This is a genomic window from Micromonospora lupini str. Lupac 08, assembly GCF_000297395.2.
Classification (GTDB): domain Bacteria; phylum Actinomycetota; class Actinomycetes; order Mycobacteriales; family Micromonosporaceae; genus Micromonospora; species Micromonospora lupini.
The window spans coordinates 4759780-4815819 of record NZ_HF570108.1; the positions used below are offsets into that span (position 1 = coordinate 4759780).

Below are 56040 nucleotides of genomic sequence, written 5' to 3' on the forward strand. Positions count from 1 at the left end.
GCCGACGGGGCCTAGTACTGCAACGGCAGTAGGCGAATCGAGTTCGACTCGTGTTCGTTGGTCCGACTGTGACGGATGTTGATGTCGATCGTTGGCATGGAGAGTTGGACCGGCTGCATGCCCGGATCGGGCCCAGGTTTCGGCGGTCGGAGCCGCGGCTGCGGGTCCGTCAGTACCTGTGTGGGCTGGTCTCTGGTCTGGGTCGTAAGAACGGCTGGACCTTGGCTGAGCAGGCCGGGGATGCGTCGCCGACGGGATGCAAAGGTTGTTGCGGTGGGCGGACTGGGACGTCGACGCGGTCCGCGACGATGTGCGGGACTACGTGGTCGAGCACCTCGGCGACCCGGCCGGAGTGCTGATCGTCGACGACACCGGGTTCCTGAAGAAGGGCACCCGGTCGGCCGGAGTGCAGCGTCAGTATTCCGGCACCGCCGGGCGGACGGAGAACTGCCAGGTCGGTGCGTTCCTGGCCTACCGCTCAGCGAAGGGCCACGCGCTGATCGATCGGCAGCTCTACCTTCCGGCGTCGTGGACCGATGACCGGGACCGGTGCCGGGCCGCGGGGATCCCGGACGCGGTGCAGTTCGCCACGAAGGTGCAGATGGCCCGGGAGATGCTGGCCCGCGCGTTGGATGCCGGGGTGCCGGTCGGGTGGGTGACGATGGACGAGGCCTACGGGCAGTCGAAATCGTTGCGGGTCGTGGTTGGAACACCGGGAGTGTGGGTTATGTGGTCGCGACCCGCCGCAACGACGACATGATCACCACCACGATGGGCACCTGCCGAGCAGACAAGCTGATCGCCGCTCTGCCGGCCCGGGCGTGGTGCCGGCTGTCCGCCGGCGCGGGCGCCCACGGCCCGCGCGAGTACTGGTGGGCGCGGGTGCCGGTGCGGATCTGCTGGCAACCCGGCCGGGGCCACTGGCTCCTGGCCCGGCGCAGCATGACCACCGGGGAGATCGCCTACTACGTCTGCTACGGACCCCGCCGCACCCGACTGCTCGACCTGGCCCGCATCGCGGGAGCCCGTTGGGCGATCGAGGAGTGTTTCCAGCAGGCCAAGAACGAAGCCGGCCTCGACGAATACCAGGTCCGCGACTGGCGAGCCTGGTACGCCCACATCACCCTGTCCATGGCCGCTCACGCCTGGCTGTCCGTGGCCCGATCCCTTACCGCAAAAGGGGATCCAGTCCCGGCGACGACATGATGATCGGCTACACGGTACCGGAGATCCGAAGACTGCTCACCGCACTCATAGTGCGATCAACCCACCCACCCGAGCACGTCTGGGCCTGGTCGCGATGGCGCCGACGACGCCAACACCAAGCCCGAACCTGCCACTACCGACGACACGGCTACCCCTGACCAACTGCCGTTGCAGTACTAGCGGGTCCGGTGCGCTCCACCTGACTCCGCAGTTCTGAGTACCCAGGTGACCCAGCACGACGACAGGCAAGGAGACGACGTGAACACCGAAAAGGCAATCCTCGCCGGCGGCTGCTTCTGGGGCATGGAGGAGTTGTTCCGCCGCCAGCCCGGCGTCGTGTCCACACGCGTCGGCTACAGCGGTGGCGACGTCCCGAACGCCACCTACCGCAACCACGGCACCCACGCCGAGTCCATCGAGGTCGTCTACGACACCGACCGGACCGACTTCCGCGCGCTGCTCGAGTTCTTCTTCCAGATCCACGATCCTTCGACGAAGAACCGCCAGGGTAACGACATCGGCGTCAGCTACCGCTCGGCGATCTTCTACACCAGCGACGAGCAGAAGCGGGTCGCCGAGGACACCATCGCCGACGTCGACGCCTCGGGTCTGTGGCCCGGCAAGGTCGTCACCGAGGTCACCCCGGCAGGTGACTTCTGGGAGGCCGAGCCTGAGCACCAGAACTACCTGCAGACCTACCCCGACGGATACACCTGCCACTTCCCCCGCCCCGGGTGGAAGCTTCCGAAGCGGGCGACGGCCTGACACCTCCGGCGCGCGGACCCCGGGTCCGCGCGCCGGTCCGGGCAGAGGTGGACGCCGGTGGGCCGCTCACGACGCGCGGCCCCGCAACAGCAGAAACTTGTGGGTTCAGGACGAAACGGTCCAGCTAGGCACGCGCCGACGATGATCCCGGCTTTACTGTCACGTGAATTCGACCTGACGGCGGATGGACTCCGAGGTCCCGATCATCCTAGATCATCTGGCCCGCTGGATAGACTTGACAGATGAGCGATGAGCAGGTGGCTGCGCCGACGAACAGGCGGAGGATCAGTCAACGGGGCATCGCGACGCGAGAGCGGATCCTCGAGGCGGCGAACCGGCTGATGCTCGTGCGCGGAGTGAACGCGACGACCCTCGACGACATCCGCGAGGCAAGCCAGACGAGCAAGTCTCAGCTCTACCACCACTTCGCCGACAAGCAGGAACTCGTGCGCGCCCTGGTCACCTATCGGGGCGCGCTCGTGCTTCAGCGTGAACGGGCAGGGCTCGAACGACTGAGATCGTTCTCGGGCCTGGTCCGGTGGCGTAACGCGCTGGTCCAGGCAAACTCGCTGAACAACGGCAGGTACGGGTGCGGCCTCGGGTCAATGGCGCTCGAGCTGTCCGATCAGGACGAGCAGGCTCGATCCTCGCTGTCGGAGACGTTCGCGGCATGGGAAAGGCTGATCAGTGATGGTCTGCACCGGATGCGCGACAGCGGTCTACTGCGCCGGGATGCCGACCCGGAAAAGTTGGCCACGGGATTGATGGCCGCTCTGCAAGGCGGCTACCTGTTGGCGAACGCCGCGCACGACGTCGCACCCATGGAAGTCGCACTGGACATGGCTCTGGAACACGTCAAATCGTTCCTCGTGCAGCCGTCCCGTTAATCGGGCCCGCTGCGCACCGGAGGAGCCGGCGAGCGATTCCCGCCGACCCCTCCGGGCACTGTCACTTCCCGTACAGCTCGAATTCGTAGAGCGAGAACCCGTACGAGGTGGCCCGCTTTACCCCGTACACCCGCACGTAGCGGGCGGTGACCGGGGCGAAGGTGGCGTTGTCGACGCCGCCGTTGCCGGTGGTGGTGGTGAACACCGGCGTCCAGGAGCTGCCGTCGCCGGAGACCTCGATCCGGTACGAGGTGCCGTACGCGGACTCCCAGCGCAGCACCGCCCGACTGACCGTGCGGGCCGCGCCGAGGTCGACCCGGAGCCACTGGTTGTCGTTGTAGCTGCTGGCCCACCGGCTGTCGAGGCTGCCGTCGACCGCCTTGCCCGGGGTGTAGCTGGTCAGGAACTGTGTGCTCGACGCGGTGGCCGGGCGGCCCTGGGCCAGGTTGGTGACGTCGTCGCCCCGGTGCGCCGGGAACGAGACGACCTGCTGGTAGGTGGGGCGATTCTGCCAGGCGATCAGCGGGTGGGTGATGCCGCCGAGGCCGGACTGGGCGATCGAGTCGGCGCACCACTGGTCGCCGGCCCCGCAGGACTTGTCGCCCGGGGGGTACACGGTGGTGGCCGGCAGCGCGGCGGCCTGGCCGAGCGCGTCGAGCAGCGACTGCCGGCAGGTGCCGAGGTTGCCGCCGCCGCAGTACGCGCGGCCCAGCCCACCGGCCACCGGATCGCCGAGCACGGTCCGCAGGTCCTTGTCGACGTAGCCCCACCAGCCGTGCTGGAACGACGAGCCCTTGTGCGCCTGCCCCTGCGACGCCCAGCTCGCCGCGCCGTCGCGGCCCCCGTTCTGGCCGCCCGACGGCGCCTCGTTCACCTCGATGGCGTCGACGAGCGCGGCGTAGAGGTCCGGGCCGAGGCCGGAGCGGAACTCCGCCGAGGCCAGCAGCGGCCACCAGGCGTCGAAGATCCGGATGGCGTCGGCGTGCTGGTAGACCTTGGAGCCGGGGGACGTCTCCACCCGACGGGTGCCGGCCTGCTGCCAGGCGCGCAGCTTGCCCACCGCGTCGACAAGCGCCGGATCCGTGATCGCCGCGCTGTCCAACACCCGCAGCAGGTCGCCGAGGACCTGCTGGCCGCGCAGGTCGGTCACCGCCGCATCCGCCATGATCTTGACGACGTCGGCGCGGCCGAGCTTGCGCTGGGCGATCGCGGCACGCACCGGGCCGTCGAGCAACTGAGCCCGGTGTACGGAGCCGAAGCTGAAGTTGCCGTCCGCCGCCCCGAAGTCCTTCGCCTGCTTGTTGTTCCAGCTGACGTAGTAGTCCTGGTTCACCGACTGCGGATGCGCCGACGCGGGGGCGTACGTGGCGTCGTTGGTGTCCGGGTTCCAGCCGGCCCACTCGTACGCCGGCTCGGCCTTCGTGGGCAGGTTCGGGTCGGCAGTGGACGGACGGACCGGGTTCGAGCCGGAGTTGTAGTACGCCGCCTCGGTCGAGTTGACGTAGAACCAGTTGAACGCGTACCCGACGCTCGCCGCGGACGCCTGGAACGCTGCCGCGTCGCCCATCGCCGACGGGTCGTTGAAGGCCTGGAAGCCGATCGCCGAGTCGGCCTCGTGCCGGTAGGTCGAGCGCAGCTTGGTGAACGCGGTCGGCTGCCCGTTCACCAGGCCCCGGTAGGCCACCAGCCCGTACTTCGTGCGCAACGCGCGCAGCGTGTACGAGCCGGCCGGGGTGGAGTCGGCGAGCGTCGGGGACCACGAGTTGCGCTGCTCCAGCGCCTCCATGGCGAGGCACTGCCCGTGGTAGAGGTAGCGGTTGGTGCGCAGCGTCGGCGCGCTGCCGTCGGTGGTGCACAGCGGCACCGCGTACGTGTCGGTCAGGTCCTGGGAGGCGGAGGTGGCGCTCCACGCGTAGTCCTGGCCCCGCCCGAGCAGCACGTAGAGGTTGAGCCCGGCGAACGCGGCGCCGCGGGCGCTGATGCCGGGCCCCTGCAACTCCTGGAGCATCAGCAGTTGCGGCGCGAAGTAGCCGGTCTGCGGCCCGAACACGGCGACCGGGTTACCGGTGGTGGTGTGCCGCCCGGAGACCACCACCGCGTTGGACATGCCGTGCGCACGCAGGTTGGACAGGCCGCCCAGCAGCTCCTTGGTAGCGGTGCTGGTGCCGGTCCGAGCGGCGGCCCCGCCGCTGGCGTCGTACGCGAGGGGCTCGGCGACCACCGAGCCGGCGTCGGGGAGCACCGCGCTTGTCGCGCCCGGTGGCGTCGCCCCGTACGGGAAGCTCTGCCCGTCGTGCAGCGTGAGCACGGTCTCCGGGTCGTTCTGCGAGCGGAACGCCGCCCAGACCCGGTCACCCTCGGCTGCGCCGTACTTGGCCCGGGCGGCCACCCGGACCAGCGCGGACTGGATCTCGCTGCCGCCGCCGCCACCGAACAGCCCGCCGATCACGCCTGCGGTGGCGATCAGGTCGGTCATGGTGAAGTGCTTCGGCTTACCGGCGCCGGCGAGCACGTACTCGCCCGGGTAGTTGTCGTCGGCGATCGACCTGTCGATGTAGGCGTTGATGCCGGCGATGTAGTCGACCACGTCGGTGTAGAGCTGCTGGCCCCGGGCGCCCTTGGTGCGCAGCGCGTCCACCTGGGCCTGGAGGTCCGCCTCTGTGTAGGGCGAGTTGGCCCAGACGCTCTGCTCCAGCTCCCGGTTGCCGGGGGCGCCGCCGGCGAACGAGGTGACGTTGCCGCGACCGACGTGCCGCAGCAGGTCCATCACCCAGAGCCGGTCCTGGGCCCCGGCGTAGCCGGCGCCGAACATCGTGCCGGCGCGGGTGGTGCCGGTGACGTGCGGGACACCGGTGGCCCTGTCCCGCACGATGGTGACGTCGGCGCGCGGCGAGACGGTGCTCTCCACCTGCGCGGCCGGCACGCCGAACGAGGAGTCGTTGTAGAACTGGGCGATCTGCTCGTCGGTCAGCCCGGCGTAGTTGTAGACCAGGTTCGCGTACTCGTCGAGCTGGTCGCTGGAGTGCGCCGGGCGGGTGCCGAGCGCCTGGTGCGCCAGGATGGCGACAAGCGTGGCGTTGCCGTTCTGCCCGGGGGGCAGGATGTCGGCGCACTGGCCGAGGCAGTAGTCGTTGGCGGCGAAGGTGCTGGCGGCCAGCGCCGGTGACGACGGGGTCACCGTCAGGGCGCTCGCGGTCAGGACGGCGGCGGTGAACGCCGCGAGCCGGTTACGGACAGCGGGACGGGGCATGGCGATCCTCCGGGGACGCGGAGTCGGGCCGTTCGGTCACGCCCGGCTTCCGGTGCCGATGTCTCGTCCTCCGCGCCCGGGCGATCCGCCAGGAGGTGAGAGCGACTCATGTCTATCTCCGGGCAATGATCGACGCAGGAACCCCGTTCGGGATACCCGTCGTTCACCACGCGCCAATGCCGACGTTTCGCCGCCTTCCGGGCCAGAGGGGGCAAGCGTCAGCAGGCCCTCTCAGGCACTCGCCGGTAACGCGCCCTCCCGACGGGACGACGTGGTGAGGCCCGCGACGAGCAGCAGGTACCCGGTCAGTTCGACCACCGCGGTGAGCGCCGGCACCGGCTGCGGCATGGACAGCGTGGGCGTGATGGCGTACCAGGCGAAGACGGCGGTGTCGCTGCCCGCGGACAGGGGCATCGGGACCATGCCGATGCAGGTGTCCATCAGTGGCAGCGCCAGGAGGGCCAGCAACGTCGCGCCGCTCGAGGCGAGCCACCGACCATGGCCGGCCAGCGCCGAGGCGAGTGCCAGCGCGGCGATCCCGAGGGCCAGGGGCGGCAGGACCGCCATGCTCACGGCCGTCGTCAGCTCGGCCACATCGGTGCCGGCCCCTCGCGGAGGTTCAGCGACAACGGCATGCCGAATACTGACGATACGGACGGTCGCGTACCCGATGATCAGCGCTGCCCCCACGACACCCGGCGCCACCGTCCGTCGCTGCCAGCCACCGCGGCGCCACGCGACGAGCAGCACCAGTACCGCGGTCAGCGACGGCCAACAGAGGGAGAGCGCAAACTCCAACGCGGACGGCGCCTCGGGCTGCGGGCCGGGTCCGAACGCCATCCAGCCGTAGTCACTCCTGTCCGGAGGAACAGGCGTCGTGCGGACCGCGTCCACGAGCACGACCGCGAGGGCTGTCCCCAGCGCCCATCGGGAACTGGGCGATCGGCTGACCAGGGCGCAGGCGAGGAGCAGACCGATGCTCAACACCTCGGCGTAACGCCAGATCGGACGGGCCGTCAGGACGCCCGCCACATGGAAGGCGGCGCAGGAGGCCGCAGCGGACAGGAGGAAGAGCCGAAAACGCACGCGCGCATCCTGCCAGGTGCATCCCGCTGCCGGGGGGCATGAGTTCGCTCCGGGTACGCCGGGCGCCGGGGGCGATGTGAGGATGGCAGCGTGCTGACCATTGGCCCGTTGACCGAACCCGATCGCGACGAGTGGGAAGGGTTGACCCGACGCTTCCACGCGCACTGGGCCGGGCGGCCGGGTCGGCCCGCGACCGAGGTCGACGACGACGGCTACGAACGGACTTGGCAACGCCTGGTCGACGGAGAGCAGATCCGTGGCATCTGTGCGCGGCTCGACGGCACGATGGTCGGCATCGCGCACTACCTGTTCCACGCCAGCGTCTGGGGTGCCGGGCGCTGCTACCTGGCGGATTTGTTCGTGGATCCGGACGTACGACGGCGAGGCATCGCGACGGCGATGATCGAGTGGGTGGCCAGGGATGGCGACGAGCATGGCGCCCCACGCCTCTACTGGAACACCGAGATCGACGCCGACGCCCGCGCCCTGTACGACAAGCTCGCCGTCTACCGGGGCTACATCGTGTACAACTACGCGTGGCCGGCCACCACCGCCGTGACATGAACGTCCCCGGATATCGTCAGCGGATGGACGCCGGATCACCCGGCGGCGGTATCGAGGTCTCGCCTGACGACACCGAGGCACTCGAAGCCCGCTGGGCGCACTGTTGGAAGCCGCGCGATGTCGCACGCCGCTTGGCCGGGATCTCCGCGCCCTGGTATGTCGCGGCAGGCTGGGCATTGGACCTGTACCGCGGTGAGCAGACCCGCGACCACCACGACATCGAGATCGCCGTACCGGCCGGACGGTTCCCGGAGATCCGCGAGCGGCTCTCCGAGTTCACGTTCGACGCGGTCGACTCTGGTCGCATCTGGGAGTCGGCGACGCCACAGGTGCTGGGCGCCACGTGGCAGACGTGGCTGCGCGAGCCGGAGACGGGACGCTACCTGCTCGATGTCTTCCGGGAGCCGCACGACGGGGACGAGTGGATCTGCCGGAGGGACGCGACGATCAGGCTCCCCTATGCCGAGATCATCAGGCACACCTCGGACCGGATCCCCTACCTGATCCCTGAGCTCGTCCTTCTCTTCAAGGCCAAGCACGTACGCCCGAAGGACCAGACGGACTTCGACAGCGTTCTCCCGCTGCTGGCGCACGGCCAACGCGAGACACTGTCCACACTACTGAGGCAGGTGCATCCCGGTCACGCCTGGCTGGCCGCCCTGGCTCCGACGGCTCGCTTCGATTGTTGAGATGTGCTGCTCGGCCCACGCTCGGACCGCTGCCAGTGGGGCGTCCAGGGAGAGACCCAGGCTGGTCAGCGCGTAGTGCACCCGTGGCGGCACGCTCGCCTCGACCCGGCGGGTGACCAGACCGTCGCGGCACAGGCTCTGCAGCGTCTGCGACAACATCTTGTTCGACACCCCGGGGGCGCGGCGGCGTAGCTCCGCGAATCCGAGCTCTTCCGGATGGCTCTCCGCCAGCACCTTGATCAGCATCGACGTCCACTTGTCGCCGATCCGGTCGAGCAGCTGCCGGGTCGGGCAGTCCGGGCTGAAGAGGTCCCCGGTTACCCCGGGCTCACCAGGTGGCGCGAAAGTGCTCTCTTGCCAGGCCATCAGGAATCTCCCATGTTGAGCAGGTAACCAATGGTAACCAGCAAGGGATCAGTCATGGAATTGCGCAGGATCCGGACAAACGGCACCGAGCTGAACGTCGCCCTGGACGGCACGGGCCCACCGGTGCTGCTGATGCACGGCTGGCCGCACACCTGGCAGGTCTGGCGCGAGGTGCTGCCGTTGCTGGGCGGACGGCGCCGCGTCATCGCACCAGACCTACGAGGGCTCGGCGACAGCGCCCGCGCGGCGGACGGCTTCGACGCGGCGACCGGCGCCGATGACATGCTCGGCCTGCTCGACGCGCTGGGGGTCGAGCAGACCGAGATAGTGGCCCTGGACGCGGGCGTACCCGCTGCTTTCCTGCTCGGCGCCCTGCATCCGGCCCGGGTACGCCGCCTGGTGCTGATGGAGGCGACGCTGCCCGGCCTGCCCGGCGGCTTCCCGGCGCCGCCGTGGTGGTTCGGCTTCCACTCGGCACCGGGGCTGGCCGAGACGGTGCTCGAAGGCCACGAGGCCGAGTACCTGGACTGGTTCCTGACGGCCGGCACCTTTGAGCGCCGGGGGGTGCCCTCGGAAGTCCGAGACGCATTCGTCAGTGCGTACACCGGTCGTGAGGCGCTGCGCTGCGGCTTCGGCTACTACCGCGCCGCCGAGCAGAACGCGGCAGCGATCGCCGCCGCCGGCCGGCTGACCATGCCCACCCTTGCCGTCGGCGGCAACACCGTCGGCGACCTGCTCAACCGGCAGCTCACCCCCATTGCCGAGGACCTCTCCGGTGAGCTGATCGCCCGCAGCGGCCACCTCGTGCCACTGGACCGCCCGGACGCCGTCGCGCGGTTGCTCCGCGTCGACTCGGCTACGTCCCGTTGACCGAGCCGGGGGTACGGTCGCGATGACCGCGCCACGAGCGGGAGCCGAGGGCTGCTCCCGCTCGTGGCCCCCCTGACGGGTTCGTCAGTTCCCGGCGCTTGTGAAGTTCAGGACGTCGATCCGGCTACCGCCCTGATGGGGCGCGAAGACGCTGGCGATGTTGTTGGACTTCAGCAGTCGGTGGTCGAGCAGCGGATCGGAGGTGAAGGTCCCCGCGGACCGGTAGCGCACGGCCCAGTCCGACCAACCCGAAGCGCGCGACGCCGTCGCGACCTGCAACACGCCCGTGTCCGAGGCGGCGCTGACCACGAACAGGTTGTCCCGGGAATCGACGCCGATGTCGCCGCGGCTGACGCCCGCCTGGTAGCCGAGGATCCGCTGGCGCCACTGGCCGGTAGCAGCCTCGCGCCAGTAGTGGACGAGCACGGCGCTGGTGCGGGCATTGGTGAAGACGGCGTCACTGGGCGCCGAGGGCGGTAGGTGGGAGGCCAGGACGTGCACGTTTCCCGCCGAGTCGACGGTCTGCGATTCCTGGTTCATCAGGCCGCGGTTCTGTCCGATGGCCCAGAACCGCGCCGCGGCGTTTGTCGTCGAGATCGGGCTGGAGTCGGCGGTGCCGATCAGCGCACCCGAACCACTGCGCCACGTTCGGCCCCGGTCCGTGCTGTACGCGTAGTAGAGATCGTGGTTGCTGCTCGCGTCGAAGGTCTCCCGGACGGTCCAGGTCATGTGCAGCACGCCCTGCCCGTCGTACTGGAAACCGAACAGGTAGGCGTTGTTGCCGAGGGTGGTGCCATTCATGATCTTGCCGACGAAGCTCCACGCGCCAGCCCGATATTCGAACAGGACCTGGTTGCCGTTCCCGCTCTCCCCCGTACGGATCGTCAGTTGCAGATTGCCGTCGGGCATGGTGGTGAACTGCGGGTAGGTCATGACGGCCATGTCGCGTCCGGCAAGGTTGTTCTGCACGGCGCCGAAGATGCTCGGCGACCAGGTGGCGGTGTCCGGCGAGGTGGCGATGCCGGCCACCGAGCTGCGGTAGCGGAAACGCTGGGAATGCATGTCGAACGACAGGTGGATGCTTCCGTCCACGTGCGAGAGCCCGATGCTGATCACATTGTGTGAATCGGTGGTGGTGGTGCGGTAGTCCGTCAGGCGGATGGTCTGCCACGTGCCGTTCGTCGGACGTCGGGAGACGTTGACGTAGCCCTGGTCGTCCCAGAACGCCGCGTACTGCCATCGTTTGTGCGAGACGATGCCGTCCTGCTGGAACGACTCGCCGTTCATCAGGCCGGTGTAGCTCTCCGCGGTGCGGCCCTGGGTGGTCAGCGTGGTCGTGGCCGGCGTGTTCACCGTCGGGGAGGCCGCCGAGGCCGGCGAGCCGCTGGTGCTCATCAGCAGGAGCCCGGCCAGCGCCGAACCCGCCCGGTAACGCTTCAATGCCATTGTCGAAGATCCTCTCCTGGGCAGCGTATGCGCCGCCAGCATCCGGAAGCTGCACGCCGGTCGGACCCTTGTGGATCGTGGCGAGCATCGCTCACACCGGGGTACATGCGATCCGCCGCCCGCAGGTTGCCGCCAACCAGAGAGATTCTCCCAGAATCTTCGGGGGTCGCGGTCAAGCGCCTACCTCATACCGATCGGGTGCGAGGGCCGCCTCCACCGCGTCCGCCGCCGCTCGACGCCCACCGGCCGCCCGCACCTTCGCCGAGGCGGTGCGCAACCGCTCGCGCACCGTCGGATCGTCCGCGAGGTCGCGCTTCCGGGCAACGCCCTCGTCACCGCTCGGGCCACCGCCGTCCGGGAGGGTCACGCCGAGACCGAGGGCCTCGACCCGCGCCGCGACGAGGTGCTGCTCGCTCGTACGCGGTGCGCACACCATCGGGACGGCGAACCAGAGGGCCTCCATGACGCTGCCCATCCCCGCGTGCGTGACGAAGAGGTCGGCCTGTGCCAACGCCGCGAGCTGGTCGACGTGCTCGTGCGCCTCGACCCGGTCGGGCATCCTCCCGAGGGCGGCGACCGGGAACCCGCCGGTGGACACGAGCACCCGGTGCTCCGGTGCCGCGGCGGCCGCGGAGCGGACCAGTGACCGTACCGATTCCGGCTCGGCGGCCGCGGTGCCCGCGCTGACGTACACGAGCCGTTCGTGCCCCGCGGGGCCGGTGCCGAGCCGCGAGCCCAGACACGGTCCGACGAAGTGGTGGTCCGTGCCGAACTCGTCCCCGTTCCACTGGAACCACCGCGGGAGGAACGCGATCGATCGCCGCTCGCGCGCCTCGGCCAGGTCGCGGACGGTGCTGCGCTCGACTCCCCAGCGCGCGGAGAACTGGTCGAGCTGATCCTGCAAGGGTGTGAAGGCCGGATGCGCGGGGTCGAGCACGCTCGTCTGACCGGTCGCCGCGGCCAGCGACCACGCCGGCCCCTGGGCGAAGGACGGGAACAACGCCACTGCTGGCCGGTCGAGCAGCTGCGCCAGCGCGCGGCCGGCCGGGTGGGCGGCCCGGTCGTACAGCAGGACGTCGGGGACGTCGCCGCCCAGGACGGGGATGACCTGGGGTACGACGGCGGCTGCCTCCGCCAGCAGCACGAACGGCAGCCACACCGCGAAGTCGCTCGGCGGCACCGACGACGACGGGCGTGTGACGAGCGTCGACTCGTACGTGACGACGTCCGCGCCGGCACGTCTCGCGGCGGGCGCCGCGACGTCCGGGGCGAAACAGGTGACCCGATGCCCACGCTCCCGCAATTCCGTGATCACGTCGAGTACGGGAAGCAGGTGGCCGGTGGCCCCGACGGCGAGGACGGCGACGTGCGCTCTTGTCGTCGTGCTCATGCGCGCAGCCCGTGTCGTGCGGTGTACCAGAAGAACCAGGACAGCAGCCCGGCGAGCATGACGACGTACTGCACGTTGGTGACCGTCGCGACCGCGTCGAGGTCGATCACCGAGGCGATCGCGACGCGGACCACCGCGTCCAGCATCAGCACGACGCCGACCACCACGCTCACCAGGCGCAGCCGGCGCCGGAAGACGGGATCGTCGATCCAGCGCTGCTGCCACGCCGCGGCGCCGGCATCGCCGACCTTGGCCGTGGCGATGGCCGTGCCGAGGTGGAGCATGAACGGCCGCTTCATGGTCAGCGACAGCAGCACCCAGGCGCCGAGCAGACCGGTGAGCCACCCGTCCTTGACGTACAGCAGGCGCGCGTCCCCGGTGACCACGCTCAACGCGCCTCCCGCGACGAACAGGCTGACGACGACGAGGCCGGCGACGTCGACCCTTCGGCTGCGCGCGGCGACCAGGGCGGCGTACGCGGCGGGAACCGCGCCCGCGGCGAGGGTGGCGGCCAGCACGTCGGCGCCCATGGCGCGGAGCGCGTAGTAGACGACGAGCGGCAGGACCGCGTCGACGACGACTCGTCCGACCAGAGCGCGGCGCGCACCCCGTCGCACCCGCACCTCGGCGGCGCCTGTCGCGTCCTTCGGGTCGTCGTTGACCAACCTCACGAGCGCACCTCCCCGAGGTCCCCGGAGGCCGGGTCCATGGTGATCGCGCGATCGAAGAGTGCGCACAACTCCTCCGCGTAGGCGGCCAGGTCCATCCCGTCTCCGGTGGCGAACCGCTCCACGGCGGCATCGACAGCGGCGCGGACCGTCACCGCCATCACCACCGGGTCGAACCGGCGCAGCTCCCCGGACTCCTGACCAGAGACGAACAGCTGCGCCAGCAGCACCACCGGCACGTCCTCGCGAAGATCCGCGTCCGCTGTCTCCCGGGGCAGGTTGCGGGCGATCTCGACCGCGGCACGCGCGTACGCCGGTCGTTCGCCGAGAAAGCGGAAGTTCGAGCGCAGGTACGCGGCGAGCTTGCCGCGCGCCGACGTCTCGGCCTCGATCGCCGGGACCATGAACTGCTGCGCCCGCTCACCGATGTGGCGCAACGCCGCGGCGACCAGATCCTGCTTGGTGTCGTAGTGGTACGTGATGAGCCGCGTGCTGCTGAGCCGTGCCGTCTCGACGATCCGCGCGAACGTCGCCCCCGCGTAGCCGTGCTCGGCCAGCAACTCGACGACCGCCTCCAGGATCCGTGTCTTCCGATCTACCTGCGGCGTTATCTGCATGGATAAATTGCAACAGATGGCGGCCCCCACGTCAAGGGAAGGAAGCTCGCACGCACCGGGTCCGCCGGCCGACACCCCGAGCCGGCTCCGGTTGCCAGCGGATCTCTGCGGCGCTAGGTTGAAGATTCATAGACGAACATCTACATCGCAAGGTACGGGGGCGTCGCATGTCCACGTCTGTCACTCGCCGCAGCGTCCTCGCCGGTGGCGCCGGCGCCGCCATCGGCCTGGCGCTGCCCGCCTCCGCCGACGCCGGTGGACACCACCCCACAAGCGTGAGCTTCACCCTCGACGCGACGACACTCGACGGCGGCGAGCAGGTCACCTCGGTCACCCTCGACACCGGCCGGCTCGGGCCGATCGACCCGGCCGGGCTGAACCCCGGCACGTTCAGCGTGCACGCCAAGGCCACCAGCCCGATCCCGATCGCTCCCGGCGACCAGATCTTCAGCGAGTACGACCTGGACCGCACGGTTAGGGCGGCCCGCCTCGACCGGCACGGCAACATCGTGCTGGAGCTGAGCCACGCCGAAGGTCAACCCGGCGGTGGCACCCTCGGCTACATCCTGAGCAGGGGCCGCAACGTCCGGCTGGACCTCGTCTACACCATCACGCAGAACGCCCCGATCGCCCGGCGCCACGGCTCACCGGTGACCATCACGCGCTTCGTGCAGGGGCGGCTGTCGAACCCCGAGGTGGACGCCTTCAGCCACCACGTCTCGGGTTCGGGCCTCAAGTACCGGCTCTACTCCCCCGACCACTCGCCCCGGCACGGTCGGCGGCCGCTGATCGTCTGGCTGCATGGCGCCGGCGAGGGCGCGTCGCTGCCCGACGACTACTACGACAACGAGACCACCCTGCGCGCCAACCGCGGCGCACTCGGCTTCGCCACCCCGGAGGCGCAACGGATCTTCTCCGGCGCGTACGTCGTCGCTCCGCAGAGCACCTCCTACTGGATGGAGGACGGTCCCCGGTTCGCCCCGCTGATCCGCGAGATCGTCCAGGACCTGGTCCGCCGCAGGCGCGTCGACCCCGACCGGATCTACGTGGTCGGTTGCAGCAACGGCGGCTACATGACCCTGGAGATGACCGTCACCTATCCCGACCTGTTCGCCGCGTCGGTGCCGATCTGCGGTGTCGTCGAGCCGCTCGACGGGCAGGGCCCGCCGCTGATCACCGACGCGGAACTGGCGACGATCAACACCCCGACCTGGCTTGTCACCTCACGCGACGACGACACCGTGCCGCCCGAGACCAACACGATCCACGCCCACGACCTCATCGGTGGGGCACTGGTCACCCTGTACGACCACGTCGTCTGGAACGGCTACCAGTTCCCCGGCCACTGGTCCTGGATCTACGTGGCCCGCAACGATCCGAGCCACAACGGCACCCACATCTGGCAGTGGATGGCCCGCCGTCGTCGGTGATCCGCCATTCCCGATCGCCGAGCGGGCGGCACCGGCCGGACCGGTGCTCGGCGCGTCGTTCGCGCAGGACGCCGTGCCGGCGGACGGCCCACCCGGTCCGTGACGGTGGGACAACTGCGAGCCGGGCCACCAGTCCGCGAAGGGGTCGCCTGCGACGTCAGTCAGCCCCGAGCAGGTCCCACCGGTTGCCGGCGATGTCGAGGAAGACCGCGACCCGGCCGTAGGGCTCGGTCCGCGGCTCCCGGACGAAGGTGACGTCTGCCTCGACCATCCGCCGGTAGGCCGCGTCGAAGTCGTCGACGCGGAGGAAGAATCCGACCCGGCCGGCTACCTGGTTGCCGGCTGCCGCGCGTTGGTGTTCTCCGTCGGCTCGTGCGAGCAGGATCCCGGTCTGGGCGCGCGGCGGCCGAACGACCACCCACCGCTTGGGCCGGCCGTCATTGGTGAGCGATGGAGAGTCCTCGACGAGGTCGAAGCCGAGTACACCGGTGAAGAACGCGATCGCGGGGTCGTACTCCTCGACAATCAGGGCAACCAAGTCGATCTGCACCCGGGCAGCGTACGCGGGACGGTGACCTGCTGGCCGCTCCGCGAGCGCCCTTCAGACGTACCGCTACCGCGCCCAGCACTGTCCCGCGTGCGCTCCAAAGGCGTCGTCGTCGGCCTGACCAGCCTGGCGACGCCGGTGCCGGAGTGCGGTGGCAGAGCCGCACCCCGGCAGGAACGCCGATCGGGACTGACGTCCCTCCGAGCCACCCGGGGCTGGAGGTCAGCAGCCGAGGCGCTTGCTCGACAGGGCGATGTCGTCGATCCAGAGGTCGAACTCGTCAGGTGTCGTGCCGCCCTGGTAGAGCTGCCAGCCGATCTTCACCGTGTCGACAGTCGGCAGGACGAAGGGAACGTCGTTGCCACCGTGGTCGCTCGTCGAGGCGGTCAGCTCCGGGTTCGCCACGCCGTCGATCCACACGGCGACGCCATTGTCCGCCGCGTCCATCTTCCACTCGAAGCACTGCCAGGTGTCCTCGGCGACCGGGGCGGACTCCCGCCAGTTGGTCCAGTCGCCGGTCGGGCCGCCGTCGGCGCCGACCCCCCAGAAGGTTCCGGGGACGGTGGGCGCGTACTGGCCACCCACCGGACGGACGACCTCCGCGCTGCCGGTGCCGGTCGCTTCCACAAGCGTGAAGTGCGCCCAGTCCGGGGCCGTGGGGAAGGCGTCGACGCGCAGACGCATCCGGCCGTAGAAGCGGTTGCCCGGCGCGGCGAAGTCGTCGACGCGCAGGAACGCGCGTCCGTTGTCAACCGTGTGGATGTGCAGCACCTGGTTGCCCCGGCGGGCACGTTCGACGGTGAGTGTGCCGTGGCGGGTGTCGACGCCCCAGTTCACCGTGCTGGGCCCTCCGGCGGGCAGCCTCTCGAAGTCCTCGCAGAAGAGCAGGCCACGGGGGCACGAGGGTCGGGAGGCACCGGACGCGCCGGCCGGAACGCTGCCGACCGCGGTGCTGAGGATCAGGGCGGTGCCGAACACCGCGAGGAATTTGCGCATGGTCATCCTCCATGAGGGCTGGTCCGCCACCTCAGGGGCCGGGCCAGCAGGAACCCTTCCGGCCATCTGACGCTGCGGCGCTCCCGCTCACGCCGCTGCGGCGCGGTTGTCTTCGCGCTGCGGCGATCCGAGCTGTTCCGGCACCACAGCATCAGCTCCGGTTCTCGTGATGGTGATTGCTGAAAGGGCGTCGACAGGTGACCGGCCGGCAGACGGGTTCGACCGGCCACGACGGCACCCGGGCCCGGAGCCGGTGGCTCCGGGCCCGGTCAGCGTCCTGACGCGGAGGTCCGGTACGTGTCGGCGGTCAGGGGCTGGTGCAGGAGAGGCCGCTGGGCGCCGTAGTGCTGCTGCCGTTGACCAGGAAGCCGAAGGTGGTCGAGGCGTTCGCGCCGAGAGACCCGTTGTAGTCGGCGTTACGGACACTTACCGTCCCGCTGGTGCCGGTGTTGATGCCGCTCCAGACGTTGGCGATGGTCTGCCCACCGGCCAGCGTCAGTCGCACGGTCCAGCCGCTGAGGGTGGCGGAGCCGTTGTTGGCCACCGTAACTTCGCCCTGGAAGCCACCGTTCCAGCTGTTGACCATGCGGTACGTCCCGCTGCAGGCACCCGGCGGAGCAGTGGTCGGCGGAGCGGTCGTCGGCGGAGCAGTGGTCGGCGGAGCCGTGGTCGGCGGAGCGGTCGTCGGCGGCGCGGTGGTGGGTGGAGCGGTCGTCGGCGGCGCAGTGGTCGGCGGCGTACCCGGCACGGTGGTGGAGGCGGCGTTGAGAGCGTTGAGGACAGCGGTGTACGCCGCCTTGGGGTTGCTGTTGCGGTCGAAGAGCAGAGGGTTCTCGCTGCCGCGCCAGGAGTCGCTGTCCCGGATGCCCCACGTCGTGATGCCGACGCAGCGGGGGACGTTCATGCAGGCCTGGGTCAGGCCCTGGTACTGACTGGTCGAGGCGTTGGTGACGTCCGCCTCGGTCAACGCCACGTCGACCCCGAGGGCGGCGAAGCTGGACAGCGTCTGCTGGAAGTTGCCCGGCAGCGAACTGCCACCGGTGAAGTGGGTCTGGAGGCCGACGCAGTCGACCGGGACGCCCCGAGCCTTGAAGTCCTTGATCAGGTTGTAGACGCCCTGCGTCTTCGCGTACGTCCAGTTCTCGATGTTGTAGTCGTTGTAGCACAGCTTCACGCTCGGGTCGGCGGCGCGCGCAGTCCGGAACGCCACCTCGATCCAGTCGTTGCCGGTGGCCTGCAGGTTCGACGATCGCCGGCTGCCGTTCTCGGCGTAGGCCTCGTTCACCACGTCCCAGTAGGCGAATTTGCCCTTGTAGTGGGCCATGACGCCGTTGATGTGGCTGATCATCGCGGCCCGCAGGGCGCTGCCGCTGAGACTTCCCCAGAACCTGGGCTGCTGGCCGTGCCAGGCGAGGGTGTGACCACGGAACCGCATGCCGCGCTCGTTGGCCCAGTTGTAGATCGCGTCACCGCGACGGAAGTCGAACTGGCCAGCGTTGGGCTCGGTCGCGTCGGGCTTCATCTCGTTGACGGCCGTCATCATGTCGAACTCACGGCTCGCGATGGTCAGGAAGCCCGAGTCGGTGAGACGGTCCGACCCCATGGCGGCGCCGAAGTACCGGCCGCTACGTTCGGCGGCAGCTTTCAGGGTGGTCCCGGGCGGTCCGCTGAGATCAGCGCGGGCGAAGGTCGTCAGGGCCATCGAGGACACGGTGATCGCCAGGGCGCAGGCACCGCCCAGAAGCAGCCTCGCGGCACCCCTGGTTCGGCGTTTCGGTCGAGCGGGTACGTCGTTCATCTGTGCTTTCTCCTCGGTGTTCTGTTTGGTCCGATGCCGACGCGAGGCACGGAACCGACGATTGCCGCACGGCCGGCGAACGGAGCACCGCGCTCGCCGCTGGACCAGCACGCCGCAGGTGACGCCGAGCCGGCGTCAACCCCGCCGCGCCCGAATCGGTGACCACCGCAGGCTGCCCGGCCCGCCCGGTGGATGGTGAGCACTCCGCGCCGTACGCCCGTGCGGAGTGACACTGCCCTGCCCGCGATGCTATATCGAATCAGCACTGACGCGCATCAATGTTGCCACTGTGCACTCAGATGTGCTGGAATGGCTCATATCGCCGCAGCGCGGGGGCAACCGTGCTGAGAACGGCCAGCACGGGAGCCTCGCCGGGCCGGCAGCGCGTCACTGTGACAGACGCTCGCATGCCGTTCGCCGGGCCACCGCCATGAGGGCGGGCATTGTGCCGAGCAGACCTCCTCGCCCGCCACACGTGTCCCCCGGTACGCGTCCCCGACGGCCGACGCGCCCGACGTCCGACCTGCCCGGGGGCATCCGATTCGGTCTGCCAGCGCACCAGAACCGGCGACGAGGTGAGAAGCGAGATGATTTCCCGAGAGAATTTTGCGGGGTGGTACCGCCACCGTCTGCTCTGGGTGGCGGTGATCCTGCTGGCGGTGTCGGCCGGCACGGTCGTACTGCTCAATCGGGCCGACCCGGAGACGGAGCCGGCGGATCTGCAGGCGCAGATTGTGGCCCGAATGCGCACCACGCTCGAGCAGGCGGACCCGGGGCAGCACAACCACGCCGGACACAGCGCCCAGCCGGGGGCCACCACGGAGAAGCCGCCGGTGATCTGCGGGATCCGCGTCTACGGCTACGAGCCGGCGGACGCCACCGCTCTCGCCGACGTTCAGAAGGTCTACGGCTTCCACCTCTGCGGAGTCGCCGAGCAGAAGCGCCCCTGGGACGTGGCGGTCAAGCTGGCCGGCCCCTTGATCATGGACATGTCCACCAACCCGCCGGGCATCCAGGTCGTCGAGGCGACCGCCGACGTCAGGTTCGTCGACCGGCTACGGGAGATGTTCCCGGCCAAGTACGCGACGGTGGCGCAAGAGGAGGCGCTGACCCCTGCGGAGATGGCCGATCAGCGCCGCCGGTACGACGCCGCAGCCGGGCTCTGACCATGCCGGGCGGCCGAAACAGGGCACGTGGATCCGTCATCGATCCGGCGATCTCGGACAGCTCGCTCCACATCCACCTATAGATAGATCAACATTGATATTTGAGTTGATAGATGTAACAGTGGCTTTGGGAGCGTTCCCATACTGATCTCCCGTACCGAGGAACGGAGGATGAACAGTGCGTTCACACCAGCCCGATCAATCCGGCGGACGACCCCGGTCGACCGTCCGTCGGTCCCTCCAGGCGCTCGTTCTGATGTTCGCCATGGTGGTCGGTACGCTGCCCTGGACCGGCGCAGCTCAGGCACACGGCACGGTCATCGGTCCGGCGACCCGTGCGTACCAGTGCTGGAAGACCTGGGGCAACCAGCACACGAACCCGGCAATGCAGCAGCAGGACCCGATGTGCTGGCAGGCGTTCCAGGCCAATCCCGACACCATGTGGAACTGGATGAGCCAACTGCGGGACGGCCTCGCCGGCCAGTACCAGGCCCGCACCCCGGATGGGCAACTGTGCAGCAACGCCCTCGCCCGGAACGACGCGGTGAACCAGCCCGGGGCGTGGAAGACGACCGCCGTCAGCCGCAACCTCACGGTCCAGATGTACGACCAGGCCAGCCACGGCGCTGACTACTTCCAGGTCTACGTCACCAAGCAGGGGTTCAACCCGGCCACCCAGCGGCTCGGGTGGGGCAATCTCGACCTGATCGCGACGACCGGGCGGTACGCGCCGGCGCAGAACATCTCGTTCAACGTCTCGCTCCCTGCGCGTAGCGGGAACCAGATCCTGTTCGTTCTCTGGAAGGCGTCGCACCTGGACCAGACCTACATGTGGTGCAGCGACATCACCATCGCCTGATCGGCAGGTCCGGCCGGTACGGCACCGCTCCGGCCCAGGGCGCGTTGGCGCCCTGGGCCGGACTGCTCGCCCTCCACCCACCTGATCGAGGAGCTGAACATGCAGAGACGGCGTTATCGCCCGGCCACCATGCTGGCGGGGCTGCTCATCCTGACCCTGTCCGCGCTTCTGGTGCCACCGGCGCCGGTGGCCAGCAGTGCGGCAGCCGGCCCGTCCCACGCCCGTGCGGTGCCACTCGCCGAGCTGACCGTGGTGTCCGAGCGGGTGGCGTTCGGTCTGCAGCGTCCGATCGCGCTCACCGGACTTCCGGACGGGCGGATGCTGATCGCGGAAAAGAACGGCACCGTTCGCGCGTACCACCCCGACACCGGGCTGGCGGCAGAGCCGGTGCTCGACCTGACCGCCCGGATCGACACGTCGGACAACGAGCGCGGCCTTCTCGGCATCACGCCCGCGCCGAACTTCACGCGGACCGGGATGCTCTACGTGGCCTACACGAGCCTGCCGGCCGGCACGCTGACCCTGGCGCGAGTGCCCATCGGCGCTCCCGATCGCCTCCAGGTGCTGCTCACCCAGGAGCACGCCGAGTTCGGCAACCACAACGGCGGCCAGGTGGCCTTCGGCCGCGACGGCTACCTCTACTGGTCCACCGGCGACGGCGGCAACGCGAACGACCCGTTCAAGAGCGGCCAGAACCTCGGCACCCTGCTCGGCAAGATCGTGCGGATCGACGTCAACCGTAGCTGCGGTGGCAAGCCCTACTGCATACCCTTCGACAACCCGTTCGTCCGCACCGCCGGCGCACGGCCGGAGATCTGGGTCTACGGGCTGCGCAACCCGTGGAAGTTCTCCATCGACCCGGTCGACGGCTCCCTCTGGATCGGTGATGTCGGCCAGGGGCTGGTCGAGGAGATCAACCACATCCGCCCGTCGCAGCGTGGAGCGAACCTCGGCTGGTCCTGCCGAGAGGGCACGCCGGTCTTCGACCAGACGCAGTGCCGGCCGGGCGTGCGGCTCACCGACCCGGTCTTCGAGTACGAGCACTACCTGACGGAGAACTGCTCCGTGATCGGCGGCGTGGTGTACCGAGGGTCCGCCACCCCGGAGGCGTGGGGGACGTACATCGCGAGCGACTACTGCTCGACCCTCGCGTTCGCCGTCCGCCCCAAGTCCACGGGTGGCTACGAGTCCGCCACGATCGGCAACTTCCCCACCCAGCCGACCGCCATCGGCGCCGACGCGCGCGGCGAGCTGTACGTGCTCAGTGACCTCCCGGGTTGGCTGAGCCGAGTACGGTTCGAGCGGGTCCAGCCGACCCCCACGAGCGGGGTGACGAACCGCTGAACCTCGGGGTGATCCCTCCGCATCCGTGACACCACCGTGGACGGCCGCGTACGCGCGGCCGTCCACGCCGGGTCCCCGACCCCCACCGCTTCGCCTACCGCCCCACTCGACCCCCGGCGACCGTCTCGCGGACTGTGGCGCGTGCGGCGGTGTCGATGAGGTCTGCGACCGGGCCCGGCTGGGAGACCGCCACGGCGTGGGACGCGTCGATCTCGACAGTCGTGGACCCGGCCCGCTTGGCCAGGAAGCGCTGCAGGTCCGGCGGGATCCCCCTGTCCTGCGTGGTGATCATGGTCCAGGACGGGATCGTCTTCCAGGCCGCCCTGGTCACGTTCTCCGTCTGGGCGGCCTCGGTGGGCGGCCGCTGCGTTACCGCCATCAGCTCAGCGGTGTCGCGGTCGACGTCGGCGGCGAACACCTCCGGGAACTTCTCCTGATAGATGTACTGCTCCATGGCCGTGCCACCTCCGTCGAGGGCGTACGGCACCGTCTTGATCGAAGTGAGCAGCGCGCTTCCCGGGAACTTCGTGGTCAGCCCGGCCACGCTCTCGCCGACGTCCGGGCTCACGCTGGCGACGTACACCAGAGCCTTGACATTGGAGGCGCCGTCCGCGGCCTCGGTCATCACCGATCCGCCGTAGGAATGGGCGACCATCACGACCGGGCCGGACACGGTGTCCACCACGGACCGAACGTACGCCGCATCCTTCTGCACACCGCGCAGCGGGTTCGCGACGGCCATGACCGGGTAACCCCGACGCTTGAGGTGAGCGATCACCCCATTCCAACTCGACGAGTCGGCGAACGCACATGGACGAGCACGATGGTGGGCATTCCTGCCTCCTGGGCAGACATGTCAGAAGCAGCACTCATCTGGCATTCCTTTCGAGAGGCCCCGCGATCCGTCGGGACGGGGTGACGCAGACCGGGCGAGGAGAATTTTCGCCGGGGCGTTTCGTTGGCGGCGCCTATCGACCCGCAATCCGGGGCGTGCAAGTGGCGCAGCATTTAGTATCCCGAGCGGCTCGCATTCCTGTCAGCGGTACCTGGAAAACGCGCTTACGCGATCGCGCCGAGATAGTGCGATACCGCCGAGACGTCGCCGGCATCGGAAATCAGCGCGATATAGCCGTCGGGCCGGATCAGCACAAGGGTGTGGTCGGCGGCGTCGTAGGCGCCGGCAAGATGGCCCTCGGTGTCGGCGATGTCGTCGGAGCCGGTCGGTTGTCCGACGACACGGAGAGTCGTGAGGCCGGACGCGGGAGCCGCGACAGCCGACGTCGAGCTGCGTCGTGCTCGCATCGCGGTGGGTACCGCAGCCGTGATTCCCGAACAGGGCCGCCCCTCCTCCACGGCGTGATCTCCACCGGATCGGGGGCACCGCCGGGCGGTCACCTCGGCTTCCTGCCGGCCGGTGATCTGCGCTGACGCACCCTGTCCAGCAGGCCTCCACAGGTTCTCTACCGGAGGTGGTGACCATCGGCGCATGCCGACACTTTTCGAGCCGGTTCAGCTGGGTCGCCTGCGGTTACCCAGCCGGATCGTGATGGCGCCGATGGGCCGGGGGCGAGCCGACCAGCGGGGGACGCCGCTGCCCTACGTGGCCGAGTACTACGCCCAGCGGGCTGCGGCCGGCCTCATCGTCAGCGAGGCCACCAGTCCGGCTCCGCGCGCGGCCGGTCACGCGTACGGGGTGCAGTGGCACTCCGCCGCGGACACCGAGGCCTGGACCGCGGTGTCCGCGGCCGTACAGGCGGCCGGCGGACGCATGGTGCTGCAGATCATGCACGCCGGCCGGATCGGTCATCCCGGCCTCTACGGTCACCGGCCGCTGGCGCCCTCCCCGGTGGCCGCGGCCGGCATGGCCCGGACGTACGACGGCCCGCTCCCGTACCCCGAACCGTTGGAGATGTCGCCGGCCGACATCGCGGACGCGATCGAGGACGTCGTCAGGTGCGCCCGCGCGGCGATCGCGGCCGGCTTCGAGGGCGTCGAGCTGCACGGCGCCAACGGGTACCTGCTCCACCAGTTCCTGTCCGCCACTGTCAACCGTCGCTCCGACGGTTACGGCGGTCCCCCGCACCGCCGCGTACGGTTCGCGGTGGAGCTGCTGGAGGCGGTCGCCGCCGCGGTCGGCGCGGACCGGGTCGGCCTGCGACTGTCCCCCGGGTTCGGCCTCAACGACATGAGCGAACCCGACGCCGAGGTCGTCTACCCGGCCCTGCTCGACGCGCTGCGGCCTGTCGACCCGGCCTATCTGCACCTGGTCCATGGCTCCGATCCCGCCCTGGTCCGGGCGGTCCGGGCGGCGTGGGCCGGACCGATCATCGTGAACCCGGGCACCGGTGACCTCGATCCGGACGCCACCGCGAGCGTCGTGGCGGACGCGCTGACCGCCGGGTTCGACGCGGTCTCCTTCGGCAAGCAGTTCCTCGCGAACCCCGACCTGCCGCGCCGCCTGGCCGACGGCACCGGGCTGAACCGGCCGGACCCGGCGACCTTCTATCAGGGCGGCCGGCAGGGCTACCTCGACTACCCGACCGCCGACATCACGGAAGGAAAGGCCACGCCATGGTCGTTTTCGTCAACAAGCTCACGTTGATCGGTGCCGCGGAGGACCTGGAGAGCCGCTACGCCAAGGTCGCCGAGTACATGCAGACCCGCCCCGGGCTGGTGAGTTACGTCCTCAGCCGCTCCCAGAAGGACCCGTCGACCTACTACAACATCGCCGAGTGGACGGACGAGGAGTCCTTCCGCAGGGCGCTGCAGGAGCCGGAGTTCCGCAGCCGGCTGGACCGGCTGACCGGCATCATCAAGGGTGAACCGCACCTGACCGAACCCGTCCTCCGCTACGACGCGACCAACTGACCGCACGCGCGGCGGCCGCCCGGGGTTCTCGCCCCGGGCGGCCGCCGCGTGTGCGGTCGATGATCAGTAGTTGCCCAGGCCACCGCAGACGTTGACGGCCTGGGCCGTCATCGAGGCCGCCGTGTCGGTGACCAGGTAGCCGACCAGCCCGGCGACCTCCTCCGGCGTCGAGTAACGCCCGAGCGGGATCTTCGCCTGGAACCGCTCCAGCACCGCGTCCTCGGTGACACCCCAGTGCGCGGCGTACCCCTGGCGGACCCGGACCGCCATCGGCGTCTCCACATAACCCGGGCACACCGCGTTGACGGTGATCCCGCTACCGGCCAGCTCGAATCCGAGCGCCTTGGTGAACCCGACCACCCCGTGCTTGGCGGCGGTGTACGGAGCGGCGAGCGCCACGCCCTGCTTGCCGGCGGTGGAGGCGATGTTGATGATGCGTCCCCAGCCCTGCTCCCGGATGCCACCGGCTCGGAGCACTTCGCGGGTCACCCGGAAGGTGGCGGTGAGGTTGGTGGCGAGGATGTCGTCCCAGAGCGCGTCCTCCAGCTCGGCCGTGACTCCGCCGCCGGATCGGCCGGCGTTGTTGACAAGCACCCCGATCGGTCCGAAACGGTCCACCGCGGCGGCGACGAGCCGGGTGACGTCGTCGGTGGATCGGACGTCGGCCACGGTGCCGTCGACGTCCAGGCCCCGGCCGCGGAGCTTGTCGGTGATCGTGGCGACCTGCTCGGCGTCGCGGGCGCAGAAGAAGGTCGCGAGGCCGCTCTCGGCCAGCGTCTCGACCACGGCCAGGCCGATGCCGCTCGTGCCGCCGGTGACCAGGGCCGCGCCGCGGCGCGTCGATTCCGTCATCGTGGTGTCCTCTCTTCCGGTGGTGGGTTCACAGGCCGAGTACGACCCGGCCGGTGACCCGGCGTTCCAGTAGTGCCTCGATGGCGGAGTCGGCGTCCGCCCAGTCAGCCCGCAGCCCGACGTGCGGTCGTAGACGGTCGTCGGCGACAAGGCCGAACAGCGTTGCCAGGTCCCGAGCGGCCGGGCGGCGCTCGATCTCGTCGAGCAGGAACAGGTGCTCCAGGCGTACGCCGGCGCGGGCATGCCCCCAGTCCGGTGGCAGGACCAGGTCGGCCCGGACGGTGTTGCCGAAGACCACCGCCACACCGCCCGCACGCAGCCTGACGAACGCGTCGCGGAAGACGGTCCCGCCGACGCTGTCGATCACCACGTCGACCGCCTCGTCGGGCGGTGCCGCGTAACCCGCGTGGATCCGGTGGCCACGCTCGGTCAGGTGCCGACCGCGTTCCGGGGTGCCGGTCCACCCCAGCGCCGTCGCGCCGGCCGCGGCGGCCAGGTCGGCCACGAATCCGCCGACTCCACCACTGGCGCCGGTGACCAGCACCGAGCGGCCGAGCAGCCACCCGGCCCGCTGCAGGGCGTACAGCGCGGTGAGGCCGGCCACCGGTACCGCCGCCGCGATGGCGGGCTCGACACCGTCGGGCAGTGCCGCGAGGCGGTCGGTACGTACGGCGGCGAGCTGAGCCCAGCTCGTCGAGGCCGCCAGTCCGGCGACGGGCGTGCCGGCCGGTGGGCCGGTGCCGTCCTCGGCCGCCTCGACGACCGTGCCGGCGACGTCCAGGCCGAGCTGGGATCCCGGTGGGCGTCGGGCGGCGAGCAGCAGGTCGGCCCGGTTGACGGCGACGGCCCGCACCTCGACCAGCGCTTCGCCGGGAGCCGGGCGCGGGTCGGGCAGAGATTCCAGACGAATTCCGTGGGACACGTCCGCGGACGTGACGAATGCCTTCACAAGGTCCTCCCTCTCGGTCCCTTCGTACCGGCGGGTTCTGGAGGCCGGGTGGAGAACGGCCCGTGAGACCGGCATCACGGCGGACCGCGTTGCCAGGCTCGGATCGGCGCGGGCAGGATGAGCCGGGAACACAAAGGGCGACGGCAGGGCAACTTTGCGCAACCGGTTGTCCAATGGGGAGACTCGGTGACCGATTTTCGCCTTCTCGGCGCACTGGACGTCACGGTCGACGGGGTTCGGGTGCCCGTACGCGCCCCGAAACAGCGCGCTCTCCTGGTGACCCTGCTGTTGCGAGCCAACGACGAGGTGCCGATGGACGAGCTCTACTGGCGCCTGTGGGATCAGCGGCCACCGGCAGCGCCAGCGGCGGCGCTGCACGTCCACGTCGCGCGGTTGCGGGCGGTGCTCGGCGACCGTAGCGGGACGGCCGGGCGAGAGGGGCGGCCCCGGGTGCGCTCGCTCGGCGGCGGATACCTGCTGCAGACTCCGCCCGAGACCGTGGATCTGTTCCGGTTCCGCAACGCCGCCCAGGAGCCCTGCGGGCCCGGCAGTCCGGCGATACGACAAGCGAACTCAGACACGTACGGGCAGCCCTGGGAGAGTGGCGCGACGACCCGCCCGCGGGGACGGCGCTCGCCTCGCTCGCCGTCGTTCCCTCCCTCGCCGCCGAAGCCGGTCCGGCACTGCTCGAGGAACGGTTGCGGCTGATCGAGCGGCGCTTCGAGCTTGAGGGATATCCGCCGGGCGAGCTCGTGCCGCGCCTGCGCGCTCTGGTCGCCCTGCACCCGACGCGCGAGCGACCCTGGGCCCTGCTCGTGTCCGCGCTGCGTCGCGCCGGCGACCGGGAGGCCGCGATGGTCGCGTACGACGAGGCCACCGCGACGCTCCGGACCCGGCTGGGCCTGGCGCCGGGGCCGGAGCTCACGGCCGAATACCGGCGGATCACCGGCGACCGCTGGCACGCGCGGACCGACGTGCCGACACCGGCCACTCACCGGACGCTGCGCGGCGAGGGGTGGGCAGCGGTCATCGATGCCCTGACCAGCAGGCACGACGGCACCGCGCTGCCCCTGGTCTGCCTGGCCGGGCCGGCCGGCGAGGAGCGGACCGCGGATCTCGTCGCGCTGGCCCGGCATCTGCGCGAGGAGTTTCCGGACGGTCAGTGGTACGTGCGGCTCACCGGGCCCGACGGGCGGCCCCACGACCCGGGCCGGTTGCTGGCCCGACTGCTGCGGTTGTCCGGTGCGACCCCCGACGCCGTCCCGGCGGGCGGGCGGCAACTGGTGAACGCCTATCGGGCCCGGCTCACCGACCGGCGCGTGCTGCTCCTGCTCGACGACGCCCGGGACGCCGAGCAGGTACGCGACCTGCTACCGGGCACGTCCCGGTGTGCCGTGGTCACCGTCGGCGACGACGTACGCCCCGAACTGGTGGCGCTGCACGGCGCCCGGTCGATCGACCCGGACGGCAGCGTCGGACCCGGGCCGTACCAGCGCCGCCGCCAGCGGCGGATGTCCCTCCTCACCGTCGCAGGACAGCCCGCAGAACCTCCTCCAGCCGAGCACCGGGATCATCCACCAGGTCAGGCGACCGCCACGCCACGAAGCGGTCGGGCCGCACCAGCGAGGCGCCGGTGAGTCCGACTCCGTAACGGGCCGGGAAGTCCTCCGCCGTGATGGTGTGCACCGTGAGTGGAACGCCGAGACGCTCGGCGACGCGGATCGTAGGTGCCGCCCATGCTTCGCCGGCCGGGCCGGTCAGCAGCACGAAGCCGGCACCGAACAGCGCCGTCGTCGACGACGTGACGCCCTCCGGGGTGACAAGCGTCAGATAGGGAGCCCGCGACCCGGGCCGGCCCGTCGCCGAGGCCGGGTCCTCCACCAGCGCACCGTCCTCGTCCGGGTCGGTGAGCACCGCTCCCGAGGGGTAGCGGTAGCCGAAGGCCAGCACCGTGGGCGGCAGCGGTTCGGGTACGTCGTCGTCGCGCAGTTCCGGCGCCACCCGTTCGACGAGGTTGGCGAACTGCTGCTCCACCAAGAGCCGGGCGTACGGTCGACGTTCGGTTTCGAAGGTGCGCAGGAGGTCGGGGCCGGCCCAGCCCTGTAGCACGGCGGCGAGCCGCCAGCCCAGGTAGAGCCCGTCCAGGATCGCGGTGTTGCCGCCCAGCCCGCCGGTCGGCGGCATCACGTGTGCGGCGTCACCGGCCAGGAGTATCCGGTCCACCTGGAACCGTTCCGCGACTCCGCAGGCGATCGACGTCTCACCGGACTCGACGATGTCCAGGGGCAGGTCCTCGCCGAGCCCGAGATCCGCGGCGATCTGCCGGACGACCCCGTCCGCGGAGCGGTGCCAACCCTCGGGAAGCTCGGGCGCCAGGTGGCGGAAGTAGCCGTACAGTCCGGGAATTTCGGTGTTGAACAGCACCGCACGGCCGATGTGGAACGCCGCGAAGCGGGAACTGTCGGCAGCTCCCGGAGTGTGCGCGAGGGGTTCGCTGAGGTCCGCTTTGAACAGCACCCGCAGGACCTGGCCGACCACGCCCCTGCCCTGCAGCGGGATGCCCAGCGCCTCGCGGACCGGGCTGCGCCAGCCGTCGGTGGCCACCACGTACTGCGCCCGGATCCGGTACCGCCGGCCGGTGTCCGCCTCCTCGACGTGCGCGGTGACACCGTCGGCGTCCTGGGCGAGACCGATCAGCCTGGTGCCGAAGCGCAGCTCGGCGCCGAGTTCGTGGGCACGCTCGGCCAGTGCCCGCTCCGCACCGGACTGGCTCGCGGTGCACCACTCCTCCGGGGACACGTGTCGCATCGTGAGTTCCCTGCCGCTGACGAGCGTACGGACGACGGGTCCGGCCAGCCGGGGCGCGAGGACCATGCTGAACTCGCTGCGGTCCGGGCGGCTCAGCTCATGGATCCGGTCGGCAACGCCGGCGATGCGCAACGCCTCCATGGTGTGCGGGTACTGGCCCGTCGCCTTGACCGCGGTGGAGGTGCCGGGGCGGCGCTCCACGACAAGCGCGCTGACGCCGTGCAGGCCCGCGAAGATCGCCGTGCTCAGGCCGGCCGGTCCGGCTCCGACCACCAGGAGGGGCCGATGCTCGACGGCGGTCACGGGACGAGCACCACGCGGCCGAGCTGACGGCGGTCCTCGATGAGCCGGTGGGCCTGGGCCGCCTCCTCCAGGGGAAGCACCGCGTGGACGGCGACCCGCAACCGACCGTCACGAACCAGCTCGGTCAGCTCCCGTTGGTGGTGGGCCGCTTCGTCCGGAGCGGCGGCGAGCCAGGCGTCGAGGGCCGTACCGACGACGGTCCGCAGGCCGAGCAGATCGGTCAGAGTGACCCGACCGGCCTCGCCCGAGGCACCCGCGAAGCCGTAGTAGACGAGCCGGCCGAACGGGTTGAGCAGGGCGATGCTCGGCGACAGGACCGCGCCTTCCACGCTGTCGAGGACCAGGTCGACGCCGGTGCCGCCGGTCACCTCACGCACCCGGTCGGGCCAGTCCGGCCGGGAGTAGTCCACGACGGCGTCGGCGCCGTGGGCACGGACGAAATCCGCCTTGGCCGGCGAGCCGACGCCGCCGATCACCAGCCCCGCCCCGCGCAGCCGGGCCAGTTGGGTGACGAGGTGGCCGATCGCCCCGGCGGCGGCGTGCACCAGCACCGTCTCGCCGCGGGCGAGCCGGCCGACGCTCAGGACGCTCGCGGCGACCTGGGCCGTCGAGGCGAGAGCGGTGGCGACCGGTGCCGGAACATCGTCCGGCACCGGCACCGCCTGGGCGTCACCGATCAGCACCAGATCGGCGTACGCGTCGGTCACGCCCCACGCGGCCAGCCGGTCACCGACGGCGAAGCGGTGGGCGCCGGGCCCGACTGCGACGACCCGGCCGACCACGTCACCGTGCGGCGCCCGGGGCACCGGGGACGGGAAGGGCGCCGTACCGGAGCGCAGCTGGGTCTCGATGAAGTTGACCCCGACGGCCTCGACCTGGACCAGGAGCTGACCGTCGCCGGGCACCGGGTCCGGTGCCTTGTCGACGGTCAGCACCTGCGGACCACCGTGCTCGTAGTAACGGATGACACGCATGCGGGTATCCCTTCCGTTGCCGCGGCGGCGAAACACCACCGCTGCCGGTTGTAGCCGGCTGCGCTCGCGGCACGGTCGAGGGAGGCCCTAAGCGCGTTGTTGCTCCGGGGTCCGCCACGGGCCGGGCACCAGGGCCGCGGCGAGCCCCGCCACCACGGCGAAGCCCGCCACCAACCAGTACGTCCGGCCGTACGCTTCCGAGGGGAAGCCCGAGGTGCCACTGAGCCGCTGTTGCAACGCGACCGCGACCACCGCGATACCCAACGACCCGCCGATCTGGTTGAGGATGAACAGGGCGCTGGTGGCCCGGGGAGCGTCGTCGGGGCCGACCGCGAGGTACATGAACGCCATCAGGCCGGGCACTGTGAAGCCGATGCCGAAGCCGCCGACGCCGAACGCGACAGCGGTCAGGGCCGTCGAGGTGTGGTCACCGACGCTCGACAGCACCAGCGCGGCGATCGTGGCGAGCAGCATCCCGATCGGAGCGGTCACGCGGGCGGTGAGCCGGGCGCCGGCCTTGCCGACGGAGATCGCCCCGGCGGCGCCGAGGATGCCCGAGGGCACCATGAGCAGGCCCGCGTGCAGCGCGCCGAATCCGCGTGCCTGCTGGTAGTACAGCGGAGTCAGGAACAGCAACGTGTTGGCGACAGCCCCGACGAGCAGCATGGTGACGACCGACATCGTGAAACCGCGCTGGGTGAACAGCCGCACGTCGATCAGGGGCTCGGCAGTGCGGCGGGCGTGCAGCACGTACGCCAGCAGCAGCGCCGCGCCGACGGCGAAGGCCGTGACCGCCGCCGGATCGCCGAAGTCGCCCCGGTGGGCCGCGGTGGTGAGCCCGTAGATGAGCACCGCGAAGCCGGGTGAGAGCAGGGCCAGACCGATGACGTCGAGGCGTGGCCGCGGAGCTGCGGAGTCCGGCGCGTCGGCCGGCAGCGTCCGGAGGGCGAGCAGCAGTGCGATGACACCGACCGGCAGGTTGATGAGGAACATCCAGCGCCAGCTGATGTCGTCGACGAAGAAGCCGCCGAGAATCGGCCCCAGCACCGGCCCGACGGTCAGCGGGATCGAGATCAGGCCCATCGCCTTGGTGACCCTGGCCGGGCCCGCGGCGCGGGCGATCGCGGCCTGGACGACCGGGAAGATCATTCCGCCACCGAGCCCCTGGAGCAGGCGGAACGCGATCAGGCTGCCGGCCGACCAGGCCAGGCCGGACAGCAGCGAACCGACGGTGAACAGGACGACCGCGAACACCCAGATCTGGCGGACACCGAACCGGTCCACGCCCCAGCCGGAGATCGGGGTCGCGACGGCGACGGCGAGCAGGTATCCGGCGGTGACCCACTGGATGGTCGACAGCGAGGTCCCGAAGACGGTGACGAGGCGGTCCACCCCGACGTTGACGATGGTCTCGTCCAGCAGGGCCATGAGCAGTGCCAGCAGCAGCACTCCGGCCATCTTGAGGAATGCGGGATCGAGGCGGTCGGTCTCCGGGACAGCGGGCTTGTCGCCGGGAGCGCGCTGGGGCGCGCTGGTGTCGCTGGCCATGGTCGTTACCTCCGAGCGGCAGTACGGTCCGGATTGACGCGCACAGAATACATGTAGGTGCAGACATTTCTGAGCGCCTCAAGCCCTAGTCGACCACAAATTACGCTCTGACCTGACGGAAAATGAATGCGTGTACATTGAGTACGCATGGACGTGTAAGGTGTACGGCGACGACTCGGAGGGCGGGCGGGATGGCGGAACGACGCGGCGGGCAGCCGGATGTGCTCGACCTCTGGCGGCAACTGACGGTCCTCACCGGCCGCCTGGGCCAGACGCTCGACAAGCGCCTCGTGCGGGAGTTCGACCTCACCCTCACCGAGCTGCTGGTGCTCGACGAGCTGACCCGCGGCAACCCGCGCGGCATGCGCATCCAGGACCTCAGCGACGCGGTGGCCCTCGACCAGTCCTCGATGAGCCGCCTGGTCAGTCGCCTCACCGCCAAGCAACTCGCCGCCCGGGTCAGCTGCGACCACGACCGCCGCGGCGTCTACTGCCAGATCACCGACCTGGGCACCGAGCGGCACGCCGCGGCCACCCGGGTCAGCCGCGCCGAACTCGGTGCGGCACTGGACGCAGCCGCCTTCGACGACCGGCTGGCATCCGTGGTGGCACGGCTGACCCGCCCGGTCGTCGCGCCCGCCGACACCTGAGACCCGACCGAGGGAGTCACCCCGTGCAGTTGTCGATCCTGGACCAGTCGATGATCCCGGAGGGGTCCACACCGACTCAGGCGCTTACCAACACGCTCGATCTGGCCCGGACGGCCGACGCGCTCGGCTACCACCGCTACTGGCTCGCCGAACACCACGCCACGGCGTCGTTCGCGAGCCCGGCCCCCGAGGTCATGATCGCGCGGCTCACCGCGGAGACCACCGGCCTGCGGATCGGCAGCGGCGGCGTGCTGCTTCCGTACTACAGCCCGTTCAAGGTGGCCGAGACGTTCCGGGTGCTGCAGGCGTTGGCCCCGGGCCGGATCGATCTGGGCATCGGCCGGGGCGCCGGAGCCTCGTCCCGGGACGCCCGGCTGCTCAACCCCTCCCTCGGCGATCACTCCGACCAGTCCTTCGCCGAGCAGGTGAGCGCCGTCCGGGCGTTCCTCGGCGGGCCGGGCGACCGGGGCGGCATCATGCCGACCGTGGACGGCGTGCCGCAGGTCTGGCTGCTGGGCGCGAGCACGTCGAGTGCCGTGCTCGCCGGGCGGCTCGGCCTGCCCTACTCGTTCGCGCACTTCGGCCGTCCCGAGGTCGTCACCGAAGCGGTACGCGCGTACCGGGCCAGTTTCGACGCACGCGGCGGTGGCAGCCCGCGGGTGATGGTGGGCATCGGGGTGTACTGCGCGCCGACCCGCGCCGAAGCCGAGCACGTCTTCGCCAGCCAGCGGCTGTTCCGGCAACGCATGACGCAGGGCGACCTGCGGCCGGTGCCCGCCCCGGAGACCGCGCTCGCGGAACTCCACTCCCGACCCGCGGCAGCGACCCGCGGCCCGGAGGAGTGGCCGCGATATGCGGTCGGCTCCCCCACCGACGTCGCCGCACAGCTCACCGCGATGGCCACCGCGGTGGGCGTGGACGAGTTCGTGGTGCTGTCCACCATCCACGGACACAGCGACCGCGTGCGCTCGTACGCGCTGCTGGCCGACGCTCTGGGCCTACGACCGCGCACGACCCCGGCCCTGCAACGCGCATGACACCTGTCAACCTTCGCGATCCCCGCTCGCAACATCGACGAACAATGATGGAAGGGGCTATTCGCGAGGGAGGACCGTGTGAGCGTGCCAGCCACCCCGACAGAGGAGTACCGCGTCCTCGGGCCGCTGACGGTGGTTGTCGCCGGCCGCTCCGCGCCGGTGACCGCACCGAAGCAGCGCATCATCCTGGCAAGCCTGCTGCTGCGGGCCGGCAGCTGGGTCACCGCCACGGAACTCGCGAACGCCCTGTGGGACGACCGAGCACCGAAGGACCCTCGCAGCGCCCTTCAGGTGCACCTCACCCGCTTGCGCGCCCGGTTCGCCACGATCCACCCGGAGAGACCCGATCTGATCGAGACCCGCCCCGGCGCGTACCGGATCGTGGTGCCGCCCGGATCGCTGGACCTGGACCGCTACCGGGACGCGATCGCGCAGGCCCGCTCCGCCCGACGCGCCGGGTCCGCCGATGTCGAGCTGGCCTGGTTGCAGCAAGCCCTGGCCCAGTGGCGCGGCGACCCGCTCGCGTTGGTGCCGTCGGCCCGCATCCAGCGGGAGGTGGTCACCGCCCTGGTGGATGACCGGCTGCGCTGGATGGAGCGCCGGTTCGAGTTGGCGTTGGCCACGGGCCGGCACGCGCAGGTCATCGACGAGCTACGCGCCGCGACCCTCGCTCATCCCGAGCGTGGACGTCTGTGGGGCCACCTCATGGACGCCCTCGCCGAGACCGGCGACCGGGCCGCCGCGATCGCCGCGTACCACCAGGCACACAGGAGGCTGCGCGACGAACTGGACGCCACACCCGACACGGAGCTGCGGCGCCGCTACCGCCGGCTGATCGCCGAAACAGGCCAGAGTCGCGGCAACGCGGTGATCCCGACGACGGGCCTCGGCGGATGGCGGGCACAGTGCCAGCTGCCACCGGACATCGCCGATTTCGTGGGGCGGGCGGACGTCTCCCGCGAACTGTGCACGACCCTCGGGTCGGGCGACACGCCTGTGGTCTGCCTGACCGGGGTGCCGGGGGTCGGGAAGTCCGCGCTCGCCGTGCGGGTCGCCCACCGCCTCCGGGCCCGGTTCCCCGACGGCCAGTGGTACGTGTGCGCCGGCGACGGACGGACCTGGCCCGACATCCTCGCGGAGATGCTGACCACCTCCGGAGTGGAACAACCGCCGACCGGCACCACTGCGGCAGTGTCCCTGCTCCGCCGGCGCCTCACCGGACGGCGACTGCTGGTGACGATCGACGACGCCCCGGAAGGCGACCCACCACACGGGCTCCTTCCCCTTCCCGCCGGATGTGCCGTCCTGGCCGTACGGCGCGGCGATCCACCGGCCCTGGACTGCGACGTCGCCCACGTGGTCACCCTGGACGTCCTCTCCCCCACGGAAGCCGCGGCACTGGTGACCGACATGGTCGGCCAGGCCCGGGTCAGCCGTACGCCCGCCGCGCTGGAGGCGCTTGTCGAACGCTGTGACCGGCTGCCACTGGCACTCCGGATCGCCGGCGCCCATCTGGTCACCCATCCGGCCCGCGACATCGGCGAGTTCGCCGAACTGCTCGGCGCGGACCCGCTCGGCACGCTCAGCCTGCCCGGCAGCCGACGGGCAGCGGTCCGGACGGCCTTCGAACTCGCCTACTCCGCACTGCCCACGGCCGTCCGGCGGCTCTTCCGGTTCCTCGAACTCGTACCCGGGTTCGCGCACCGTGTCGAGACGATCGCCGAGGTGACCGGGATGTCACCGTCCAGCGCAGCCGCGACAGTGGCGGACCTGGTCCGCGCCCGGCTCGCCGAACTCGCGCCCGACGGGGTCATCCGCCTGCACAGCCTGGTGGCCCGGTTCGCCGCCGAGCGCGGTCTCGACGAGGATCCCGCGGCGGATCGGCGGGCCGCGCTGGTCCGGCTGGGAACGTCGTTGCTGAACGTCGCCGACGAGGCGGTGCGGCTGTGTCATCCGGATGTGGTGCGGGTCGGTGCCGGCACCGGGCAGGGGACCTTCGGCAGCCACCGGGCGGCCCGGACCTGGCTGCAACGGGAGCGCCGCAACCTCGTCGCGGTCGCGGTGTACGCCGCCTCCGCCGGGCTGACCCCGCTCGCCGTGGGTCTGACCGACGCGCTGCGCGGGCCCTGCGGTGCCGACCGGCACCACACCGACTGGCGGATCGCCGCCGAGGCCGCTGTCGCGGCCACCGATCCGCTCCGCGAGCCCACGTACGCCGCCGTCGCCCGGCTCAACCTGGGACTGGCGTTGCAGGGGCTCAACGACCTGGGGGCCGCCGAGATCCATCTGCGGCAGGCCTGCGACCAGCTGCGCCGACGGGGTCCGGCCGAGTTGGAGGTCGTCGCCGTGACCGCTCTGGCCATGCACCGCCTGCAACAGCCGACCAAGCGGTTCGACGACGCCATCGGCCTGCTCCACCGTGGCCTGCGACAGTGTCGACAGCTGGGGCTGCGGCACGCCCAGGCACGCTGCCTGCTGTACCTCGGGATGGCCCACCACGCGCGCGGCGAACTGCGCCTTGCGTACCGTCAATTCAGCGCCGCGGCGCGGATCGGCGAGCGCGCCGGGGACTACTCCGCCCAGGCGGAGATCCTGGCCCGCCTCGGCGGTGTCTGCGGTGAGCTCGGCGCGCACCGCGAGGCGGTTCGGCGGTTACGGGCGGCCCTGCGGCTCGGCCGGTGGGCCCGCTCGGCGCACTCGGTCGCGCTCGCCTCCTACGGACTGGCCCGGATAAGCCGCGCCCAGGGCCGAGCGGACCGCGCCCACGCACACGTGGCCCGCGCCATCGCCTTCGCCGAAACCGGCGGTTATCTCGCCGTGCTGGTCAACGCCCGCAATCTGCTCGCCGGCCTGTATCGGGACGAGGGCCTGACCGGGCCCGCGGAGCTGGAGTACCGGCGCGCGCTGGGCGAGGCCGAGCGGATCGGTCATCCGGGCGCCCGGTGCGAGGCGCTGACCGGCCTCGCGCTGCTGGCCCACGGGCACGGTCGCGACCAGCAGATCCCGGTGATGGCCCGGCAGGCGGCCGTCGCCGCCCGGGCCGCCGGGTCACCTCGACTGCTGTCCCAGGTCCGGGAGTTGCTCGCCACACTCCAGCCGGCTCCGAGCAGGCGCTGAGACGCTGCCCGGCGACGCGGACGGGCAGCCGAAGGGTGAACGATGGTAGCGATCCGAGCACGGCGGCTCTTCGACGGCGAGCGAATGATCCGGGCCGAACGGCCGACCGTGCTCGTCGACGGCGGTGTGATCCGGTCGGTGTTCGACGGGCCACCGCCGTCCGGGCACGAGGTGGTCGACCTGGGTTCCGCCACGCTGATGCCGGGCCTCATCGACGCCCACGTCCATCTCGCGTTCGACGCCACGGCGGACACCGTGGCCGGCCTCGTCACCGCCGACGACGACGTGGTGCTGGACCGGATGCGCTCGGCCTCGGCCGCCACGCTCGACGCCGGCGTCACCACCGCCCGCGACCTCGGCGACCGCGGCTACCTGGGCGTGCGGGTACGCGCCGAGACCGCCGCCGACGTCCGTCTCGGCCCGCGACTGCTGGTGGCCGGGCCGCCGATCACCTCGGTCGGCGGCCACTGCTGGTTTCTCGGCGGTGAGGTCGAGGGAGTCGAGGCGATCCGCGCGGCGGTCCGGGAGCGGGCGGCGCGGGGCGTCGACGTGGTGAAGGTGGTCGTCACCGGCGGCCGGCTCACCGCGGGGTCCCATCCGCACGAGGTGCAGTTCGGGCCGGCCGAGCTGTCCGCCGTGGTGCAGGAGGCGAAGCGGCACGCTCTGCCGGTCACCGGGCACTGTCACGCCGCGGACGGTATCGCCGACGCGGTCGCGGCCGGATTCGACGGCGTCGAGCACTGCACGTTCGTCACCGCCGACGGCACCAACGTGGATCCGGCGCTGCTGAGCCGGATGGCTGCCGCGGGCACCCGGGTCACCCTCACCCTGGGCTCGGTTCCGCAGCCCGGGGACCACACCGGCCCGGACGGGGTCGACCCCCGCCGGAAGGCCGTGCACGACGCGCTGTGGCGCGTCGCCACCTCGGGGGTACCCGTCGCCTGCGCCAGCGACGCCGGCTGCGGGCCCGGTAAACCGCACGGATCACTCGCCTACGCGGTCCTGGCGATGGCTGATCTCGGGTTCTCGCCGACGGAAGCACTACGAGCCGTCACCTCGGGTGCCGCCCAGGTCTGCGGGATCGCCGATCAGGTCGGCCGGATAGCCCCCGGGTACCAGGGCGACCTGCTCGCGGTCCACGGCGATCCGGCCATCGACCCGGGGGCGCTGCGGCACGTCGCCGCGGTGTTTCGCGCCGGGCTCCGGGTGCGGTAGCTCTCCAACGGCGCTCCACCGGACGCCGATCGGCGCCCGGGACGCTCGGGGCGTACCCCATCCGACCGGTAGGAGGACCGCCGTGCCCGAACCCGAAGTCCACATCACCCGGCACAGCATCGACGTCGACGCACCCGTCGACGCCGTGTACCCGATCATCGCGGACGTCACCAGGTGGCCGTACACGTTCGGGCCGACGGTCCACGTCGACCTCCTCGAACGTCACGCCGGCGGACCGCAGCAGACCGAGCGGCTCCGGTTGTGGGCCGTCGCGAACGGCCTCGTGCGGTCGTGGACCTCGCGGCGCACCCTGATCCCGGCCGCCGGCCGTGTCGTCTTCCGGCAGGAGGTGTCGGCGGCTCCGGTCGCGTCGATGGGCGGCGAGTGGCAACTCGAAGCGCTCGACGGCGGCCGCACCCGGGTGCTGCTCCTGCACGACTTCACTGTCGTCGACGACGAGCCCGACGCGGCCGCCTGGGTGGAGCGCGCCGTCGACGCCAACAGCACTGCGGAACTGGCCGCGCTGCGCGCCGCGGCGCGTTCCGCCAATGCCGGCACCCGGCTCTCGTTCGAGGATTCGGTGAGTGTCCCGGCCCCGGCGTCCGACGTGTACGACTTCCTGTACCGCGCCGACCGGTGGGTCGAACGGCTGCCGCACGTCGCCCGCGTCGACCTCACCGAGGACGAGCCGAACGTCCAGACCCTGGAGATGGACACCCTGGCCCCGGACGGTGCGGTGCACACGACCAGGTCGATCCGGGTCGGGTTCCCCGCCGAGCGGCTCGTCTACAAGCAGACCACCCTGCCGCCGCTGCTGGCGGCGCACACCGGCGTCTGGACGCTGCGCCCCGAGGGCGACGGGGTCACCGTCACCTCGCACCACACGGTGGTGCTGCGCCCCGAGCGCATCGAGGAACTGCTCGGACCGGGAGCCACCCTCGCCGGCGCCCGCGAGCTGGTCCAGCACAACCTCAGTACCAACAGCATCCGCACCCTGGAGCAGGCCCGCCTGCACCTGCAACCGGTAAGCGACTGACCGGCGGCGGACACGGCGATGCGCGGCGACCGGACGGTCTGCCGCGCATCGCCGTACGATCACACCCCGGTCAACGTACGGTTGACGTCCTCCAGGAACGCCCGGGGCGTGTCGCAGCGCTCGACCACCTCGTCCGGCAGTGCCACCGAGAACTCGCGGGACACCCGCGAGACGGTCTCCAGGATGGCGAGTGAGTCGAAGCCGAGTTCGACGAACGGGGTGTCGAGGATGTCGCCGTCGATGTCGACGGTGTCGTCGTCGCCGGCCGCCTCCCGCAGGATGCGCCGCAGGTCGTCGAGGCTGAGCAGTTCGCGAGTGGTCATGGCAGGTGGTCCCTTCGGTTGTCGGGTCGCTCGGACGTCACTGCTGCGACCGGCGGAGCACCGCGGCGGCGTTGAAACCGCCCCTGCCCCGGGCCAGCACCAGCACGCAGTTCAGCGGCAGCGACCGGGGCGAGCCGGTCACCAGGTCGATCGGGCAGTCCGGGGCGGGCGCGTCCACGCCTGCGGTGTGCGGGGCGACACCATCGCGCAGGGCCAGCAGGGCGGTGGCCAGATCCAGCGCGGCAGCGCCCGCCTGCAGCCGTCCGACCATGGTCTTGGGCACGGTGACGGGCACCGCCCGGGGCCCGAAGACCGCGGCCAGCGCGGCCGCCTCGGCCCGGTCGGCGGCCCGGTCGGCCGTGCCGTCGGCGAAGACGAGACCGACGTCGGCCGGGACCACCTGCGCATCACGCAGGGCACCGGTGATCGCCCGCCGCAGACCGGTCTCCGGGGCACCGGCGGGGTCGAACGTCGCGGCGTAGCCGGCCAGTTCGCCGTACACCTTCGCGCCCCTGGCGCGCGCCGCGTCCCGGTCCTCCAGCAGCAGGTGGGCGCCGCCCTCCCCCGGCACGGCGCCGTCCGCGTCGGCGGCGAACGGCCGGTACGCCCCGTCGGGGTCGGTGCGGCTGGTGTACCCGCCCGTACTCACCAACCCGGCGATCCCGAGCGGGCAGAGGGCGCCGTCCACGCCGCCGGTGAGGATCGCCGGGGTGCCGCGTCGGATCTGCCGGCGCGCGTGCCCCACCGCGTCGAGCCCGCCCGCGTGGTCGGTGACGAGTGCCGCACCGGGTCCCCGCAGGTTGTGACGGATCGAGATCTGCCCCGAATTGACAGCGTAGAACCAGGCGAACGACTGGTAGGCGCTGACGTGGCTGCCACCCTTGCTCCAGAGGTTCTCCAGCTCCCGCTGGCCGAACTCGAAGCCACCCATCGAGGAGGCGGTGGCGACGCCGATGTCGTAGCGAAGTCCGCCGGCGGCCGGCACCCCCGCGTCGGCGAGGGCCTGCTCGGCCGCGTAGAGACTGAGCCGGGTCATCCGGTCGGTCTGCGGCAGCAGCCGCCCCGGCAGGTGCTCCTCGGCGACGAAGCCGGACACCTCACCGGCCAGGCGCACCGGGTATCCGCTCGGGTCGAAGCGGGTGATCTCCCGGATGCCGGCCCGTCCGTCCAGGGTCGCCCGCCAGTACGCCTCGGTTCCCAGCCCGTTGGCCGCGGCCACGCCCAGGCCGGTCACGACGGCGGCGCTCATGCCGTCCTCCGATCCGGACGGGCCAGCACGACGGCGCTCTGGAAGCCACCGAAGCCGCTGCCGACGCTCAACACGGTGTCGACCCGCTGTTCCCGGGCGGTCAGCGGAACGTAGTCCAGATCGCACTCGGGGTCGGCGACATGCAGGTTCGCGGTCGGCGGGACCACGCCGTACTCCATGGCCAGCGCGCACGCGACCAGCTCCAGCGCGCCGATCGCACCGAGTGAATGCCCGATCATGGATTTGATCGAGCTCACCGGTACCCGGTAGGCGTGGTCGCCGAGGCTGCGTTTGAACGCCGCCGTCTCGTGGCGGTCGTTCTGTTTGGTGCTCGATCCGTGTGCGTTGACGTAGTCGACGCCCTCCGGTGCGATCCGTGCCTCGTCCAGGGCCACCCGGACCGCCTCGGCCATCTCCACACCGTCGGGCCGTAGCCCGGTCATGTGGTACGCGTTGCTGCGACTACCGAACCCGGCGACCTCCGCGTACACGTGCGCGCCCCGGCGCCGCGCGTGTTCCAGCTCCTCCAGGACGAGCACGGCCCCGCCTTCGCCGAGGACCAGCCCGTTGCGGGTGGCGTCGAAGGGGCGCGACGCGTGGGCCGCGTCGTCGTTGCGTGGGCTGGTCGCCTTGATGGCGTCGAAGCAGGCGAGCGTGATCGGTGAGATCGGGGCGTCGGTGCCGCCGGCGACGACCACGTCGGCGCTGCCCTCGCGGATCAGTTCGGCGCCGTGCCCGACGGCGTCCAGTCCGGAGGTGCAGCCGTCGGAGATCAGCGCCACCGGCCCCTGCGCACCAACGGTGTGGGCCACCTCGGCCGCCGCCGAGCTGGGCACGAACCAGTCGTACAGGTGCGGAACCGCGTACTCCGGGTCGACCAGCCAGGACCGGCCGCCGTCGCTCAGCACGACGTACTCCCGTTCCATGCTCGTGGTGCAGCCGACCGCACAGCCCAGCGACACGGCCAGCCGTTCACCGTCCGTGCCGGGCAGGTCGAGGCCACTGCCCGCGATGGCTTCGCGGGCCGCGGCGACCGCGAACTGGGTGGCCCGATCCATCCGCCGCGCCTCCTGCGGGCTGAGCCCGGCCTCGACCGGATCGAAGTCGCACTCGGCGGCGATCCTCGACCGGTACGGCGACGGGTCGAATGCGGTGATGGGTCGGGTCGCGGTGCGGCCCGAGCTGAGCAGGTCCCAGTACTGCTTGAGGTTGGTACCACCCGGAGCGACGGCTCCGAGCCCGGTGACGACCACACGACGACTCATGGTGCGACCGTCACACCCGGGGCTCAAGTGCCGGTCGAGGCGTCCTGGAAGCGGGTGCGGCAACGGCGGACAGGGCCGCGGCGAAGGCGGCGAGGTCGTCCTCGCGGCTCCCGGCCCGAACGGGCAGCGCGGCCAGGGCAGTGGATCCGCCTCGTCGTACCGCTGGATGACGTCGGGCGAGCGCGGTGAGCCCGTGCGGTGCGCCGGCCTCGAGAAGCACGGCCGGCTCGGTGGCGCAGACCGCGTCGAGCGCGGCGGCGAACCAGACCGGCGCGACCGGCTGTCGGGCCCAGTAGTCCGGGTCGGTAGCCACCGCCGGCGTCATCCGGGCGCCTGTGTAACAGGAGTACACGGGCAGTTGCGGAGGCCGCAACGGCATCGTGCGCAGCAGCGGTTCGGCGCGGGCGGCCTCCGCGGCGACGGCAGGACTGTGGAACGCCACAGTGGAACGGGCCGACTGGCAGGTGACGCCTGCTTCCCGCAGGCGCTGCGCGGCTCGCGCGAGAGGTTCGTCGGGGCCGGCGAGCAGCACCTGCCGTGGACCGTTGGCCGCGGCGAGCACCACTGCTCCATCGAGGTAGGGCTGCACCTGCTCCGGGGTCGCGGCCACCGCGAGCATGCCACCGGGCGGCGCCTCGGCGAGATGGGTGAGCCGGTCGGCGAGTACGCGGACGGCGTCCGGCAGGCTCAGCACACCGGCGAGGGTCGCGGCCACCACCTCGCCGACGCTGTGCCCGAGCAGAGCCGTCGGCACCACGCCACGGTCGAGCACGCTCCGGCCGAGCCCCCAGCCGACCGCGAACAGCAACGGCTGGGAGCGGCGGAGGTCGTCCAGCGGTACGACCGGATCGTCGGCGAGCCAATCCGCCCGGATGGCGGCGCCCTCGGGCCCCCACAGGGCGAACACCTCGTCGACGTGGCGGCGGAAATCGCTGTCGCCGCGGTACAGACCGGTGGCCATGCCAGGTCGCTGCGCGCCCTGACCGGGAAAAAGGAGCGCCACCCGTACGGCTCTTCTCAGCTTCGACATGCCCGGCAACGTCGCACCGACCGCTTGAGGCCGGCTCCAGGCGTACGCCGCTCGACGGTTTCTCGACCCCGCGCCGAGCGCGACACGCGACGGTGGCGACACCACGACGCGACCTCGCGGCCAACCCGCGGGAGCGCCGTTTCGAAGCCTGCCCCGCCCCGGGCGGGCGACCGCCGCCGGTCCGGTGTCACGAGCATCGGGCCGGCGGCTCCACGGCACGTGAGGATGAGGGCGGCGAGCAGATGCGCATCGGTGGAATCCACGTGGCCGGTGTGGCCGCGCACATCCCGGGCCGGGTACTGACGGCCGACGCGGTGAGCGCCGGCAGTTGCGCGGGGCGACTGGCCGCGCAGACCGGGGTGGACTCGGTCGCCGTGTCGGCCGACGAGTCCGCTCCGGACCTGGCGGTCCGGGCCGCCGAGCTGGCGTTGAAGCGCTCCGGGCACACCGCGCACGAGGTGGCGTTGCTGCTGCACGCCTGCGTCTACCACCAGGGACACGACATCTGGGCACCGGCGTCGTACGTACAGCGGATGGCCGTCGGTAACCGCTGCCCGGCGCTGGAGGTGCGGCAACTGTCGAACGGCGGGCTCGGCGCGCTCGACCTGGCGGTGGCGTATCTGAGCGCGGCGCCGGACCGGACCGCGGCGCTGCTCACCACCGGAGACCGGTTCGGCGCGCCCGGTTTCGACCGCTGGAACAGTGACCCCGGCACGGTCTACGGCGACGCGGGCACCGCCCTGCTGCTGTCCCGGCACGGCGGCTTCGCCCGGCTGTTGAGCCTGGCCACTGTCTCCGAGCCGGAGCTGGAGGGGCTGCACCGCGGCGACGATCCGTTCGGCGCCGTGCCGCTGGCCCAGCGACAGCCGGTGGACCTGGACGTGGTCAAGAAGGCGTTCGTCGCGCGGACCGGAGTGTCGTACAGCATCAGTCGTGTGGTGGCCGGGCAGGCGGAGGCGCTGGGCCGGGCCCTCGCGCAGGCGGGGCTGGAGTTCGCGGACGTGGACCGCTTCGTGTTGCCGCACTTCGGGTTGCGCAGGTTGACCTCGTCGTACCTGCGGCCCTGGGGCCTGACACCGGAGAAGACCACCTGGTCCTGGGCCCGGACCGTGGGCCACCTCGGTGCGGGTGACCAGTTCAGCGGGCTGGCGCACCTGGTGGAGTCCCGGCAGGTCCACCCCGGCGAACACGTGCTGCTCGCCGGGGTGGGGGCAGGGTACTCGTGGACCTGCGCGGTGCTGCGGATCGACGAGGTCCCGGACTGGGCGGTGTGAGGTTCGTCAGGCCGCCGACGGGTTGACCGCCGAGCGCTGGATCCCGGCCTCCTCCAGGTGCCACTTGGCCAGGATCTTCTGGTAGGCGCCCTCGGCGACGAGGGCGTCGATCGCGGCGCGCAACGGTTCCGCCAGGCCGGCGCCCTTGTTCGTGGCGAGTCCGACGTCGCGGCGGTCGAGTTGTCCGGCGAGGCGCAGGCCCGGCTGTTGGGCGGCCGCGTACCGCAGCACGCTCGCGGAGCTGACCAGCACGTCGACGTGGCCCTCGCGCAGTGCCAGGAAGTGCGCTGCCGCGTCGCTGTAGGTGCTCACCCGGTAGGGCTGCTTACCGGCCTGGACACACTTGTCCTGCTGCCGGCGCAGGTCGTTCTCGAAGGTGCTGCCCACACCGGTGCCGATCGAGGATCCACAGAGCTGCGCGAGGTCGGTGACCTCGGTGAGGGAGCTGTCGTCGCGGACCAGGATGCCCGTCCCGTCGGTCAGGTACGTGGTGAAGTCGAGGACCTTCTTGCGCTCCTCGGTGACGGAGAAGTTGGCCGTGCCGACGGCGAAGCGGCCGGCGGTGAGCCCGGTCAGCAGCGATGCGCCACTGACCTGGTCACGTTTGACGGTCAGGCCGAGTTTCCTGGCGACCGCGTCGGCGACGTCGATGTCGACGCCGCGCGGCGGCCCGCCGTCCTGCGGGTGGAAGGCGATCGGCGGGGTGCCGACGGCCGAGCCCACGGTCAGCACCCCGGACTGTCGGATCTCCGCCGGGAGCAGCTCCTTCAGCGCCGGGTCGGCCTGGACGGCGGAGACGACGTCCTGGGCGCCGAGGTCCTTCGGTGCTTCCTGGATGCTGCTGGCCGGTGCCGCGTGCAGGCAGCCCGACAGCAGAAGCAGCCCGACGGCGCCGACGGCCGCCAGGCGAATACGGCGATGGGGCACGGTGTCTCCTTCAACGTTGCTGGATGGTGGCGAAGAATCGGGCGGTCCGCTCCTCCCGCGGACTGCCGAGCATCGTGGCGGGCGGTCCCTGTTCGACGATCCGGCCACGGTCGATGAAGACGATCTCGTCGGCGACCTCGGCGGCGAAGCGCAGCTCGTGCGTGACGATGAGCATCGTCATGCCGCCGGCGGCGAGGTCGCGCACGACCGACAGCACCTCGCCGACCAGTTCCGGGTCGAGCGCGCTCGTCGGCTCGTCGAAGAGCATCACCTTCGGACGCAGAGCGAGCGCCCTGGCGATCGCGACGCGCTGTTGTTCGCCGCCGGACAACTCCCGGGGATAGGACCGCTCCTTGTGGGCCAGACCGACCCGTTGCAGGAGTTCCCGGGCCCGGGCGCGGGCATCGGCGCGGCTCGCCCTCTGCACCGCGACCGGAGCTTCGACGATGTTCTCCAGGACCGTCAGGTGCGGAAAGAGGTTCAGCGCCTGGAACACCATCCCCACGGCTGTCCGGTGCCGGGCGAGCAGACGCGGTGGGGCCTCGATCACCCGGTTGCCGCGCCGGATCAGCCCGACCGGCTGCCCGTCGATCAGGACGGCTCCGGAGTCGGGCCGTTCGAGGCGGTTGACGCAGCGCAGCAGGGTGCTCTTGCCGGAGCCGGACGGTCCGACCACACAGGTGACAGTTCCGGCCGGAACGGTCAGGTCCACGCGGTCGAGGACGGCCACGTCGCCGAACGCCTTGCTGATCTGGATGAGCCGGACCATGGTGCGCGGTTCGCCGGTCGCCACGGCCAGTTCGTCGGCGGCGGTGCTCACCGGTCCTCCCCGGCGAGAAGCGACAGGCGTGGTCCCGCCGACCCGGCCCGGCCGCTGCCCCGCCCGAAGAACCGCTCCAGGAGGTACTGGACCACGCTGAGGAGGGTGGTGAAGAACAGGTACCAGAGGGTCGCCACGAGCAGCAGCGGAATCACGAGGTAGTTGCGGTTGTAGATGAGCTGGACGGAGAAGAGCAGGTCCTGTCCGGCGATGACGCTGACCACCGAGGTTCCCTTCAGCAAGGCCGCGGCCTGGTTGGCGGCCGGCGGAACGATGGCCCGCATCGCCTGTGGCAGCACGATGCGCCACAGGGTGCGCGGGCGGGAGAGGCCGAGGGCCTGCGCCGCTTCGGTCTGCGACCTCTCGACCGACAGCAGCCCGGCCCGGACGATCTCGGCGGCGTGTGCGGCCTCGTGCAGGGTCAGGCCGATGACCGCCGCCGCGAACCCGTTGATCAGACCGCGGGTGGGCAGGTCCAGGATCGTCGGGCCGAAGGGCACCCCGACCGTCAGCCGTGGATAGACAAGCGAGATGTTGTACCAGAACAGCAGCTGGACCAGGATCGGCACGGACCGGAACAGCCACGTGTAACCCCAGCTGATCGCCTGCAGCAGGCGGCTGCCGGACAGCCGCATGACAGCCAGCACCGTTCCGAGGGCGAACCCCCCGATCAGGGCGATGGCGGTCAGCAACAGAGTGACCCGCAGGCCGTCGAGGACGACGTCGGCGGTGAGGTACTGCCCTACGACATCCCACTCGAAGGCCGGGTTGCCCGCCATGCTCACCAGCGTGAGCAGGAGCACCACCAGCCCGGCCACGCCCGCGACCCAGCGCAGGGGACGTCGCGCGGGCCGGGCGTCGGCGTAACTGTCGACCCTGAGGGCCGTCGGGGTGGACACGGCGCGTTTCCGTCAGAACCTGGGCAGCACGTGCTCGGCGAACAGGCGCAGCGATCTGGCTGCCCGCTCGTACGGGACGTTGCCGGAGACCACCTGCAGGCTCAGGGTCACCTCACCGAACCAGTCGCGGATGGTCTCCACCGCGGCGACGACCTGCTCGGGCGAGCCGACCAGGGCCTTGCGGTCAGCCACCTGCCTGTCGAAGTTGCCCTTGCCGACCCGTTCGACGATCTTCTCGTAGCCGGGATAGTCGCTGCTTCGGGTGTGCGCCCAGGACGACACGGCGGCGGCGAGCGCACCGTGGGACTGGTCGGCGTACTGGCGGCCGAGCCGCTGTGCCTCGTCGGCGTCGTCGGCCAGGAACGCGTTGTAGCTCATGTGCACGTCCTCGTCGGTCGGCGTGAAGCCGCCGGCCGCCGCGGCCTTGCGGTACAGGGCGAGGACGTCCTGCACCTGCTCCCGGGAGTTGATCGAGGGAACGAGCATGACGCCGTACCCGTTGCGGCCCGCCGCCTCCGCCGATTCCGGCGACTTGGCCGTGGCCACCAGGATCCGCGGATGCGGGTGCTGGACCGGCCGCGGCAACAGGGTGACCGGACCGAACTGGTGGAACCGGCCGTTCCACACCGCCTGCTCGGTGGACCAGAGCAGCTTGCACGCTTCCACGCCCTCGTCGAAACGGGCCCGGCTCTCATCAAGCGGTACGCCGAAGGCCTGGAACTCGTCCGGCAGGAACGCCCGCCCGAACCCGACGTCGAGCCGGCCACCGGAGATGCCGTCGAGCATCGCGAGCTTCCCGGCGAGTTTCACCGGATGGGTGAACGCGGGCAGCACCGCGCCGGTGACCAGACGAATCCGCCTGGTCCTGGCTGCCGCGGCCGCCAGGAACGTGACCGGGTCGGGGCTGTACCCACCGTACGGGGAGAAGTAGTGCTCGACCGTCTTGACGTGGTGGAAGCCCAACTCGTCGGCCAGTTCCGCCAGGCGCAGGCTCTCCTCGAAGTACTGGGCGGCGGGCTTGTCCTGCGGACCGACGGTCGGGAAGAGGTTGATGCCGAACTTCATTCCAGCTCCCTCGGATTCGGGCGGACCGCTGCTGGCCCCGTACGGTGCCGACCATGGCGGGGTTCCCTAGAGGCCCGCTACACCCGTACTGGAGAGATCGACACCGCTCTCGGCGAGCCGGCGGCGCAACAGCCCTGTCGCGTTGCGGTGCAGCGGAAAGTCCGATCCCGGCGGCAGGACGCCGGTCTCCTCCAGCAGCCGTACGACCCGGGCGGTGATGACACAGAAGCGGAAGGCGGCGTCGACCTCGTAGTAGGCCAGATGGGCCAGGGGCCGGCCGAGGAGCCGGGCGTAGAACTCCTCGGTCTCGGCGCGGGTCGGCAGGCCGGGCAGCCGGGGAGCGCCGATGCCGTCGCTGAGGAACCGGTCCATGTGCAGGAACCAGGCAAGGTCGCTCTCCGGGCGACCGACGTCGGTCATCTCCCAGTCCAGCAGGGCGGCCGGGCGGTCGCCGGCGAACACGATGTTGCCGAGCCGGGCATCTCCCCACAGCGGGCTGGGTGTCTGCGGCGCCGGTGGCTGGTGGGCCTGCAGCCAGGCCAGCGCGCTCCGGGCGGCGTCGTTGGCCGCGGCGCCGAAGTACTCCAGATGCCCGGCGTAGAACGCCAGGTCGCCGGAGGGCGCGGCTGTCGCCCCCAGGTCCGCCGGGTCGAGCCGGTGCAACCGGCCCATCGCGGACAGGGCGGCGAACCACGCCGCCCGTCGCCGCTGCGGCGAGGCCGCGGCCAGCCAGCCCTCCCGGTGGTACGACGGCAGATCGGCGGGCACCTCACCGGCGACCCGGCTCATCACGACGAACGGCGCACCGAGTATGCCCGGATCGGACTCGAACCCGAGCACCGGCGCGACCGGGACGTCGGTCCGGGCCAGCGCCATCTGCACGCCGACCTGTTCCGGCCAGCGCAGATCGGGGAAGATCCGGTGCCCGACCGGCGCGACCCGGACGGCGAGCGGCGCGACCCGTTGTCGTCCGTCCTCCACCCACCTGGCGTCGCAGAGCAGGATCTCGGCGGAGAATCCGGCGGTCCTCGGGACGGTCAACGGCCCCACTGCGACGTCACGGAAGCCACGCCGGCCGCGGAGCCAGCCGGCCAGCCGGGCCCGGGTCAGGTCGGGGTCGCGTTGGACGGGTACGGGCACGGGGGCCTCCGATCAGGACGCGCCGGACGACGGCGCGGGGACGAGAGTGGGGCGGCGGATCGTGGGGACCGGCTGCTCCGCGGGTGGGCCGGCGGGCGGTTCGAGCCAGGCCGCATTGGTTCGCACGGCACGGTGCAACCGCTGCACCGCCGCCGAGGGCTCGACCCCGAGTTCACGACTCAGCGCGGCGCACAGCCGCTGGTAGACCAGGACGGCATCCGCCTGCCGACCACTGCGGTACAGCGCGGCCATCAGGCTGGCGTGAATCGGCTCGCGCAGCGGATGCCGCCCGGCGAGCGTCGTCGCCGCTGCCACCACCTGCCGGTGCCGGCCACACCGCAGCTCCGCTTCCAGGTAGCGGTCGATCAGCAGGAGTCGCCACTGGTCGAGGTGCCCGATGATCTCCTGGGCGACCGGACCGATGCGTACGTCGGCGAGGACCGGGCCCCGCCACAGCGTCAACGCCCGCTGCCAGTCCCGTGCGGCGTGCGCCGGTCGCCCGGCCGCGGCGCGTTGGTCGCCCCGGCGAGCCCACTCGCGGACCACCCCCAGATCGGTCTGCTCCGGGTCGATCCGCAGCAGATAGCCACGCTCACCGGTCAGCAGCCGCGCCGGCGCCTCCGCCCGGGTCAGCACCCGGCGCAGATGCATGACGTACGTCTGCAGTGTGGTGGCGGCGCTGCGTGGCGGGTGGTCGTCCCACAACTCCCGCACGCATGTCGTCACCGGCACTGTCGCGTTCGCCCGCAACGCGAGCAGACCGAGTAGTTGCCGCTGCTTGGGCGCGGTCGGGCCCGCGTCACCACCGGCCGGGCCGATTCGCAGTCCACCGAGCACGTCGAGGTACATCAGCACACCTTCCGATCGAGACGCCGCCTCCAGCCGGAGCCGAGCGCGTTCGGGCCCACTGGGGTCCGGACCCACGCCGTAGCACCGGAGGAGACATGACCACCACACCGTTCGGCCGGCTCCTGCCGTTGGCCCCCGCGGTGTTCGCCTACATCCAGCCGCCGGGCGGCTGGTGCGTCGGCAACGCCGGCATCATCGTCGGCACCGAGCGGGTCGTGGTGGTGGACACCGCCGCCACCCGGGCCCGAGCGCAGGCGCTGCTGGCGTGCGTGCACCGGCTGGCGCCGGGTCGCCCGCACATCGTGGTGAACACCCATCACCACGGCGACCACGTCTTCGGCAACTGCGTCTTTCCCCCCGAGGCCGAGATCGTGGCTCACGAGACCGCCCGTTCCGAGATGGCCCGGACGGGGCTGGCGATGCGCGACCTGTGGCCGCAGGCCGACTTCTCCGGCATCGACCTGAGGCTGCCGACGCGCACGCTGCGGGACCGGCTGACTCTGGACCCCGGCGGCACACGTGTCGAGCTGTTGCACGTCGGGCCGGCCCACACGACAAACGACGTGGTGGTCTGGCTGCCGCAGCCACGCGTGCTGTTCGCCGGTGACGTGGCGTTCTCCGGGCGTACGCCGTTCGTGCTGATGGGTTCGGTCACCGGATCGCTGCGCGCGCTGGCGTCGCTGCGGGCCCTGCGCCCGCAGGTGGTGGTGTCCGGGCACGGCGAGGTCGCGGGGCCGGAGGTGCTCGACGCCACCGAGGCGTACCTGCGGTGGCTGCGCCGGGAGGCGGCCCGCGGTGTCGGGGCGGGGATCCCCCCGCTGGAGGCCGCTCGCCGGGCGGCCGACAACCCCTTCCGGAGCCTGCCGGAACCGGAACGGCTGGTGGCCAACCTGCATCGGGCGTACGCCGAGGAACGCGGCGAGCCGGCCGGCGCGTATCTGCCGTCCCGGCCGGTCACCGACGAGATGGTCCTGCTCCACGGCGGCCCGCTCAGCACATCGGTTTGACGGCACGCGGGAAGCGTCCCGGCCGGCGCTCAAGGCCGGCTCCAGTACGGCCGGACTCCTGGTCCGGACGCCGACAACGAAGGAGTTCTCATGGTCCTCAAAGGCAAGGTCGCGGTCGTGACCGGCGGCACCGCCGGTCTGGGGCAGGTCGTCGCCCGAGTGCTCGCCGACGCCGGCGCCACAGTGGTGTCGGCGGCACGTGGCGCGTCGGACACCGTCGGCCAGTTCCCGGTCGACGTCACCGACCGGGCCTCGGTCGACGCGCTCTTCTCCGCCGTGCAGGAGCGTCACGGCGGGCTGGACATCCTGGTCGCGAACGCGGGCATCAACCACCCGGGGCCCCTGGCGACGTTGCCGCCGGAGCAGTGGGACGAGGTGCTGGCCACCAATCTCACAGGCGTGCTGAACTGCGTGCGGGCCGCCGTCCCGCTGCTGCGGGCCGCCGGCGACGCCCGGATCGTCACGGTGTCCTCGCTGCTGGGGCGTCGGCCGATCGCCGGTGGCGGGGCCTACGGCGTCTCCAAGGCCGCCCTGGAGACGCTGACCCGTGTGCTCGCCGCGGAGCTGGCCGTCGACGGCATCACCGTCAACGCTGTCGCCCCCGGAGTGGTCGACGAAGGCATGGGACGAGCGATCCTCGGCAACGACCGGCTGTGGAACCGGCTACGCGGCTCGCTCGCCACCGACCGGCCCGGTACCGGTGCCGAAGTCGCCCGGGCGATCCTCTTCCTGGCCTCGCCGGACAGCTCCTACGTCAACGGTCACGTCCTGAACGTCGACGGCGGCCTGAACTTCTAGGGCCTGGGGTCGACGTCGTCGGCCGAGCCGAGGCGGAGGCCGGGCGTCGATCCGGCCCGGCCGGTGTTCGCCCGGATACCGATACCACCACCGGTATCCGGGCGAACATCCCACGCGGCCGGTCGTCGTCCGGCCCGCCGGGGGCTTCGGCGCACGCCCTAGGTCCCGTCATGCACGATGTGCCGGCGGTGGACGAACCATTCGCCGTCCTGTCGGTGCAGCAGGTCCTCGGCCGTGGTGCTCAGGTAGACCCGGGCCGCACCACCGCCGGGCGGTGTCTCGAAGACCGTTGCGTAGTAGCGGGTCCGCACCGCGTCGTCGCCGTCCGGCTCGGCGATCACGTTGCCGTACCAGTGCCGCCGGGTGAGCCCCGACTCGGCCAGGCGGTCGATGCCGCGCCGCATCGACGCGGCGATCGCGGTACGGCCCCGACGCGGCTCGGGTTTGACGTTCTGCCCGAACTCGCCGTCCTCGGTGAACTGCTGGGACCACTGTTCGGCCTGGCCCTCGTCCAACAGCTGGAAATGGCGGGCGTAGAACTGCAGGATCTCGGCGTACGTTCCCGCGTCGACGGCGTGCGCGGTGCTGCCGGTCGGCTGAGTCGTCGTCATGGCGCTCTCCTTCGATCGGTGGGGTGGTCAGCTGACGAGCAGGTGGCTCGCGCCACGGTCGACGGGCAGGTCCAGGGCCGGCTCGGCGCGGAGGATGGCCTGCTCCAGACCCTGCAGCCGGCGGGACGGCTCCAGCCCGAACCGCTCGGCGAGCGTGCTGCGGAACTGCCGCAGGGCAGCCAGCGCCTCGGTGATCCGGCCGCTGCGGTACAACGCGAGCGCGAGCTGTGCGCGGAGGTTCTCGTGGGTCGGATACCGGCGCACCAGGACGCGCAGCTCACTGAGCAGTTCCCGGTGCCGACCGACTCGCAGATCGGCCTCCACGCGCTCCTCGTGTACGGCGAGACGGACTTCGTGCAGCCCTTCCATCCGTGCCCGTACGATCGAGCCCACCTGGACGTCGACCAGGGCCGGGCCGTGCCACATGTCCAGCGCCGCCCGCAACAGCCGAGCCGCTTCCGGGTACCGGCCGGCGGCAAAGGCCTCGCTGCCGGTGGCCGCGATCCGGTGGAAGTCGTCCAGATCGAGCTCACCGGGCTGCACGCGCAGGGCGTACCCGCGCTCCCGGGTGCTGATCCGGTCGCCACCCTTGGCGGTACGCAGGACTTTCCGGAGGTTCATGACGTACGTCTGTAATGTCGAGTGTGCACTCATGGGCGGCTGCTCACCCCACAACTCGTCCACACAGTCGTCGACGGTGACGACGGTGTCGGCGTGCAGGAGCAGCAGGGCCAACAGTTGCCGCTGCTTCGGAGCGCTGGGCAGTTGCCCCGGCTCCATTCCCAGCGGACCCAGCACCGTGAACCGCATGATTTCCCTTCGTCGCTCGGTAACGCCAACGACCAGAACTATGCCGGTGAACGCTTTCGAGTTCCTTACCGACCAGTCGCCCGCAACGCCATTGACCTGCGACGATCGGTCGAGAACCAGGAAAGGGCGAGGGCCTGGAATTCCTACGGAGTCGGTAGGTTGGGTAGGAATGACCGCGACGCCGGGCACGGATCGTCGCGGAGAGCCGTCTTCCGTGCCCGGCGCCGTGGTCGGGGCCGAACGTCGTCCAGGCCCGGCCCTCGCCTCCGGGGCGGCCCGGATGAGGCGGTCGAGAATGTCCCGGCTACGGCGAGCTGCTCGATGGACGCGGTGACCCCGCTGCGGTTCCTCGGCAAGGGCGTCGGATCACGTCCGCCACCTGCTGATCTTCGTGAGCACGGTCCGCGGACCGGCCACAGCGGTCAGTGGCCTCGGCCCCGGTCGAGGAAGCACGACAGTAGTTGCCGGAACTCGTCCGGGTGCTCGATCGCCGGCACGTGCCCGCAGCGGCCGAACACGTGCAGACGGACATCGGCCAGGTGTTCGAGCAGGGGCTGGGCTGCCGTCCCGAGCGGGGTGACCCGGTCCTCGGCGCCGTGCACGAGCAGCACCGGCGCACGCACCGTTGCCAGCGTCTGCGCCGACAGGGTGAGGTCGTCGACCCATCGCGCCCTGGGTGGAGGGAACAACAACGCGAACGCGGCCGCCCCCGCTCGCATCGCAGTCGCACGGGCGTCGACTGCCGCATCGGTCACGAGCGCCTGGTCGAGGACGAGGCGGCTCAGCATGTCCCGTGCACCGAGCGGACCGGCGGGGGCGGCCCAGACCGCGTCGAGATCCGCTGACAGCGGCGCCCCGGGGGCGCCCATCGTCGAGACCGCCACGACGCGGGTGACCTGCCGGGGGCGCGCGGCCGCCAACGACAGCGCCACGGCGCCGCCCATGGAGTGACCCACCACGGCGTAGTGCTCAATATCGAGAGCATCCATCAGGCCTGCGGCCTGCTCGGTCCACAGCCGGAGCCCACCCCTGGAGCCCGCCGGGAGAGGCGTACGGCCGAACCCCGCCTGGTCCGGCGCCACCAGATGCCAGGACGTGCCCAGCGCCTGCACGGTCGCTGCCCAGGCTCCGGACCCGGTCGTGCCGGGTCCGGAGCCGTGCAGCATCAGCACCGCGGGCCCGGTGCCGCTCTCCAGGACGTGGACGGGTGAGCCGTCGACTGGGACGGTCCGAAGTGCCGTCACCGGGGCAGGCCAGGTGTGCTCATGCCGATGCGGAGTCGACCGACTTCGAGAAGAGCTCCATCATCGCCCTGCCGAACTGCGGCATGTCGGGCCATCCCCGGCAGGAGACGAGGTTGCCGTCCACCACGTCGGGAGCGTCGATGACCGTCGCGCCCGCGTTCTCCATGTCACCGGTGATGGGCGGGAAGCACGCCGTCTTTCGACCCTTCAGCAGCCCGTACACCGCTGGCACCTGCGCGCCGTGGCACACCAGAGCGATGGGGAGGTTACGCGCGAAGAAGTGCTCCGTGATGCGCCTGACGTCGGCGTCGACCCGGATCCACTCGGGGGCACGTCCCCCCGGAATGATGAGGGCGTCGTAGCGCTCGACGTCGACCTCGGCCCAGGGCACGTCGACCGGCAGCTTCCGACCGTTCTTCTCCACGTAGGCATCGGAGTTGGGGTCGAACTCGTGGATGACCAGTTGCACGTCACGGGTCGTCCGCGACGAGACGTCGACCTCCCAGCCGCCCTCCTGCACTCGATAGTAGGGATACATGGTGTCGAGTTCCTCGGCGGCGTCGCCGGTCAGGAGCAGCGCTCTGGGCACCTGCTTCTCCTCGCATGGGGGGACGGGTGGTGGATCCAATCCGATCCGATCCGATCGATTGAGTTAGCATTCCTCGGCCCAGCCCGCCCGTCAAGCCTCTACCGCCACTCCGTCCGCGTCCTTGACCTCGTCGAACAATCGACGGAAACGCTCGCCGGACCGCAGGATGTGCCGACGCATCGCGTAGGCGGCGGCGTCGGGGTCACGCCCGGCGATCGCGGCCACCACGTCCTCGTGCTCGGCCATCGCCAGGTGCGTGACCTGGGTGTCGTGGTGCAGCCGGAAGAGGTGCACGTGGCTGTGCAGGCGGGCGAGCGCCTCGCGGATGACCTGGTTCTCCGCGCTCAGGGCCACGAGATCGTGAAAAGCCGCGTCGCGCAGCCCGAAGGCGCCATAGGCCGACGGCCCGCTGCCCTCCTCCAACTCGGCCATCTCCTCAAGCATTCGTCGCAGGCCGGCCACCTGCTCCAAGGACGCGCGTTCGGCGGATCTGCGCGCCGCCGCCGGCTCGAGGAGCAGGCGGACCTCGAGCATGTCCTCGAATCGGTGACGGGTGATCTGGGGCGGGATGCGGTAGCCGGCATGGGGCACGCGCACGACCAGGCCCTCGGCCTCCATGCGGTTCAGGGCGTCTCGGATCGGCGTCTGCGAGACTCCCAGCTCGCGCGCCAGGACGTCGATCGTGACGCGGGAGCCAGGCTCGATCCGTAGCGACATCAGCTGCCCGAGCAGCGTGTCGTACACCTCGTCGGCAAGCCGGCCGCCAGATCTTCCCGGCGCCGTTCCGCCCGTCCCGGCCCTACGGCCCCGCGCGATCATCGCTTCGTCGTCCATCGTGG

At 71.2% G+C, this 56040-nt stretch carries 53 protein-coding genes and 1 pseudogene; 22 read left to right on the forward strand and 32 right to left on the reverse strand.

The window, feature by feature from the left end; translation table 11 throughout:
• The first annotated feature begins 68 nt into the window (after nt 1–68).
• The 3 genes and pseudogenes from MILUP08_RS22750 (at nt 69) to MILUP08_RS22760 (ending at nt 2858) form a co-directional block, all read left to right on the forward strand.
• Nucleotides 69–1206 (forward strand): annotated as a pseudogene (locus MILUP08_RS22750) (IS701 family transposase).
• A gap of 258 nt (nt 1207–1464) precedes the next feature.
• Nucleotides 1465–1971 (forward strand): peptide-methionine (S)-S-oxide reductase MsrA, encoded by a 507-nt coding sequence (msrA, locus tag MILUP08_RS22755; RefSeq protein WP_007462044.1) that lies wholly within the window; start codon nt 1465–1467, stop codon nt 1969–1971.
• Nucleotides 1972–2213: 242 nt separating this feature from the next.
• Nucleotides 2214–2858, forward strand: coding sequence for a TetR/AcrR family transcriptional regulator (locus tag MILUP08_RS22760; RefSeq protein WP_007462046.1), 645 nt, complete (start codon nt 2214–2216; stop codon nt 2856–2858).
• 61 nt (nt 2859–2919) lie between these two features.
• On the opposite strand, the gene MILUP08_RS22765 is transcribed toward MILUP08_RS22760, so the two are convergent.
• Both MILUP08_RS22765 and MILUP08_RS22770 read right to left on the reverse strand, forming a co-directional pair.
• Entirely contained in the window at nt 2920–6108 is a 3189-nt protein-coding gene (locus MILUP08_RS22765; protein ID WP_007462047.1) for a penicillin acylase family protein, read from the reverse strand.
• Nucleotides 6109–6339: 231 nt separating this feature from the next.
• Complete coding sequence (locus MILUP08_RS22770; RefSeq protein WP_007462048.1) at nt 6340–7194, reverse strand: hypothetical protein; 855 nt, start codon at nt 7192–7194, stop codon at nt 6340–6342.
• Between the two features lie 108 nt (nt 7195–7302).
• Between MILUP08_RS22770 and MILUP08_RS22775 the strand changes: the two genes are divergently transcribed.
• Nucleotides 7303–7758 (forward strand): GNAT family N-acetyltransferase, encoded by a 456-nt coding sequence (locus MILUP08_RS22775; RefSeq protein WP_237747171.1) that lies wholly within the window; start codon nt 7303–7305, stop codon nt 7756–7758.
• Nucleotides 7731–8447 (forward strand): nucleotidyltransferase domain-containing protein, encoded by a 717-nt coding sequence (locus MILUP08_RS22780; RefSeq protein WP_237747172.1) that lies wholly within the window; start codon nt 7731–7733, stop codon nt 8445–8447. Before MILUP08_RS22775 ends, MILUP08_RS22780 begins: the two co-directional genes overlap by 28 nt.
• Here MILUP08_RS22780 and MILUP08_RS34790 read toward each other — a convergent pair.
• The gene (locus MILUP08_RS34790; RefSeq protein WP_007462061.1) at nt 8376–8813 is read right to left on the reverse strand and encodes a winged helix-turn-helix transcriptional regulator; all 438 of its coding nucleotides are present in this window, start codon (nt 8811–8813) and stop codon (nt 8376–8378) included. The genes MILUP08_RS22780 and MILUP08_RS34790 overlap by 72 nt on opposite strands.
• 54 nt (nt 8814–8867) lie before the next feature.
• Here MILUP08_RS34790 and MILUP08_RS22785 point away from each other — a divergent pair, with 54 nt between their 5' ends.
• Nucleotides 8868–9683, forward strand: coding sequence for an alpha/beta fold hydrolase (locus MILUP08_RS22785; RefSeq protein ID WP_144056994.1), 816 nt, complete (start codon nt 8868–8870; stop codon nt 9681–9683).
• Nucleotides 9684–9767: 84 nt separating this feature from the next.
• Here the strand turns inward: MILUP08_RS22785 and MILUP08_RS22790 are convergent, their stop codons facing one another.
• From MILUP08_RS22790 to MILUP08_RS22805, 4 genes are all read right to left on the reverse strand, one after another.
• Nucleotides 9768–11129, reverse strand: coding sequence for a BNR repeat-containing protein (locus tag MILUP08_RS22790; protein WP_007462065.1), 1362 nt, complete (start codon nt 11127–11129; stop codon nt 9768–9770).
• Between the two features lie 172 nt (nt 11130–11301).
• Nucleotides 11302–12519: a nucleotide disphospho-sugar-binding domain-containing protein gene (locus tag MILUP08_RS36050; protein ID WP_007462072.1), complete on the reverse strand. Its 1218-nt coding sequence runs from the start codon at nt 12517–12519 to the stop codon at nt 11302–11304.
• Nucleotides 12516–13190, reverse strand: a complete 675-nt coding sequence (locus MILUP08_RS36055) for a VC0807 family protein (RefSeq protein WP_007462078.1) — start codon at nt 13188–13190, stop codon at nt 12516–12518. Before MILUP08_RS36055 ends, MILUP08_RS36050 begins: the two co-directional genes overlap by 4 nt.
• Nucleotides 13187–13804, reverse strand: a complete 618-nt coding sequence (locus MILUP08_RS22805; RefSeq protein ID WP_007462080.1) for a TetR/AcrR family transcriptional regulator — start codon at nt 13802–13804, stop codon at nt 13187–13189. The genes MILUP08_RS36055 and MILUP08_RS22805 overlap by 4 nt, the downstream gene beginning before the upstream one ends.
• Before the next feature lie 167 nt (nt 13805–13971).
• Between MILUP08_RS22805 and MILUP08_RS22810 the strand changes: the two genes are divergently transcribed.
• A complete protein-coding gene (locus MILUP08_RS22810) occupies nt 13972–15234 on the forward strand; it encodes a prolyl oligopeptidase family serine peptidase (protein ID WP_007462089.1) in 1263 nt (420 codons plus the stop codon).
• Nucleotides 15235–15391: 157 nt separating this feature from the next.
• Here the strand turns inward: MILUP08_RS22810 and MILUP08_RS22815 are convergent, their stop codons facing one another.
• The 3 genes from MILUP08_RS22815 to MILUP08_RS22825 form a co-directional block, all read right to left on the reverse strand.
• Nucleotides 15392–15784: a VOC family protein gene (locus MILUP08_RS22815; RefSeq protein ID WP_007462092.1), complete on the reverse strand. Its 393-nt coding sequence runs from the start codon at nt 15782–15784 to the stop codon at nt 15392–15394.
• 219 nt (nt 15785–16003) lie between these two features.
• Nucleotides 16004–16777, reverse strand: coding sequence for a hypothetical protein (locus MILUP08_RS22820; RefSeq protein ID WP_007462094.1), 774 nt, complete (start codon nt 16775–16777; stop codon nt 16004–16006).
• A 307-nt stretch (nt 16778–17084) separates the two neighbouring features.
• Nucleotides 17085–18575: an endo-1,4-beta-xylanase gene (locus tag MILUP08_RS22825; RefSeq protein ID WP_007462097.1), complete on the reverse strand. Its 1491-nt coding sequence runs from the start codon at nt 18573–18575 to the stop codon at nt 17085–17087.
• A gap of 587 nt (nt 18576–19162) precedes the next feature.
• Here MILUP08_RS22825 and MILUP08_RS22830 point away from each other — a divergent pair.
• The 3 genes from MILUP08_RS22830 to MILUP08_RS22840 all read left to right on the forward strand — a co-directional run bounded on the left by MILUP08_RS22830 (nt 19163) and on the right by MILUP08_RS22840 (nt 21944).
• A complete protein-coding gene (locus MILUP08_RS22830) occupies nt 19163–19741 on the forward strand; it encodes a hypothetical protein (protein WP_007462099.1) in 579 nt (192 codons plus the stop codon).
• Between the two features lie 265 nt (nt 19742–20006).
• Nucleotides 20007–20600, forward strand: a complete 594-nt coding sequence (locus MILUP08_RS22835) for a lytic polysaccharide monooxygenase (protein ID WP_237747174.1) — start codon at nt 20007–20009, stop codon at nt 20598–20600.
• A gap of 99 nt (nt 20601–20699) precedes the next feature.
• Complete coding sequence (locus tag MILUP08_RS22840; protein WP_007462103.1) at nt 20700–21944, forward strand: PQQ-dependent sugar dehydrogenase; 1245 nt, start codon at nt 20700–20702, stop codon at nt 21942–21944.
• 94 nt (nt 21945–22038) lie between these two features.
• On the opposite strand, the gene MILUP08_RS22845 is transcribed toward MILUP08_RS22840, so the two are convergent.
• Both MILUP08_RS22845 and MILUP08_RS22850 read right to left on the reverse strand, forming a co-directional pair.
• Nucleotides 22039–22722, reverse strand: a complete 684-nt coding sequence (locus tag MILUP08_RS22845) for an alpha/beta hydrolase (RefSeq protein WP_007462105.1) — start codon at nt 22720–22722, stop codon at nt 22039–22041.
• 281 nt (nt 22723–23003) lie between these two features.
• Complete coding sequence (locus MILUP08_RS22850) at nt 23004–23297, reverse strand: hypothetical protein (protein WP_007462113.1); 294 nt, start codon at nt 23295–23297, stop codon at nt 23004–23006.
• A 133-nt stretch (nt 23298–23430) separates the two neighbouring features.
• On the opposite strand from MILUP08_RS22850, the gene MILUP08_RS22855 reads away from it, so the two are divergent.
• Entirely contained in the window at nt 23431–24546 is a 1116-nt protein-coding gene (locus tag MILUP08_RS22855; RefSeq protein ID WP_007462115.1) for an alkene reductase, read from the forward strand.
• Nucleotides 24516–24812, forward strand: coding sequence for an antibiotic biosynthesis monooxygenase family protein (locus tag MILUP08_RS22860; RefSeq protein ID WP_007462117.1), 297 nt, complete (start codon nt 24516–24518; stop codon nt 24810–24812). The genes MILUP08_RS22855 and MILUP08_RS22860 overlap by 31 nt, the downstream gene beginning before the upstream one ends.
• A gap of 63 nt (nt 24813–24875) precedes the next feature.
• Here the strand turns inward: MILUP08_RS22860 and MILUP08_RS22865 are convergent, their stop codons facing one another.
• Nucleotides 24876–25664: an SDR family NAD(P)-dependent oxidoreductase gene (locus MILUP08_RS22865; protein WP_007462118.1), complete on the reverse strand. Its 789-nt coding sequence runs from the start codon at nt 25662–25664 to the stop codon at nt 24876–24878.
• 28 nt (nt 25665–25692) lie between these two features.
• Entirely contained in the window at nt 25693–26613 is a 921-nt protein-coding gene (locus MILUP08_RS22870; protein WP_007462120.1) for a zinc-binding dehydrogenase, read from the reverse strand.
• Nucleotides 26614–26799: 186 nt separating this feature from the next.
• On the opposite strand from MILUP08_RS22870, the gene MILUP08_RS34800 reads away from it, so the two are divergent.
• Both MILUP08_RS34800 and MILUP08_RS34805 read left to right on the forward strand, forming a co-directional pair.
• Nucleotides 26800–27321, forward strand: a complete 522-nt coding sequence (locus MILUP08_RS34800; RefSeq protein ID WP_007462121.1) for an AfsR/SARP family transcriptional regulator — start codon at nt 26800–26802, stop codon at nt 27319–27321.
• Nucleotides 27207–28250 (forward strand): BTAD domain-containing putative transcriptional regulator, encoded by a 1044-nt coding sequence (locus MILUP08_RS34805; protein ID WP_237747284.1) that lies wholly within the window; start codon nt 27207–27209, stop codon nt 28248–28250. Before MILUP08_RS34800 ends, MILUP08_RS34805 begins: the two co-directional genes overlap by 115 nt.
• On the opposite strand, the gene MILUP08_RS22875 is transcribed toward MILUP08_RS34805, so the two are convergent.
• From MILUP08_RS22875 to MILUP08_RS22885, 3 genes are all read right to left on the reverse strand, one after another.
• Complete coding sequence (locus MILUP08_RS22875; RefSeq protein ID WP_007462123.1) at nt 28135–29724, reverse strand: FAD-dependent oxidoreductase; 1590 nt, start codon at nt 29722–29724, stop codon at nt 28135–28137. The genes MILUP08_RS34805 and MILUP08_RS22875 overlap by 116 nt on opposite strands.
• A complete protein-coding gene (locus MILUP08_RS22880) occupies nt 29721–30698 on the reverse strand; it encodes a quinone oxidoreductase family protein (protein ID WP_007462124.1) in 978 nt (325 codons plus the stop codon). Before MILUP08_RS22880 ends, MILUP08_RS22875 begins: the two co-directional genes overlap by 4 nt.
• A gap of 87 nt (nt 30699–30785) precedes the next feature.
• Nucleotides 30786–32246 carry a DHA2 family efflux MFS transporter permease subunit gene (locus MILUP08_RS22885; RefSeq protein ID WP_007462125.1) on the reverse strand — a complete coding sequence of 487 codons (1461 nt, stop codon included), beginning with the start codon at nt 32244–32246 and terminating at the stop codon, nt 30786–30788.
• Between the two features lie 191 nt (nt 32247–32437).
• Between MILUP08_RS22885 and MILUP08_RS22890 the strand changes: the two genes are divergently transcribed.
• From MILUP08_RS22890 to MILUP08_RS22910, 5 genes are all read left to right on the forward strand, one after another.
• Nucleotides 32438–32896 carry a MarR family winged helix-turn-helix transcriptional regulator gene (locus tag MILUP08_RS22890; RefSeq protein ID WP_007462127.1) on the forward strand — a complete coding sequence of 153 codons (459 nt, stop codon included), beginning with the start codon at nt 32438–32440 and terminating at the stop codon, nt 32894–32896.
• A 23-nt stretch (nt 32897–32919) separates the two neighbouring features.
• The gene (locus MILUP08_RS22895; RefSeq protein WP_007462129.1) at nt 32920–33933 is read left to right on the forward strand and encodes an LLM class flavin-dependent oxidoreductase; all 1014 of its coding nucleotides are present in this window, start codon (nt 32920–32922) and stop codon (nt 33931–33933) included.
• A 78-nt stretch (nt 33934–34011) separates the two neighbouring features.
• Nucleotides 34012–37050 carry an AfsR/SARP family transcriptional regulator gene (locus tag MILUP08_RS22900; RefSeq protein ID WP_007462131.1) on the forward strand — a complete coding sequence of 1013 codons (3039 nt, stop codon included), beginning with the start codon at nt 34012–34014 and terminating at the stop codon, nt 37048–37050.
• A gap of 42 nt (nt 37051–37092) precedes the next feature.
• Nucleotides 37093–38265, forward strand: coding sequence for an amidohydrolase family protein (locus MILUP08_RS22905; protein WP_007462133.1), 1173 nt, complete (start codon nt 37093–37095; stop codon nt 38263–38265).
• Nucleotides 38266–38347: 82 nt separating this feature from the next.
• Nucleotides 38348–39301 carry an aromatase/cyclase gene (locus MILUP08_RS22910; RefSeq protein WP_007462134.1) on the forward strand — a complete coding sequence of 318 codons (954 nt, stop codon included), beginning with the start codon at nt 38348–38350 and terminating at the stop codon, nt 39299–39301.
• Between the two features lie 59 nt (nt 39302–39360).
• Here the strand turns inward: MILUP08_RS22910 and MILUP08_RS22915 are convergent, their stop codons facing one another.
• From MILUP08_RS22915 to MILUP08_RS22930, 4 genes are read right to left on the reverse strand one after another with little or no spacing between them, the layout of a single operon-like run.
• Nucleotides 39361–39624 (reverse strand): acyl carrier protein, encoded by a 264-nt coding sequence (locus MILUP08_RS22915; RefSeq protein ID WP_007462136.1) that lies wholly within the window; start codon nt 39622–39624, stop codon nt 39361–39363.
• 37 nt (nt 39625–39661) lie between these two features.
• Complete coding sequence (locus MILUP08_RS22920; protein ID WP_007462138.1) at nt 39662–40873, reverse strand: beta-ketoacyl synthase N-terminal-like domain-containing protein; 1212 nt, start codon at nt 40871–40873, stop codon at nt 39662–39664.
• Entirely contained in the window at nt 40870–42138 is a 1269-nt protein-coding gene (locus tag MILUP08_RS22925) for a beta-ketoacyl-[acyl-carrier-protein] synthase family protein (RefSeq protein ID WP_007462140.1), read from the reverse strand. Before MILUP08_RS22925 ends, MILUP08_RS22920 begins: the two co-directional genes overlap by 4 nt.
• 10 nt (nt 42139–42148) lie before the next feature.
• Nucleotides 42149–43168, reverse strand: coding sequence for an acyltransferase domain-containing protein (locus MILUP08_RS22930; protein WP_063827228.1), 1020 nt, complete (start codon nt 43166–43168; stop codon nt 42149–42151).
• Nucleotides 43169–43410: 242 nt separating this feature from the next.
• Between MILUP08_RS22930 and MILUP08_RS22935 the strand changes: the two genes are divergently transcribed.
• A complete protein-coding gene (locus MILUP08_RS22935) occupies nt 43411–44442 on the forward strand; it encodes a ketoacyl-ACP synthase III family protein (RefSeq protein WP_007462144.1) in 1032 nt (343 codons plus the stop codon).
• A gap of 6 nt (nt 44443–44448) precedes the next feature.
• Here the strand turns inward: MILUP08_RS22935 and MILUP08_RS22940 are convergent, their stop codons facing one another.
• The 6 genes from MILUP08_RS22940 to MILUP08_RS22965 all read right to left on the reverse strand — a co-directional run bounded on the left by MILUP08_RS22940 (nt 44449) and on the right by MILUP08_RS22965 (nt 50142).
• Nucleotides 44449–45369: an ABC transporter substrate-binding protein gene (locus MILUP08_RS22940; RefSeq protein WP_007462145.1), complete on the reverse strand. Its 921-nt coding sequence runs from the start codon at nt 45367–45369 to the stop codon at nt 44449–44451.
• Between the two features lie 10 nt (nt 45370–45379).
• Nucleotides 45380–46189 (reverse strand): amino acid ABC transporter ATP-binding protein, encoded by an 810-nt coding sequence (locus MILUP08_RS22945; RefSeq protein ID WP_007462147.1) that lies wholly within the window; start codon nt 46187–46189, stop codon nt 45380–45382.
• Nucleotides 46186–47088, reverse strand: coding sequence for an amino acid ABC transporter permease (locus tag MILUP08_RS22950; protein ID WP_007462149.1), 903 nt, complete (start codon nt 47086–47088; stop codon nt 46186–46188). The genes MILUP08_RS22945 and MILUP08_RS22950 overlap by 4 nt, the downstream gene beginning before the upstream one ends.
• A 12-nt stretch (nt 47089–47100) precedes the next feature.
• Complete coding sequence (locus MILUP08_RS22955) at nt 47101–48153, reverse strand: LLM class flavin-dependent oxidoreductase (protein ID WP_007462152.1); 1053 nt, start codon at nt 48151–48153, stop codon at nt 47101–47103.
• A 66-nt stretch (nt 48154–48219) separates the two neighbouring features.
• Nucleotides 48220–49293: a phosphotransferase family protein gene (locus MILUP08_RS22960; RefSeq protein ID WP_007462154.1), complete on the reverse strand. Its 1074-nt coding sequence runs from the start codon at nt 49291–49293 to the stop codon at nt 48220–48222.
• 12 nt (nt 49294–49305) lie between these two features.
• Nucleotides 49306–50142 carry an AfsR/SARP family transcriptional regulator gene (locus tag MILUP08_RS22965; protein ID WP_007462155.1) on the reverse strand — a complete coding sequence of 279 codons (837 nt, stop codon included), beginning with the start codon at nt 50140–50142 and terminating at the stop codon, nt 49306–49308.
• Between the two features lie 95 nt (nt 50143–50237).
• On the opposite strand from MILUP08_RS22965, the gene MILUP08_RS22970 reads away from it, so the two are divergent.
• Entirely contained in the window at nt 50238–51149 is a 912-nt protein-coding gene (locus MILUP08_RS22970) for an MBL fold metallo-hydrolase (protein WP_007462157.1), read from the forward strand.
• Between the two features lie 90 nt (nt 51150–51239).
• Nucleotides 51240–51947, forward strand: coding sequence for an SDR family NAD(P)-dependent oxidoreductase (locus MILUP08_RS22975; RefSeq protein ID WP_007462158.1), 708 nt, complete (start codon nt 51240–51242; stop codon nt 51945–51947).
• Nucleotides 51948–52105: 158 nt separating this feature from the next.
• On the opposite strand, the gene MILUP08_RS22980 is transcribed toward MILUP08_RS22975, so the two are convergent.
• The 5 genes from MILUP08_RS22980 to MILUP08_RS23000 form a co-directional block, all read right to left on the reverse strand.
• Nucleotides 52106–52558 (reverse strand): nuclear transport factor 2 family protein, encoded by a 453-nt coding sequence (locus MILUP08_RS22980; protein ID WP_007462160.1) that lies wholly within the window; start codon nt 52556–52558, stop codon nt 52106–52108.
• A 27-nt stretch (nt 52559–52585) separates the two neighbouring features.
• Complete coding sequence (locus MILUP08_RS22985) at nt 52586–53368, reverse strand: AfsR/SARP family transcriptional regulator (protein ID WP_007462161.1); 783 nt, start codon at nt 53366–53368, stop codon at nt 52586–52588.
• A 422-nt stretch (nt 53369–53790) separates the two neighbouring features.
• Nucleotides 53791–54612 carry an alpha/beta fold hydrolase gene (locus MILUP08_RS22990; protein WP_007462163.1) on the reverse strand — a complete coding sequence of 274 codons (822 nt, stop codon included), beginning with the start codon at nt 54610–54612 and terminating at the stop codon, nt 53791–53793.
• A 19-nt stretch (nt 54613–54631) separates the two neighbouring features.
• On the reverse strand, nt 54632–55201 hold the full coding sequence (locus MILUP08_RS22995) for a DJ-1/PfpI family protein (protein WP_007462165.1): 570 nt from the start codon (nt 55199–55201) through the stop codon (nt 54632–54634).
• Between the two features lie 90 nt (nt 55202–55291).
• Nucleotides 55292–56035 (reverse strand): GntR family transcriptional regulator, encoded by a 744-nt coding sequence (locus MILUP08_RS23000; RefSeq protein WP_051065789.1) that lies wholly within the window; start codon nt 56033–56035, stop codon nt 55292–55294.
• Nucleotides 56036–56040: the final 5 nt, after the last annotated feature.

What these genes read in the sequence shown, in the direction of transcription:
- MILUP08_RS22820 (WP_007462094.1), bottom strand. Translation starts at nt 16,777, where the DNA reads ATGCGCAAATTCCTCGCGGTGTTCGGCACCGCCCTGATCCTCAGCACC.
- MILUP08_RS22810 (WP_007462089.1), top strand. Translation starts at nt 13,972, where the DNA reads ATGTCCACGTCTGTCACTCGCCGCAGCGTCCTCGCCGGTGGCGCCGGC.
- MILUP08_RS22930 (WP_063827228.1), bottom strand. Translation starts at nt 43,168, where the DNA reads ATGTCGAAGCTGAGAAGAGCCGTACGGGTGGCGCTCCTTTTTCCCGGT.
- MILUP08_RS22790 (WP_007462065.1), bottom strand. Translation starts at nt 11,129, where the DNA reads ATGGCATTGAAGCGTTACCGGGCGGGTTCGGCGCTGGCCGGGCTCCTG.
- MILUP08_RS22915 (WP_007462136.1), bottom strand. Translation starts at nt 39,624, where the DNA reads ATGACCACTCGCGAACTGCTCAGCCTCGACGACCTGCGGCGCATCCTG.
- MILUP08_RS22805 (WP_007462080.1), bottom strand. Translation starts at nt 13,804, where the DNA reads ATGCAGATAACGCCGCAGGTAGATCGGAAGACACGGATCCTGGAGGCG.
- MILUP08_RS22955 (WP_007462152.1), bottom strand. Translation starts at nt 48,153, where the DNA reads ATGAAGTTCGGCATCAACCTCTTCCCGACCGTCGGTCCGCAGGACAAG.
- MILUP08_RS22830 (WP_007462099.1), top strand. Translation starts at nt 19,163, where the DNA reads ATGATTTCCCGAGAGAATTTTGCGGGGTGGTACCGCCACCGTCTGCTC.
- MILUP08_RS22835 (WP_237747174.1), top strand. Translation starts at nt 20,007, where the DNA reads ATGGTGGTCGGTACGCTGCCCTGGACCGGCGCAGCTCAGGCACACGGC.
- MILUP08_RS22785 (WP_144056994.1), top strand. Translation starts at nt 8,868, where the DNA reads ATGGAATTGCGCAGGATCCGGACAAACGGCACCGAGCTGAACGTCGCC.
- MILUP08_RS22985 (WP_007462161.1), bottom strand. Translation starts at nt 53,368, where the DNA reads ATGCGGTTCACGGTGCTGGGTCCGCTGGGAATGGAGCCGGGGCAACTG.
- MILUP08_RS22980 (WP_007462160.1), bottom strand. Translation starts at nt 52,558, where the DNA reads ATGACGACGACTCAGCCGACCGGCAGCACCGCGCACGCCGTCGACGCG.
- MILUP08_RS22890 (WP_007462127.1), top strand. Translation starts at nt 32,438, where the DNA reads ATGGCGGAACGACGCGGCGGGCAGCCGGATGTGCTCGACCTCTGGCGG.
- MILUP08_RS22885 (WP_007462125.1), bottom strand. Translation starts at nt 32,246, where the DNA reads ATGGCCAGCGACACCAGCGCGCCCCAGCGCGCTCCCGGCGACAAGCCC.
- MILUP08_RS22970 (WP_007462157.1), top strand. Translation starts at nt 50,238, where the DNA reads ATGACCACCACACCGTTCGGCCGGCTCCTGCCGTTGGCCCCCGCGGTG.
- MILUP08_RS22965 (WP_007462155.1), bottom strand. Translation starts at nt 50,142, where the DNA reads ATGTACCTCGACGTGCTCGGTGGACTGCGAATCGGCCCGGCCGGTGGT.
- MILUP08_RS22860 (WP_007462117.1), top strand. Translation starts at nt 24,516, where the DNA reads ATGGTCGTTTTCGTCAACAAGCTCACGTTGATCGGTGCCGCGGAGGAC.
- MILUP08_RS22880 (WP_007462124.1), bottom strand. Translation starts at nt 30,698, where the DNA reads ATGCGTGTCATCCGTTACTACGAGCACGGTGGTCCGCAGGTGCTGACC.
- MILUP08_RS22920 (WP_007462138.1), bottom strand. Translation starts at nt 40,873, where the DNA reads ATGAGCGCCGCCGTCGTGACCGGCCTGGGCGTGGCCGCGGCCAACGGG.
- MILUP08_RS22855 (WP_007462115.1), top strand. Translation starts at nt 23,431, where the DNA reads ATGCCGACACTTTTCGAGCCGGTTCAGCTGGGTCGCCTGCGGTTACCC.
- MILUP08_RS22765 (WP_007462047.1), bottom strand. Translation starts at nt 6,108, where the DNA reads ATGCCCCGTCCCGCTGTCCGTAACCGGCTCGCGGCGTTCACCGCCGCC.
- MILUP08_RS23000 (WP_051065789.1), bottom strand. Translation starts at nt 56,035, where the DNA reads ATGGACGACGAAGCGATGATCGCGCGGGGCCGTAGGGCCGGGACGGGC.
- MILUP08_RS22925 (WP_007462140.1), bottom strand. Translation starts at nt 42,138, where the DNA reads ATGAGTCGTCGTGTGGTCGTCACCGGGCTCGGAGCCGTCGCTCCGGGT.
- MILUP08_RS22935 (WP_007462144.1), top strand. Translation starts at nt 43,411, where the DNA reads ATGCGCATCGGTGGAATCCACGTGGCCGGTGTGGCCGCGCACATCCCG.
- MILUP08_RS22865 (WP_007462118.1), bottom strand. Translation starts at nt 25,664, where the DNA reads ATGACGGAATCGACGCGCCGCGGCGCGGCCCTGGTCACCGGCGGCACG.
- MILUP08_RS22905 (WP_007462133.1), top strand. Translation starts at nt 37,093, where the DNA reads ATGGTAGCGATCCGAGCACGGCGGCTCTTCGACGGCGAGCGAATGATC.
- MILUP08_RS22975 (WP_007462158.1), top strand. Translation starts at nt 51,240, where the DNA reads ATGGTCCTCAAAGGCAAGGTCGCGGTCGTGACCGGCGGCACCGCCGGT.
- MILUP08_RS22760 (WP_007462046.1), top strand. Translation starts at nt 2,214, where the DNA reads ATGAGCGATGAGCAGGTGGCTGCGCCGACGAACAGGCGGAGGATCAGT.
- MILUP08_RS22840 (WP_007462103.1), top strand. Translation starts at nt 20,700, where the DNA reads ATGCAGAGACGGCGTTATCGCCCGGCCACCATGCTGGCGGGGCTGCTC.
- MILUP08_RS22825 (WP_007462097.1), bottom strand. Translation starts at nt 18,575, where the DNA reads ATGAACGACGTACCCGCTCGACCGAAACGCCGAACCAGGGGTGCCGCG.
- MILUP08_RS36050 (WP_007462072.1), bottom strand. Translation starts at nt 12,519, where the DNA reads ATGAGCACGACGACAAGAGCGCACGTCGCCGTCCTCGCCGTCGGGGCC.
- MILUP08_RS34790 (WP_007462061.1), bottom strand. Translation starts at nt 8,813, where the DNA reads ATGGCCTGGCAAGAGAGCACTTTCGCGCCACCTGGTGAGCCCGGGGTA.